This window comes from Collinsella aerofaciens (assembly GCF_039758815.1).
Lineage (GTDB): Bacteria > Actinomycetota > Coriobacteriia > Coriobacteriales > Coriobacteriaceae > Collinsella > Collinsella aerofaciens_BP.
This window is the reverse complement of the sequence record NZ_JBDMSK010000001.1, coordinates 238,068-295,175: the sequence shown is the minus strand read 5'-3', so window position 1 is coordinate 295,175 and position 57,108 is coordinate 238,068. Positions and strand designations below refer to the sequence as shown.

52 protein-coding genes and 1 tRNA gene (1 of these 53 cut by a window edge) are annotated in these 57,108 nt (G+C 63.0%); 41 read left to right on the top strand and 12 right to left on the bottom strand.

What is annotated here, in order from left to right:
* The 13 genes from ruvX to ABHT90_RS01265 form a co-directional block, all read left to right on the top strand.
* Positions 1-95, top strand: the end of a protein-coding gene (gene ruvX / locus ABHT90_RS01325; protein ID WP_022094586.1) for a Holliday junction resolvase RuvX. Its footprint begins 334 nt before the window's first position; only the last 95 of its 429 coding nucleotides appear in the window; its start codon lies off the left edge, out of view; the stop codon is at positions 93-95.
* On the top strand, positions 88-1,443 hold the full coding sequence (gene mltG / locus ABHT90_RS01320; protein WP_346981350.1) for an endolytic transglycosylase MltG: 1,356 nt from the start codon (positions 88-90) through the stop codon (positions 1,441-1,443). The genes ruvX and mltG overlap by 8 nt, the downstream gene beginning before the upstream one ends.
* Before the next feature lies 1 nt (position 1,444).
* Complete coding sequence (locus ABHT90_RS01315; protein WP_099431674.1) at positions 1,445-1,942, top strand: YqeG family HAD IIIA-type phosphatase; 498 nt, start codon at positions 1,445-1,447, stop codon at positions 1,940-1,942.
* An 8-nt stretch (positions 1,943-1,950) separates the two neighbouring features.
* Positions 1,951-2,484: a shikimate kinase gene (locus tag ABHT90_RS01310; protein ID WP_055309497.1), complete on the top strand. Its 534-nt coding sequence runs from the start codon at positions 1,951-1,953 to the stop codon at positions 2,482-2,484.
* Positions 2,481-3,590 (top strand): hypothetical protein, encoded by a 1,110-nt coding sequence (locus tag ABHT90_RS01305; protein WP_346981349.1) that lies wholly within the window; start codon positions 2,481-2,483, stop codon positions 3,588-3,590. Before ABHT90_RS01310 ends, ABHT90_RS01305 begins: the two co-directional genes overlap by 4 nt.
* A 132-nt stretch (positions 3,591-3,722) precedes the next feature.
* Complete coding sequence (locus ABHT90_RS01300; RefSeq protein WP_055309495.1) at positions 3,723-4,853, top strand: M24 family metallopeptidase; 1,131 nt, start codon at positions 3,723-3,725, stop codon at positions 4,851-4,853.
* Positions 4,854-5,013: 160 nt separating this feature from the next.
* The gene (gene efp / locus ABHT90_RS01295) at positions 5,014-5,577 is read left to right on the top strand and encodes an elongation factor P (RefSeq protein ID WP_346981348.1); all 564 of its coding nucleotides are present in this window, start codon (positions 5,014-5,016) and stop codon (positions 5,575-5,577) included.
* A 24-nt stretch (positions 5,578-5,601) separates the two neighbouring features.
* A complete protein-coding gene (locus tag ABHT90_RS01290) occupies positions 5,602-5,964 on the top strand; it encodes an Asp23/Gls24 family envelope stress response protein (protein WP_346981347.1) in 363 nt (120 codons plus the stop codon).
* 3 nt (positions 5,965-5,967) lie between these two features.
* Entirely contained in the window at positions 5,968-6,552 is a 585-nt protein-coding gene (gene nusB, locus ABHT90_RS01285; protein WP_195364278.1) for a transcription antitermination factor NusB, read from the top strand.
* A 2-nt stretch (positions 6,553-6,554) separates the two neighbouring features.
* Positions 6,555-6,794 carry an exodeoxyribonuclease VII small subunit gene (locus ABHT90_RS01280; protein WP_006233978.1) on the top strand — a complete coding sequence of 80 codons (240 nt, stop codon included), beginning with the start codon at positions 6,555-6,557 and terminating at the stop codon, positions 6,792-6,794.
* Positions 6,795-6,829: 35 nt separating this feature from the next.
* The gene (locus tag ABHT90_RS01275; RefSeq protein ID WP_195444370.1) at positions 6,830-7,633 is read left to right on the top strand and encodes a TlyA family RNA methyltransferase; all 804 of its coding nucleotides are present in this window, start codon (positions 6,830-6,832) and stop codon (positions 7,631-7,633) included.
* Positions 7,630-8,490 carry an NAD(+)/NADH kinase gene (locus tag ABHT90_RS01270; RefSeq protein WP_035138200.1) on the top strand — a complete coding sequence of 287 codons (861 nt, stop codon included), beginning with the start codon at positions 7,630-7,632 and terminating at the stop codon, positions 8,488-8,490. Before ABHT90_RS01275 ends, ABHT90_RS01270 begins: the two co-directional genes overlap by 4 nt.
* Positions 8,480-10,108 (top strand): DNA repair protein RecN, encoded by a 1,629-nt coding sequence (locus tag ABHT90_RS01265; protein ID WP_346981346.1) that lies wholly within the window; start codon positions 8,480-8,482, stop codon positions 10,106-10,108. Before ABHT90_RS01270 ends, ABHT90_RS01265 begins: the two co-directional genes overlap by 11 nt.
* A 59-nt stretch (positions 10,109-10,167) precedes the next feature.
* Here ABHT90_RS01265 and ABHT90_RS01260 read toward each other — a convergent pair whose 3' ends face one another.
* Positions 10,168-11,025 carry a MurR/RpiR family transcriptional regulator gene (locus ABHT90_RS01260; protein ID WP_229030323.1) on the bottom strand — a complete coding sequence of 286 codons (858 nt, stop codon included), beginning with the start codon at positions 11,023-11,025 and terminating at the stop codon, positions 10,168-10,170.
* A gap of 272 nt (positions 11,026-11,297) precedes the next feature.
* On the opposite strand from ABHT90_RS01260, the gene ABHT90_RS01255 reads away from it, so the two are divergent.
* The 9 genes from ABHT90_RS01255 (at position 11,298) to ABHT90_RS01215 (ending at position 22,031) form a co-directional block, all read left to right on the top strand.
* Positions 11,298-13,301, top strand: coding sequence for a fructose-specific PTS transporter subunit EIIC (locus ABHT90_RS01255; protein ID WP_346981345.1), 2,004 nt, complete (start codon positions 11,298-11,300; stop codon positions 13,299-13,301).
* 551 nt (positions 13,302-13,852) lie between these two features.
* Entirely contained in the window at positions 13,853-14,116 is a 264-nt protein-coding gene (locus ABHT90_RS01250) for an HPr family phosphocarrier protein (RefSeq protein WP_022094575.1), read from the top strand.
* Positions 14,117-14,249: 133 nt separating this feature from the next.
* Entirely contained in the window at positions 14,250-15,953 is a 1,704-nt protein-coding gene (gene ptsP, locus ABHT90_RS01245; protein ID WP_035138206.1) for a phosphoenolpyruvate--protein phosphotransferase, read from the top strand.
* Between the two features lie 74 nt (positions 15,954-16,027).
* Positions 16,028-16,960, top strand: coding sequence for a 1-phosphofructokinase family hexose kinase (locus tag ABHT90_RS01240; RefSeq protein WP_006233969.1), 933 nt, complete (start codon positions 16,028-16,030; stop codon positions 16,958-16,960).
* Between the two features lie 189 nt (positions 16,961-17,149).
* On the top strand, positions 17,150-18,082 hold the full coding sequence (locus ABHT90_RS01235) for a 1-phosphofructokinase family hexose kinase (RefSeq protein ID WP_006233968.1): 933 nt from the start codon (positions 17,150-17,152) through the stop codon (positions 18,080-18,082).
* Between the two features lie 164 nt (positions 18,083-18,246).
* Positions 18,247-19,641, top strand: coding sequence for a CCA tRNA nucleotidyltransferase (locus tag ABHT90_RS01230; protein WP_346981344.1), 1,395 nt, complete (start codon positions 18,247-18,249; stop codon positions 19,639-19,641).
* A 127-nt stretch (positions 19,642-19,768) separates the two neighbouring features.
* A tRNA-Glu gene (locus ABHT90_RS01225) sits at positions 19,769-19,845 on the top strand.
* A 150-nt stretch (positions 19,846-19,995) separates the two neighbouring features.
* Positions 19,996-21,303, top strand: a complete 1,308-nt coding sequence (locus tag ABHT90_RS01220) for a lysylphosphatidylglycerol synthase transmembrane domain-containing protein (RefSeq protein ID WP_346981343.1) — start codon at positions 19,996-19,998, stop codon at positions 21,301-21,303.
* A 116-nt stretch (positions 21,304-21,419) separates the two neighbouring features.
* A complete protein-coding gene (locus tag ABHT90_RS01215; protein WP_157757975.1) occupies positions 21,420-22,031 on the top strand; it encodes a TetR/AcrR family transcriptional regulator in 612 nt (203 codons plus the stop codon).
* Between the two features lie 112 nt (positions 22,032-22,143).
* Here ABHT90_RS01215 and ABHT90_RS01210 read toward each other — a convergent pair whose 3' ends face one another.
* From ABHT90_RS01210 to ABHT90_RS01190, 5 genes are all read right to left on the bottom strand, one after another.
* Positions 22,144-23,448, bottom strand: a complete 1,305-nt coding sequence (locus ABHT90_RS01210) for an ABC transporter ATP-binding protein (RefSeq protein WP_346981342.1) — start codon at positions 23,446-23,448, stop codon at positions 22,144-22,146.
* A gap of 12 nt (positions 23,449-23,460) precedes the next feature.
* A complete protein-coding gene (locus ABHT90_RS01205) occupies positions 23,461-24,483 on the bottom strand; it encodes a FecCD family ABC transporter permease (protein WP_195568106.1) in 1,023 nt (340 codons plus the stop codon).
* Positions 24,484-24,505: 22 nt separating this feature from the next.
* Entirely contained in the window at positions 24,506-26,077 is a 1,572-nt protein-coding gene (locus ABHT90_RS01200; RefSeq protein WP_346981341.1) for an ABC transporter substrate-binding protein, read from the bottom strand.
* A 4-nt stretch (positions 26,078-26,081) separates the two neighbouring features.
* On the bottom strand, positions 26,082-26,615 hold the full coding sequence (locus tag ABHT90_RS01195; RefSeq protein WP_035138217.1) for a hypothetical protein: 534 nt from the start codon (positions 26,613-26,615) through the stop codon (positions 26,082-26,084).
* 145 nt (positions 26,616-26,760) lie between these two features.
* On the bottom strand, positions 26,761-27,687 hold the full coding sequence (locus tag ABHT90_RS01190) for a sirohydrochlorin cobaltochelatase (protein ID WP_346981340.1): 927 nt from the start codon (positions 27,685-27,687) through the stop codon (positions 26,761-26,763).
* A 458-nt stretch (positions 27,688-28,145) separates the two neighbouring features.
* Between ABHT90_RS01190 and cobM the strand changes: the two genes are divergently transcribed.
* From cobM to cobK, 17 genes are read left to right on the top strand one after another with little or no spacing between them, the layout of a single operon-like run.
* Entirely contained in the window at positions 28,146-28,937 is a 792-nt protein-coding gene (cobM, locus tag ABHT90_RS01185) for a precorrin-4 C(11)-methyltransferase (RefSeq protein WP_161115658.1), read from the top strand.
* Position 28,938: 1 nt separating this feature from the next.
* The gene (cbiD, locus tag ABHT90_RS01180; protein ID WP_346981339.1) at positions 28,939-30,123 is read left to right on the top strand and encodes a cobalt-precorrin-5B (C(1))-methyltransferase CbiD; all 1,185 of its coding nucleotides are present in this window, start codon (positions 28,939-28,941) and stop codon (positions 30,121-30,123) included.
* Entirely contained in the window at positions 30,116-30,349 is a 234-nt protein-coding gene (locus ABHT90_RS01175; protein WP_195361484.1) for an SAM-dependent methyltransferase, read from the top strand. Before cbiD ends, ABHT90_RS01175 begins: the two co-directional genes overlap by 8 nt.
* Before the next feature lie 42 nt (positions 30,350-30,391).
* The gene (locus ABHT90_RS01170) at positions 30,392-31,483 is read left to right on the top strand and encodes a cobalt-precorrin 5A hydrolase (RefSeq protein ID WP_346981338.1); all 1,092 of its coding nucleotides are present in this window, start codon (positions 30,392-30,394) and stop codon (positions 31,481-31,483) included.
* Positions 31,483-32,226 (top strand): precorrin-3B C(17)-methyltransferase, encoded by a 744-nt coding sequence (gene cobJ / locus ABHT90_RS01165; RefSeq protein ID WP_035138228.1) that lies wholly within the window; start codon positions 31,483-31,485, stop codon positions 32,224-32,226. Before ABHT90_RS01170 ends, cobJ begins: the two co-directional genes overlap by 1 nt.
* Positions 32,214-33,461, top strand: coding sequence for a precorrin-6y C5,15-methyltransferase (decarboxylating) subunit CbiE (gene cbiE, locus ABHT90_RS01160; RefSeq protein ID WP_346981337.1), 1,248 nt, complete (start codon positions 32,214-32,216; stop codon positions 33,459-33,461). Before cobJ ends, cbiE begins: the two co-directional genes overlap by 13 nt.
* Positions 33,458-34,840: a cobyrinic acid a,c-diamide synthase CobB gene (locus tag ABHT90_RS01155; protein ID WP_346981336.1), complete on the top strand. Its 1,383-nt coding sequence runs from the start codon at positions 33,458-33,460 to the stop codon at positions 34,838-34,840. Before cbiE ends, ABHT90_RS01155 begins: the two co-directional genes overlap by 4 nt.
* Positions 34,833-35,975 carry a nicotinate-nucleotide--dimethylbenzimidazole phosphoribosyltransferase gene (locus ABHT90_RS01150; protein WP_346981335.1) on the top strand — a complete coding sequence of 381 codons (1,143 nt, stop codon included), beginning with the start codon at positions 34,833-34,835 and terminating at the stop codon, positions 35,973-35,975. The genes ABHT90_RS01155 and ABHT90_RS01150 overlap by 8 nt, the downstream gene beginning before the upstream one ends.
* Positions 35,972-36,520 carry a bifunctional adenosylcobinamide kinase/adenosylcobinamide-phosphate guanylyltransferase gene (locus tag ABHT90_RS01145; RefSeq protein ID WP_225093545.1) on the top strand — a complete coding sequence of 183 codons (549 nt, stop codon included), beginning with the start codon at positions 35,972-35,974 and terminating at the stop codon, positions 36,518-36,520. Before ABHT90_RS01150 ends, ABHT90_RS01145 begins: the two co-directional genes overlap by 4 nt.
* On the top strand, positions 36,517-37,284 hold the full coding sequence (cobS, locus tag ABHT90_RS01140; RefSeq protein ID WP_346981334.1) for an adenosylcobinamide-GDP ribazoletransferase: 768 nt from the start codon (positions 36,517-36,519) through the stop codon (positions 37,282-37,284). Before ABHT90_RS01145 ends, cobS begins: the two co-directional genes overlap by 4 nt.
* Entirely contained in the window at positions 37,281-38,282 is a 1,002-nt protein-coding gene (locus ABHT90_RS01135; protein ID WP_346981333.1) for a histidine phosphatase family protein, read from the top strand. Before cobS ends, ABHT90_RS01135 begins: the two co-directional genes overlap by 4 nt.
* On the top strand, positions 38,282-39,256 hold the full coding sequence (cbiB, locus tag ABHT90_RS01130; protein WP_346981332.1) for an adenosylcobinamide-phosphate synthase CbiB: 975 nt from the start codon (positions 38,282-38,284) through the stop codon (positions 39,254-39,256). Before ABHT90_RS01135 ends, cbiB begins: the two co-directional genes overlap by 1 nt.
* Entirely contained in the window at positions 39,253-40,476 is a 1,224-nt protein-coding gene (locus ABHT90_RS01125; RefSeq protein WP_346981331.1) for a pyridoxal phosphate-dependent aminotransferase, read from the top strand. Before cbiB ends, ABHT90_RS01125 begins: the two co-directional genes overlap by 4 nt.
* On the top strand, positions 40,469-41,968 hold the full coding sequence (locus ABHT90_RS01120) for a cobyric acid synthase (protein WP_346981330.1): 1,500 nt from the start codon (positions 40,469-40,471) through the stop codon (positions 41,966-41,968). The genes ABHT90_RS01125 and ABHT90_RS01120 overlap by 8 nt, the downstream gene beginning before the upstream one ends.
* Positions 41,965-42,480: a cob(I)yrinic acid a,c-diamide adenosyltransferase gene (locus ABHT90_RS01115; protein WP_117839768.1), complete on the top strand. Its 516-nt coding sequence runs from the start codon at positions 41,965-41,967 to the stop codon at positions 42,478-42,480. Before ABHT90_RS01120 ends, ABHT90_RS01115 begins: the two co-directional genes overlap by 4 nt.
* Positions 42,481-43,122 (top strand): precorrin-8X methylmutase, encoded by a 642-nt coding sequence (locus tag ABHT90_RS01110; RefSeq protein ID WP_195233206.1) that lies wholly within the window; start codon positions 42,481-42,483, stop codon positions 43,120-43,122.
* On the top strand, positions 43,119-43,892 hold the full coding sequence (gene cobK / locus ABHT90_RS01105) for a precorrin-6A reductase (protein ID WP_055286487.1): 774 nt from the start codon (positions 43,119-43,121) through the stop codon (positions 43,890-43,892). Before ABHT90_RS01110 ends, cobK begins: the two co-directional genes overlap by 4 nt.
* Positions 43,893-44,103: 211 nt before the next feature.
* Here cobK and ABHT90_RS01100 read toward each other — a convergent pair whose 3' ends face one another.
* From ABHT90_RS01100 to metK, 6 genes are all read right to left on the bottom strand, one after another.
* Positions 44,104-45,318, bottom strand: a complete 1,215-nt coding sequence (locus tag ABHT90_RS01100; protein ID WP_346981329.1) for an ABC transporter permease — start codon at positions 45,316-45,318, stop codon at positions 44,104-44,106.
* Entirely contained in the window at positions 45,315-46,088 is a 774-nt protein-coding gene (locus tag ABHT90_RS01095) for an ABC transporter ATP-binding protein (protein WP_346981328.1), read from the bottom strand. The genes ABHT90_RS01100 and ABHT90_RS01095 overlap by 4 nt, the downstream gene beginning before the upstream one ends.
* Entirely contained in the window at positions 46,088-47,524 is a 1,437-nt protein-coding gene (locus tag ABHT90_RS01090) for an efflux RND transporter periplasmic adaptor subunit (RefSeq protein WP_346981327.1), read from the bottom strand. The genes ABHT90_RS01095 and ABHT90_RS01090 overlap by 1 nt, the downstream gene beginning before the upstream one ends.
* Positions 47,525-47,656: 132 nt before the next feature.
* Positions 47,657-49,402, bottom strand: a complete 1,746-nt coding sequence (locus ABHT90_RS01085; protein WP_346981326.1) for a L,D-transpeptidase — start codon at positions 49,400-49,402, stop codon at positions 47,657-47,659.
* Positions 49,403-49,519: 117 nt separating this feature from the next.
* Positions 49,520-51,127, bottom strand: coding sequence for an L-serine ammonia-lyase, iron-sulfur-dependent, subunit alpha (sdaAA, locus tag ABHT90_RS01080; RefSeq protein ID WP_346981325.1), 1,608 nt, complete (start codon positions 51,125-51,127; stop codon positions 49,520-49,522).
* A 342-nt stretch (positions 51,128-51,469) separates the two neighbouring features.
* A complete protein-coding gene (metK, locus tag ABHT90_RS01075) occupies positions 51,470-52,750 on the bottom strand; it encodes a methionine adenosyltransferase (protein WP_346981324.1) in 1,281 nt (426 codons plus the stop codon).
* 333 nt (positions 52,751-53,083) lie between these two features.
* Between metK and gltX the strand changes: the two genes are divergently transcribed.
* Together gltX and priA are read left to right on the top strand one after the other, a co-directional pair.
* The gene (gltX, locus tag ABHT90_RS01070; protein WP_329738008.1) at positions 53,084-54,559 is read left to right on the top strand and encodes a glutamate--tRNA ligase; all 1,476 of its coding nucleotides are present in this window, start codon (positions 53,084-53,086) and stop codon (positions 54,557-54,559) included.
* Between the two features lie 89 nt (positions 54,560-54,648).
* Positions 54,649-57,102, top strand: coding sequence for a replication restart helicase PriA (gene priA / locus ABHT90_RS01065; RefSeq protein ID WP_346981323.1), 2,454 nt, complete (start codon positions 54,649-54,651; stop codon positions 57,100-57,102).
* The last annotated feature ends 6 nt before the right edge of the window (positions 57,103-57,108 follow it).

Genomic DNA, 57,108 nt, shown 5'->3' with positions numbered 1-57,108 from the left:
AAAAGCAGATGAGGGGCAAGATTGACATGATCGCCGCCAGCCTGTTCTTGCAGACATGGCTCGATCGTAAAAACGAGGAGGTTCAGCATGCCTAGCGCTTCCGATCCGCGCCAGCAGAATCGTACACGGCAGCCCGTGCCGCGCCCTGCTCAGCCTTGCCAGCGCTCGGCGCAGCCGACGCAGCGTTCGGCTCGGCCTACTCAGCGTGCTGCTCAACAGCTCGCCGCTCGTCCCGCGCAGCCCGCTGGCGGCGCTCGTTTTAAGCAGCAGGCTCCTGCCCAGCGCACGCAGGGGCAGGCCCCGCAATCACGCTCCTACGCACATCATGCTCATGGCTCGCACGGCGTTGCTCCGGCCACGCGCTCGAGCTATAACACGCACGCCCGCCGTGGTGCCCAAAAGAAAAGCTCCCCGGTGCCTATGATTATCGGTGGCGTTGTTGCCGTGCTTGCGCTTGTCGCGATCGTTTTCTTTGTCGTGCCGGCCGTCAAGGGCTTCTTTGGCGGTGAGGATGCGAAAGTCGCTGCTGGCCAGCAAGTTACTATCACGATTCCCGATGGTGCTTCGGGTGATACCATCGCTTCGATTCTCTCCGAGAACCATATCGTCGAAGATCCCAAGGATTATTATGCGGCGGTCAAAAAGCTCAACGCCGATATGTCGCTTAAGCCGGGTAAGTATTCGTTTACCACGCTTATGGACGCCACGAAGGTCGTCCAGCAGCTTATGGAAGGTCCCAACGCCGGCTCCGATGCGCTCACGATTCCTGAGGGCCTGACGGTCGATCAGGTCGCCGACCGCGTGGCCAAGGCGTACGACAGCATTTCTAAGGAAGACTTCCTTAACCGGGCTAAGGCGAGCAATTATGTGAATGATTACGCTTTCCTTAAAGACGCCGCGAACGATTCGCTCGAGGGCTTCCTATTCCCCAAGACGTATTCGCTGGGTAAGGACCCAAGCGCCGATGATGTGATTCGCGCTATGCTTGACCAGTTCAACGCCGAGTATAAGTCGCTTGACTTTGCCAGCTGCGAGGCCAAGATCAAGGAGCACTATGGCGTGGAGATGTCCGATTACGACATCGTTAACCTTGCCTCGATTGTCGAGCGCGAGGGCCTCAACGCCGATCAGCGCGCGCATGTGGCATCGGTTTTCTATAACCGTCTGGCGGGCAAGCTCGATGGCCTGCGTTACCTCAACAGCGATGCGACCATGATGTATGTCACCGGCGGCGAGGTTACCGCCGACGACCTGCAGAGCGATAGCCCGTATAACACCTATAAGCATGAGGGCCTGCCGCCCACGCCCATCTGCTCTCCGTCGCTCGAGGCGCTCAAGGCTACCCTTGAGCCGACCGACTCCGATGACCTGTATTTCTACATTACGCAGGACGAGGAGTACTTCTCGCAAACCTACGAAGAGCATCAACAGTCTTGGAATTAACATGAGGATTTTTAGCCCCAAACGATACGTTGCCTCGGTCGATCGCATCGACCTTGATACCCTGTGGGCCGACGGCAAACGCGCCATTCTGCTCGATCGCGATAACACCCTGGTGCCGCGCGACACCGAGCAGGTTCCCGCCGCGGTTTCCGCTTGGCTCGATACCGCCCGCGCCAAAGGCTTTAAGCTGTGCATGGTGTCCAACAACTGGCATCGCGACCAGGTCATGAGCTCTGCACGCGAGCTGGGACTCGAGGCCATTAGCCACGCCATGAAGCCGGCGCCGTTTGCCCTCAAGGCGGGTCTTAAGCGCCTCGGCGCCACGGCCGACGAGGCGGTGCTGATCGGTGATCAGCTCTACACGGACGTGTGGAGCGGCAATTTTGCCGGCGTCGATACTATCCTGGTTAAGCCGCAGGCAACCCAGGACCTGTGGTACACGCAGATCTTCCGTATCTTTGAGCGCCGGGCCCTGCGCGACCTTCCCTGCGAGGAATAGGTTTCGCCATGTCTCAGCACATCAAACACGGCTGCGACCATATCTTCTTTATCGGCTTTTTGGGCGCGGGCAAATCGACGCTTGCGCGCAACGTCGGCACTATGTTCAAGCGGCGTTTTATCGATACCGACCGCCTGGTCGTGCGCCGTTGCGGCAAGTCGGTAACCGAGATTTTTGAGACCGAGGGCGAGGATCGTTTTCGCGAGCTCGAGACCTCGGCGCTCCGTTCGCTCCAAAGCGAGCGCAGCCTGTTGGTTTCGTGCGGGGGCGGTATCGTCGAGACGCCGGTGAATATTGAGCTGATGCACGAAATGGGTACGTGCGTGTACCTCGAGGGCGACTTCGAGGATTCGATTCGCCAGATTCGTCGGTCCGACACGCGCCCCGATTTCCGTTCGCCCGAGCATGCCGCGCGCCTGTTTGAGCATCGTCGTCCGCTGTATCGCCAGGCCGCCGATATTACCCTTGATATTCGCAACAAGTCCTTCGAGGACGTTTCCTACCTTTGTGCCGAGATGCTTTTGGAGCGTGGACTGCTATGATTCGCCGTCAACTGATCAATTTCCAAAACCGCAGTGTCGATGTCCGCGTCGGATTGGGCGCGTTCGATGAGCTGCCGCGCATGTTTGCCTCGGCCGTGGGCAAGCCTAAGCGCGCGATGGTGGTTTGGAACGACGCCACATCCGAGCGTTTTGGTGAGGTCGTCGAGCATGCGCTGGTCGACGCCGGTTTTGCCGTGTCGCTGCTCGTCCTCGAGGTTTCGCCTGCTGGTGCCACGCTGGCCGACGCCGATGCTATCTTTGGCGCCCTGTCTGCCAACCGCATCACCTGCGACGATCTGGTTGTCGCTGTTGGCGATGCCGCAACCTGTTCGGTTGTTGGCTGGTGCGCCAACCAGTGGTGTGGCCGAACCGAGTGCGCGCTGCTGCCGACGACCTTCGACGCCATGCTCACGGTCGCGACGACCATGAAGCCGCTCGTCGCCTCGTTGGCCAATGCGCTTCCCGCTATCGCGTTCCGTCCCGAACCGGGCTTGGTTGTGTGTGATCTCGACCTTGTTCGCGAGGCGGAACCCGAGGACCTCAAGTTCGGCTATGCGGTACTTGTTGGCACCATGCTTTCGAGCAGCAAGTCCCGCTGGAATCAGTTTACTGAGACCGTCCCCGAGATTCTCGCGGGCGAGGAGGTCGCACTCGTCAATGCCGTTCAATGGTCTCAGACTGCCCGCAAGGACGTGCTGACGGCCACGAACCCGAGCGCTCGCCATGCGCTCGATTTTGGCAAGACGGGGAAGCGCACCCTGCGCGCTTGCTTGGGCGATGCCGCTTCGCAGGTCCCTGCCTACCAGCTGTTGTCCGAGGGCATGCGCTTTGAGGCGCGCCTAGCACACGATGCCTGCGACTTCGATATCGACTATGTGTTTGATCTCGATGACTGCCTGGAGGACTTTGGCATCGAGGAGCTTGCCTTCGACTTGGAGCCTGCCGCATATATCGAGGAGTTCCGCAGACAGCAGTTTGTCCGCTCGAACCGCAGCATGCTGCCGCTGCCCGCGGCGCTCGGCGCCATTCGCCTAACGAGCGTCGAGGACGAGGTTCTTGAGCGCCATGCTCACGCCTACTTGGCTTCTCGTAAAGAACTTCTCTAAGATTTATTGACTTCCATCGTCTTTCGTATCATGTTGAGGGGCGGGTTTTCAATCGGTTGCGGATCGCATGCGATTCCGTCGTTCGGTTGAGACCCGTCCCGTCTATATTGAGACAACAAGAAAGGAATCTGCATGTCTGAGTTTGCTGCCGGTCCTGCCGGTCGTATCGAGCGTGTCCGTGCCCTGATGGTCGAGCGTGGCTACGACGCCATCGTGGTGCGCGACGAGGCCAACCTTCGTTGGCTTACGGGCGTGAAGGGCGTCTTCGACTACACCTTCGAGTTCCCGCACGCTGCGTTTATTACGGCCGACCAGTGCCTGTTCCACACCGACTCGCGCTACCTCAACAGCTTTGAGGAGAACACGCCAGCCGGCAGCCCCTGGGTCTACGACATGGATGAGGGCACCATCCCCGGTTGGGTCGCCGGCAAGATCGCGGCCAACAAATGCCGCGTCTGCGCTGTCGAGGACGATATGCAGATTAATTTCTACCAGGGTATTCAGCGCGGCCTGGAGGACCGTTCCGTCGCCTGTATGCTGCCGCTGATGCACGACGATATCCGCAAGATGCGCGCCATCAAGGACGCCGAGGAGATTGAGCTCATGCGCCATGCGCAGTCGATCACCGATGCCGCCTTCCAGCACATGCTCGGCTTTATTAAGCCCGGTATGACCGAGAAGCAGGTACGCAACGAGCTCGAGAACTTTATGTTCGCCAACGGTGCCGACAGCCTGGCCTTCGGTTCCATCGTCGCGAGCGGCCCCAACACCGCCAACCCGCATGCCGTGCCGAGCGACCGCGTGATCGAGAAGGGCGATTTCGTTCTTATGGATTACGGCGCGGGCTATTGCGATTACCGCTCCGACATGACGCGCACTGTCGTGATGGGCGAGCCCACCCAGGAGCAGCTCGACCTGTACGCACTCGTGCGCCGTACGCACGAGGAGTGCGTCGCCGCCATCCATCCGGGCGTTGAGGGCAACGACATCTTCAAGCTCTCCAAGAAGATCATCGGCGATGCCGGCTATGGCGATTACTATAACCATGGCTTGGGTCACGGCGTGGGCATCGACATCCATGAGCTGCCCAACTTTAACCGCAGCAAGAATATCATCGAGGTCGGCTCGGTTATCACCATGGAGCCCGGCGTCTACCTGCCCGGCGTGGGCGGCGTGCGCCTGGAGGACTACGGCGTGGTCACCGAGAACGGCTATGAGCCCTTCACCAAGACCCCGCACGACCTGCACGTTATCGACTGCTAGTTTACTTCAGTAGATAGTTTGGGGCGGGGCGTCCGGATTGATTCGGACGCCCCGCGTTCTCTTTTTATGCGCTCGCCGCAGGCGCCGTCTGCAAGTGTATAATTTCTGTCGTATGTAATTTGGACGCTTGTGCGTTCTGCCCATAACAAGAAAGGTCGCTATGCCTACCATTTCTACCGCCGACTTCAAGAACGGCCTCGGTCTCCGCATCAAGGACAAGGTCTACACCATCGTCGAGTTCCAGCATGTCAAGCCGGGCAAGGGCGGCGCGTTTGTGCGCTACAAGACCCGCGACATCAAGAGCGCCCGCGTCGTCGAGAACACCTGCAACGCCGGCACCAAGTTCGAGAGCGTCATGCTCACCACCCGTGAGTTCCAGTACCTCTACAACGATGGCACCGACTACATCTTCATGGACAACGAGTCCTATGAGCAGGTTCCCGTTCCCGAGGACATGGTGGGCGAGAACTCCAAGTGGCTGCGCGAGAACGACATCTGCCAGCTGCTCTTCGCCGACGATGAGCTCATGGGCGTGACTCCGCCGATGTTCATCGAGACCACCATCGTCCAGACCGACCCGGGCTTTAAGGGCGACACCGTCCAGGGTTCCACCAAGCCGGCCACGATCGACACCGGCGCTGTCATCCAGGTCCCCATGTACCTCAACGAGGGCGAGGTCATCAAGGTTGACACCCGCGACGGCAAGTTCGTCTCCCGCGTCTAGCAACCAAATCTTCTAGGAGGACTCATGCCCCAGGAAATCAAGATTGACGGCATCGGCATTTCGCCCGATGTTCTGACCGCCATCGTCTCGCGCGCCGTGTCCGATGTCGAGGGCATCGCCTCCGTTGGCGTCAAGGACCTTGCCACCAACCTTGTCTCCATGATGCTCTCGTCCAAGGCCCCTGCTTCCGAGCCGGCGGTCGAGGCCGAGGTCGTCGGCGACAAGCTCGCACTCACCGTGCGTGTCGTGGTGTTCTTTGGCTATCCGTTCAAGAAACTCGCCGAGGCCGTTCGCACCGCCGTGGTCGCTGCCATCGATGCTCAGGTGGGCGTCGAGGTCGAGCGCGTTGACGTTTGCATTGACGGCCTCGTTTTCCCCAAGGAGTAACCTTTGAGCCTTAAGGTTTATCGCGGGCGCACGCTTGCCCGCAGTCAGGCGCTGCAGCTGCTGTTCCAGGCCGAGGCCACGGACAGCCCGCTCGAGCGCGTCCTCGAGGGCGATTTCCTGATCTCGAAGGGTCCCCTCGACCCCTATGCGCTGGAGCTTTGCCGCGGTGCCTACGAGCATATCGATCGTATCGACTGCGCTCTGCGCGCCGTCGCCAAGAACTGGGATCTTATGCGCATGCCCGGCGCCGACCGCAACTTGCTGCGTATCGCCGTCTATGAGATGCGCTTCCTCACCGACGAGGAGGTCTCGGACGCCATCGTAATCAACGAGGCCGTCGAGCTTGCCAAGGCCTATGGCACCGACCAGTCCGCTTCGTTCGTCAACGGCGTGCTGGGCAAGATCGCTCGCAGCGAGGAGCTGCCAGGCGAGGACCTGTACCAAGAGCTGCTGGCCGAAGATCGCGCTCGCGAGGAGGCACAGGCTGCCGAGGCTGCCGCCAAGGTTGCGGTTGCCCAGGCTGAGGCTGGCGTGCTGGCCGAGGATGCGGACGCCGCCGAGGCTGTTGTCGACTCCGTCGAGGAGTAGCTATGCCAGAGGGTTCCGTCCGCAACTTCGACGAGATCTCGGACCGCTTGGACCAGATCATCGCTACCGTTCGTTCCAAGGATACCTCTTTGGAGCGTTCGCTCGATTTGTTTGACGAGGCGATTGAGCTGGGCTCCCGCGCGGTCGATATGGTCGACAAGTTTGAGTTGACGCCGCGTGAGGCCGACAAGCTCGAGCAAGAATACGATGAGGATGCGGCAAACGAATCCCAGGATAGCTAGGCTGCATCTCCGGATACGAATGGTTGATGGCATTCATGAAACGCGTGCGTCTTGATGACGAACTGATTTCACAGGGCATCTGCGCTGATCGCGCGGATGCCCTTCGCACTCTTATGGCCGGCTTGGTCTCGAGTGGCGGTGAGCGCTTGACTTCGCCGGGTCTTAAGGTGATGCCGGGGCTGCCGCTGCACGTGAAGGGGCGCATTCCCTATGTTGGCCGCGGCGGTCTTAAGCTCGAAGGCGCGCTTGATGCGTTTGGCATCAATCCGACGGGCCTTGCCTGTTTGGATGTGGGCTGCTCTACCGGGGGTTTTACCGATTGCCTGCTCAAGCGCGGAGCTGCGACCGTTGTCTCTGTGGACGTGGGTCGCGCCCAGTTCGATTGGTCGTTGCGTCAGGACGATCGCGTGACGCTGCATGAGCGCACAAACGTGACGCAGCTGCCTGAGCTTGGCTATGCCGGCGCCATCGACCTGGCTGTGTGTGATGTCTCGTTTACCAGCATCGCGAACATTATCGATGCGGTACTGGCGTGCCTGGCGCCTACGGGTGCATTCTGCACGCTCGTAAAGCCGCAGTTTGAAGCTCCGGCGGCGCTGGTGGGCGAGGGCGGCATTGTGACCGATCCCGCCGTGCGCCGCGATACGCTCGTGGCGGCGGTTGAGCTCTTTGCTGCCAAGGGGCTGTTCCCGGTCGATGTGTGCGTGTCGCCCATTCATGGTGCCAAGGGCAACGTTGAGTTTTTCCTGTACGGCACGAGATTTGAATCTGGCGACCGCTCGCAAGACGTGCTGCAATCCCAGGTATCGGTTTTGAGCGAGAAAGCTGCAACGCTATGAAGGTCTTTCTGGTTCCCAATTACTACAAGCAAGAGGCGGTCGAGAGCGGCCTGATGCTCGAGCTTTGGCTGACGCGCCAGGGCTATGAAGTCGCATGGGCTGCCGACCAGCGATCGAAGATTCAAAGCACGCCTGATATTGACGGCTCCGATCTGGTCATTACGCTCGGCGGCGACGGTACGTTGCTGCGCGCTGCCCGCATCCTCAACCATCGCGAGATTCCTATCCTCGGTCTTTCCTATGGTCACCTGGGCTTTTTAACTGCTGCGAGCCCCGAGGAGCGCGACATTCTGCAGGTCGTGAGTGACGCCCTGTCCGGCGAGCTGCACGTGAGCCGTCGCGCCACCATCGCCGCGGATATCGTGTCCGTGCGCGAAGACGGTACGAAGGATGTCGTGCGCACCTTCGCCCTCAACGACATGGCGCTTACCCGCGGTCCGCTGTCCGATATGGTCGAGTTCGACATCACGGTGTCGGGCCACCATATCGACCGACTGCGTGGCGACGGCGTGGTCGTGTCCACGGCGACTGGTTCTACGGGGTACGCGCTCAGTGCCGGTGGCCCCATCGTGAGCCCCGACTATACGGGTATGGTCTGCGTACCTATTGCGCCGCACACCATTCAGGCCCGTGCCTTCTTGACTTCGCCGAGTGATGTCGTCGAAATCTTTATGTCTGATGACCGTCCGAGCGTTCCGGCGATCGCTATCGATGGACAATTTATTACTTGCGATGGCACCGTTGAGAGCGTGGCGGTGCGTCGCGGGCCCGGTGATGTGCTGCTGCTGGATTACGGCCCCGAGAGCTTCTATAACTCGGTGAGCCGCGTATTCTACGGAGTCCGTCATGATCGATGAGCTGCAGGTTTCTAACATTGCGCTCATTCGCGAGGCGACGCTGCTGCCGAGTGCCGGCCTGACTGTCCTGACCGGCGAGACCGGTGCCGGCAAGACCGCGCTGCTCTCGGCCCTCAAGCTTATTTTGGGTGAGCGCGCGGATTCGTCTATGGTGCGCGAGGGCGAGGCGCTGGCGAGCGTCGAGGCGCGCCTGTTTGACGGCCCGCACGACACGGAGGGCTTCATCGTGCAGCGCAGTCTTTCTGCCGAGGGCCGCAGCCGAGTGAAGATTGACGGACGCATCGCCAGTGTGCGCGAGCTTTCGGAGCGCGTTGGCGTGATGATGGATCTGTGCGGCCAACACGAGCACCAGCGCTTGCTCGATCCGGCGCATCATGTTGCGATGGTCGATGCCTGGGCAGGGCGCCCTGCACTCGAGGCGCTCGAGCACTACCGCGCCTGCTTTAAGGCTTCGCGCGCTGCCGCTAAGGAGGTTCGACGTGTCGAAGAGACCTCGCGTGCGCAGGGGAGCCGCGTCGAGGAAGCGCGCTTTGCGCTCGAGCGTATCGGCGAGGTCGACCCCAAACCGGGCGAGTATGAGGAACTCGAGGAACTGCTGCCGCGCTCCGAACATGCCGAGGTGCTGGTTGCCACAGCTAATGATGCCCATGCATCGCTTGCCTCTGAAGGGGGAGCGCTCGATGCCGTGAACAGCGCCGTGGCAGAACTTTCCCGTATGGCTTCCGTCGATCGCAAACTTGGCGACATTGCCGATTTGCTTTCGGATGCCTGTATCTCCCTTGAGGATTGCGCGAACGAACTTCGTGCCTATCGCGATGGCGTCGCCTTCGATCCGCGCGAGCTCGCTCGCATGCGTGAGCGGTATTCCGACCTCAAGGGCCTGCTGCGTCAGTGGGGTCCTACCATGGACGATGTTTTTGCCATGCGCGATCGCTCGCAAGAGCTGCTGTCCCTGGTCGATGATGGCGATGAACAGATCAGAAAGGCGCGTGAGGCACTCGGGAGCGCCGAGCACGAGTTGTTTGTCGCTGCCAAGGCACTTAAGCGCGCTCGCAATGTGGCGGCCCCGCGCTTCTGCCACGAGGTTTGCCGCCAGATGGCTCGCCTGGAGATGGGCGGCGCCGAGCTCGTCTGGGAGTCGCGTGATCTTCCCCGTGCTGAGTGGACGCCCGTTGGTCCTTCGAGCTACGAGCTGCTATACCGCAGCGGTGCCGGTTTGACGCCGCGCCCCCTGCGTCGAATTGCGTCGGGCGGCGAGCTCAGCCGCGTCATGCTGGCAAGTAAGGTTGTCCTCGGTAACGCGGACGGTGTCGATACGCTGGTGTTTGACGAGGTCGATGCTGGTGTCGGTGGCTCCACGGCGCGTGCGCTCGCGGGCGTGCTGGCAGATCTCGCCGCTACGCATCAGGTGATTGTCGTAACCCACTTGGCGCAGGTCGCCGTCATGGCTGACAAGCATTATGTCGTCAGCAAGGAACCGGGCGATGTTCCCCAGACGCATTTGGGCGAGGTAACCGGCGAAGCGCGTACTGCCGAGATCGCCCGCATGTTGAGCGGCGATCAGTCCGAGGCAAGCTTGGCCCACGCAAAGCAGATGCTCGAAGAAGCTCGAGGTTAGGTCGTATCAGCGGTGTTGGTGGGACAAAATAGACTGAAATTTTTGTCCCACTACGCGTTTTACTCCACAACCTTATCCGGCTGGATGAGCTCCTCGTAGTAGCTGATATGCTCACGCGCGTCTTTAATCTCGGGCAGCAGGAAGTTGTAGATGACTTCGATGATCATCGTGGCGCTGATCTTGGAGAACGCGAAGTCACCCGTTGTCAGCAACGCTTCGTGATTGACGGTATTAAAGGTGTAGTCGGCGAGGCGCGCAAGTGGGGATTTGCTGTCACTGCTGATGACGACTACGGTTGCGCCGCAGTTGCGAGCCGCTTTTGCCATGCGATTCAGTCGGCGCGATTTGCCAGAGTTTGAGATGAGCACGATGACGTCACCCGGGCGTAACGTGAGCGCAAAGCCGATTGATGTCTCGCTAATGGTGCTCGCCATGCAGCGCAGGCCCAGCTGCGAAAACTTAAACGTCGCATCGAGCGCGACCGCGTTCGTATTGCCCACAGCTGCAAACTCAATAACCCCTGCATGCTTAAAGGCATGCACAACAGCCGCCAGCGTATCGTGGTCGATTCCGTCGATGGTCGCATTAAGCTCGCTTACCTTGGCAGCCAGGATGTTCTTGAGGCTCTGCTCCATATTGTCGAGCGAGACCTCGTCGGTCAGGCCCTCGTTGCGCTGGCTTTCCAAATCCCTCGCCAACGAAAACTGAAAGCTGCGGAAGCTACCAAAGCCCAGCTTGCGGCAGAAGCGCGAAACGGTCGCTTCGGACGTGGCAGCGGCGCGGGAGAGCTGAGCCGCCGTGAGGCGTGGCGCCTCGGACTGGTGCTCCAATATATAGTCGACAATGCGCTGCTCGGACTCGCTGTATCCCTGATGGGTACTAATGAGGGAAAGTGCGCTCTTGCTACTATCGGTCATGGATGGCTCCTGGTTGGCATGAAAATCTAACTCGATTTGCAATGCCATAGTATACGGGCATTTTCAATTACAAGATACACCTTGCTGTTTCAAGTGTTGATGGTAAACTTTCACCTACCGTTTACGGCTATGAAAGAACCTTTCACCGGAGAATTGCACCTTGTCTCTTCTCACGCGGACGGTAGGTTGGTATCTTTCAGTTGTGGAAAAACGCGCATTGAAGCGCGTGTAGGGGAGCGCCCGCGGGCGCTGTACTCAAGAAGGAGGGACACATGGCTAAGTTTGACATCATCGCCGCGACCGGTTGCCCGACCGGCATTGCGCACACCTTCATGGCTAAGGAGGCGCTGGAGAAGGCAGCTGCCGAGCGCGGTCTGACCATTAAGGTCGAGACTCATGGCCAGGTCGGTGTCGAGAACGAGCTCACCAAGAGTGAGATCGCTGGTGCCAAGGCCGTCGTCGTCGCAGCCGACAAGGATGTCCAGGCTGAGCGTTTCGCCGGCAAGCCCATGGTTTCCGTTGGTGTTTCCAAGGCCCTGTCCGTTGAGGCCGCCGGTAAGCTGATTGACCGCGCGCTCGCCGCCAAGGGCGACGACACGGTTGCCGCTGCCGCCGATGTCGAGGACGAGGTCGAGGAGAAGGAGTCCATCGGTCACGTCATCTACAAGCACCTCATGAACGGCGTCAGCCACATGCTGGTCTTCGTCGTTGCCGGTGGTGTTCTGACCGCCATTTCGTTCCTGTGGGGCATCACGTCCTTTGATTCGACGGCTGCCGACTACAACAGCTTTGCCGCGATGCTCAAGATTATCGGCGGTATCGCCATGAACCTCATGGTTCCGGTGCTCTCCGCTTACATCGCCGAGTCCATCGGCAAGCGCCCGGCGCTCGTCCCCGGTTTCGTCGCCGGTATGATTGCCATCCAGGGCTTGCCTGTTAACGCCGATACCGGCATGATCGACGCCGGTGGCGCAGGTGTGGGCTTTGGCTTCCTAGGCGGCATCGTCGGCGGCTTCCTCGCTGGCTATGTCATCCTGCTGCTCGAGAAGGTTTTCTCTAAAATTCCTGCGAGCCTTAATGGCCTGAAGGCAATCTTCCTGTATCCGCTGTGCTCTACCGCCATCGTCGGTCTGGTCATGCTTGGTATTTCCGGCCCCATGGCTGCCATTAACCAGGGCATGATGGATTTCCTGCAGAGCCTCGGTAACTCCGGTCCGGTGATCCTTGGCCTGGCCATCGGCTGCATGTGCGCCTTTGATATGGGCGGCCCGGTCAACAAGGCTGCTTACGCTACTGGCACCTTCCTGCTCGGTACCGCTCTCGAAGCTGGCGTCGGCACCGAGACCTACAACTTCGGCACCAACTTCATGGCTGCCGTCTCCGCCGCTTGCATCGTTCCGCCGCTGATCACCACCTTCGCCGTCGTTGTCGGCAAGAAGTACTTCAGCCAGGAGGATCATGACGCCGGTATCGTCAACCTCATCCTTGGTTGCACCCACATCACCGAGGGCGCCATTCCGTTCATGACCAAGAACATCTGGCCCGTTATGCCCATCATGATGCTCGGTTCTTCCATCGCTTCCATCTTGACCATCTTCTTCAACGTTCACGATCCGGCGCCTCACGGCGGCTTCCTGGTCCTGCCCGTTGTCGAGAACGGTCCGCTGTGGGTCCTCGCGATCCTCATCGGCGCCGTGGTCGGTGGCATCCTGTTCGTGGCTTTCAAGAAGTACGACTTCGAGAAGAACCAGAAGCCCGCTCCTGCAACCAAGCCGGTTGAGGCCCCCAAGGCCGCTGCCATCGAGGCCCCCAAGGCCGAGGCTGCTGACTTCGTGAAGGTCGAGAACGTCTTTGCCGCCGAGGACTTCGCTTCTCGTGACGAGGCTCTGAGCTTCGTTTCCAACCAGGCTGTCAAGGCCGGTATCGCCAGCGACGCCGACGCCGTGATGAACGCCTTCCTGGCCCGCGAGGCCGAGGGCACCACGGGCATGATGGAGGGCTTCGCCATCCCGCATGCCAAGTCCGACGCCATTACCGAGGCTGCCGTCATCGTCGTCAAGGACGAGTCCGGCGTGACCGGTTGGGACACCATGGACGGCGCTCCCGTCAACGTTGCCATCGCCCTGCTCATCCCGGGCGCTCAGGCTGGAACCACGCACCTCAAGATCCTGTCCAAGGTCGCCGAGGCGCTTATGGACGAGGACTTCCGTGCCACCGTCAAGGGTTCCACCGACGCCGCCGAGATCGCCAAGACGATCAACGCCCGCCTGGTCTAATCCACCAGCTCGCGAATAACATCGCCCCCTGTATATAAGGCGGAGTCCCTCTCCAGGGCCTCCGCCTTTTTTCTTGCCCCTCCCATAAGTTGCGGTGAAATAGGGACTGTTTAACCGTTTCAACCCCAAATCCAGTCCCTATTTCACCGCAACTTACAGAGATGGGCATAGACGGTCCTGCTTGCCGAGTCTTTAGTGCGGACAGACTATCAGCCAGAATTCCGTTTGGTCGATATTACTCTGGACCGACTGAGTTTCCCCAGCTTGCTCGCCCACGGAGGCCCGGGCGCGGCAGTGAGATTTATCGCGAGTTCCGCACGAGCCGAAGAGCACTTAATGTGCTCTTCGTGCGAGCAGGACTGTAGAGCAGGAAATCTCACTGGCCGCGCCCGGCCCCCTGTGGGCGAGCAAGCGGACGACAAACACATCTGTCCAATAATTCGTCTGAAACATAATGAAAAACCGTTTGATGTGAGTTAATATAAACAACGTCGTGAATCTGGCTCCTGCCACATGCGTGACAGGGGTTAAACACAAAAAAGGAGTCAACTATGGTTTCTGAGAAGGCTACCCTCGTTAATCCTCAGGGTCTGCACATGCGTCCGGCTGGTCTGTTCGCCTCCACCATGGGCAAGTACGCCTGTGACGTGACGGTCGTCACCCCCGAGAAGGAGGTCAACGGCAAGTCCCCGATGGCCCTCATGGCTGCTGGTATCCCCTGTGGCACCGAGGTTGAGGTTAAGTGCGACGGCGCTGACGAGGCCGAGGCTCTGGCTGCTGCCATCGAGCTCATCAAGAGCGGTCTTGGCGAGTAGAACTCAAACGGGTCGCATGTTGAACAACTAAGTTCATATTTGGGGGCGCAGTGACCTGTTGTAAGGTAGCTGCGCTCTTTTGTCATGGATATGGCAAAACGCTTTATCACATGACACGGAGAGAGGAATGGGAATGTATCAGGGAGTCAACGCTTCCGAGGGCATCGGTATCGGCACCGTCATGGTCGCCGTCGATCCCGACTTGACGTTTGAGCCGCACGAGGTTGCCGATTCGGCAGCAGAGAAGGAGCGCTATCAGTCCGCTCTTTCGGTCTTCTGCGAGAAGACCCAGGCTCAGGCCGACCACATGAAGGAGACGGTGGGCGAGGCCGAGGCCGAGATCATGAGCGGACACATTGTTCTGGCTCAGGATCCGGGCATGACCGACGCCATCAACGCCGCCATTGACGGCGGTACCTGCGCCGAGCAGGCGCTCATGGACACCTCGACCATGTTCGAGAACATGTTCCTGTCCATGGACGACGAGATGTTCCGTCTTCGCGCGGCTGACATCGCCGACATCCGCACCGGTATTCTGGCCGAGCTGCTGGGCAAGGAGGTCGTCGACCTCTCCGTCCTGCCCGAGAACACTGTCGTTGTCGTGCACGACCTCACGCCGTCCATGACCGCCACGATCGATAAGGCCCACGTTGCCGGTATCGTCACCGAGACCGGTGGCCGCACGTCGCACTCCGCGATCATTGCGCGCGCCCTCGAGATCCCGGCTGTCCTTTCGGTCTCCAACAGCTGCACCGCACTGCGCAACGGCATGACCGTTGTCGTCGACGGCGGCAAGGGTATCGTCGAGGCCGATCCCGACGAGGAGACGCTCGCCGCCTACACCGCCAAGGCCGAGGCCTTCGCTGCCGAGAAGGCAGCCCTCGAGGCCTTCCGTGGCAAGCCGTCCGTGACTGCCGATGGCATCAAGAAGATCATCGCCTGCAACATCGGCAACCCCGATGACGTGCCCAACGCGCTCGATCACGACGCCGAGGCTATCGGTCTGTTCCGCTCCGAGTTCCTGTTCATGGACTCCGCTGAGCTTCCTTCCGAGGAGGAGCAGTTCAACGCCTACCGTAAGGTCGCCAGCGCGCTCAAGGGTGCTCCGGTCATCATCCGCACGCTCGATGTTGGCGGCGACAAGGAGATTCCGTATCTGCATATGGTCAAGGAAGACAACCCCTTCATGGGCTTCCGCGCCGTGCGTTACTGCTTGGCCAATCCCGACCAGTATAAGGTCCAGCTCCGCGCTCTGCTGCGCGCTAGCGCCTTCGGTGACGTCAAGATCATGATCCCGCTCGTCACCTGCGTCGAGGAGGTCTTGGCTGTCAAGGAGCTCGTCGAGCAGTGCAAGGCCGAGCTGACCGAAGAGGGGCGCAAGTTCAACGAGAACATCGAGGTCGGCATCATGGTCGAGACGCCCGCCGCTTCGCTGCTCGCAGACCGTCTTGCCGAGGTCGCCGACTTCTTCTCCATCGGCACCAACGACCTGATCGGCTACACCATGTGCGCCGACCGTGGCAACGACACCATCTCCAACCTGTACCAGGTTTACTATCCCGCCGTGCTCCGCTCGCTCAAGAACATCATCGAGAGCGGCGTGAAGGCCGGCATCATGGTCGGTATGTGCGGCGAGGCCGCTGCCGATCCGCTGCTCGAGCCGCTGCTGATCAGCTGGGGCCTGGAGGAGTTCTCGATGAGTGCTCCGTCGATCCTGCGCGCCCGTAAGACCATCAGTCAGTGGACCAAGGCCGAGTGCGACGAGCTCGCCGAGAAGGCGCTCGCCTGCAACACCGCCGCCGAGGTCAAGGCACTGCTCGAGTCCGCAGCTCGCTAATTTGGTATCAGAGGTAACCGCGTGGTTGGAATGGGCCGGCCACGCGGCCCTCACATATACAGGGGGTACTGTAAATGTTCTACACGCTAACCGCTAACCCGGCTGTCGACATGACGGTTTCGAGCTCTCCGCTCGAGCCCGACGAGAACGTCCGCACCGGTTCGGCCAGCTACACGGCTAACGGCAAGGGCCTCGACGTGTCCTTCGCCTTTAAGAAGATGGGCGTCGACACCGTCGCGCTCGGCTTCTTCGCTGGCTTCACGGGCAAGTTCATCGTCGAGGAGGTCATGAACCTGGGTTGCCTCTGCCGCCCGGTCTGGACCGACGGTATCACGCGCATTAACACCTACGTCAACGATGGCCAGCACGAGTACGGCATCCTGAACCCCGGCGCCCCGATCACGCCGCAGCACCAGGAGGAGCTCTACAACATCCTGGACACCGCGGGCGATCTCGAGTGCCTGATCGTCTCCGGCTCCGTGCCTCCCAAAGCTACGCCCGACTTCCTGGCTCAGGTCATGGAGCACGCTCAGGCTCGTGGCGCTGACGTCGTCCTGGACCTGTCCTCCGACAAGCTCAAGGAGCTCGCTCACAAGAAGCCGCTGCTCATCAAGCCGAACCATCACGAGATGAAGGCCATCTTCGGCGTGCCGGTCGACACCGACGACGAGGTTCGTGTCGCCATGAAGATGGCTCACGACGCTGGCGTTCAGAACGTGCTGCTCACCCGTGGTAGCCGCGGCGACGCTTACTTCTCCAACGGCGAGGACATCTGGTACGCCAAGCGTGAGTTCAACATCAAGCTGGTCTCTTCCGTCTGCGCCGGCGACTGCACCCTCGCTGCGTTCCTGCACAAGTGGTACAGGGATCGCGACAACGTCGAGGAGGCCATGAAGCTCGCTATGGCCACCGGCGCCAACGTTGCCGAGTCCGTCGGCATTGGTGACTTCGGTCACGTCGACGAGTACAGCAAGCGCGTTGCTGTCCGCAAGCTCGATCGTCAGTAATCGAAACGCGACATATTCGTGCGCATGCGGCGCCCCGGTTTCGGCCGGGGCGCCTTTTTTGTTCCGCCATGGGGGAGAGGTGTCCTGCCGTACTTCATCGCTTCCATACCGTTCACCGAGTTGTCCTAGCCTTTTACCGATGCGTGGAATATACTTTCATTAACACGTTGCTTCGTGAAAGGAACATTCATGATTTACACGCTCACTGCTAATCCCGCCATTGATTACAACATCGCCTGCGACGGCCTTACTGCCAATACCGTCACGCGTACCCGCAATGCCGTCTACACGCCCAACGGCAAAGGCCTCAACGTCTCGTTTACGCTTGACCACTATGGTGTCGACACCACGATCCTGGGTTTCTTCGCCGGCTTCTCGGGTGAGTTTATCGTTAAGGGCGCCGAGGCCCTGGGCGTGCCCGTCAAGCCCGTGTGGACCGACGGTATTACGCGCGTCAATGTGTTCCTCAACGCCGGTCCCGACACCGAGTACAACATGGTCAATGCCGGTGCCGCCATCAATGAGGCCAACGAGCAGGAGATGTTTGAACTTATCGATTCGCTCGATGACATGACCTGCCTGGTCATCAGCGGCTCGCTGCCTCCCAACACTTCCGAGGGCTTCTTGGCCGAGGTCCTGCGCCGTGTCAAGGCCAAGGGGGCCGAGTTCGTCCTCGACATCTCGAGCCATCAGCTGGCAGACCTCATTGCTCTGGAGCCACTGCTGATCAAGCCCAATGACGACGAGCTGCTTGACATCTTTGGCATCAAGGTGAGCGGTGGCGACGACGAGTCCGTCAAGGGCGCTATGGCCGAGCTGCACGCCAAGGGCGCCAAGAACGTGCTGCTGACCCTTGGTGGCGCCGGTGCGTACTTCTCCAACGGCGAGCATATCTGGTTTGCCAACCGCACCTTCGACGTCAAGCTGCTGTCGACGGTGTGCGCCGGCGATTCCTCGCTCGCTGCCTTCCTGTCCGTGTGGCACGACGCCCCCGAGCGCGTCGAGGACGCCCTGCGCCTTTCGATGGCCACTGGCGCCAACGTGGTCGAGTGCCCCGGTCTGGGTGATTTTGCCAAGGTGGACGAATATAAGAAGCACATCGAGGTTCGCCAGGTCTGCTAGTTCCGGCACCTTGTCTGAATAGTTTGATTATTTCGCATCCGTCTTAGACTAGGACGGATGCGTTTTTGTTTATCGGACTTGCGTGTGCAGTGGAGGCTGTTTCTTGCTAGACTTCTTGCAGACGCAATCGATAGCCAATTTGATAGTCGCAGGAGGCCATAGGCATGTGCAATGTTTCGCTCAACGGTACTCAACCGTCCGATGCGTCCCTGCGCGTCCTGCGCGCGCTTGAAGCGGCTGGTCTTGAGGCTTGGTACGTGGGCGGTTGGGTGCGCGACGCCCTTATGGGGTACCCCAGCCACGATGTTGATATGTGCTGTAGCGGCCTGTGGCAGGAGTCCAAAGCGGCGCTCGAGGCCGCCGGCATCGCGGTTGTGGAATCGGGCATTAAATTTGGCGGAATCACGGCTATTTCCGATGGCGAGCGTATCGAGGTCACCACGTACCGTCTGGATGGCTTTTACACCGATGGTCGTCATCCCCAGAGTGTGGAGCGTGCCGCCTCGCTCGAGGACGATCTGGCGCGCCGCGACTTTACCGTCAATGCCATGGCCTGGCATCCCGAGCGCGGGCTTGTCGACCGCTACGACGGCCAGGGTGACTTGGAGCGCAAGCTGATTCGCGCTGTCGGCGATCCCAAGCGTCGCTTTAACGAGGACGCCCTGCGCATGCTGCGTGCGGTGCGCTTTGCCTGCCGTCTGGACTTTATGATTGAGCCCGAGACCAAGCGTGCGCTTGCCGAGTGCGCGCCGCTGCTCGATGCCGTGGCGCGTGAGCGTGTGGGTATTGAGCTCGAGGGCATTCTTTCGACCGGTCATGGGGGAGACGCGATGCTCCGCTATCCCGAGCTCATCTGCGCCGCCGTGCCCGAGTTGGCAGCGGGTCGCGGGTTTGATCAGCGCAGTGTCTATCATGCGTTTAACGTCTACGTGCATATCGCCCGTGTGCTGACGGTGGCGGGGGAGCTCGCGCTGTGTGACGGCGTCGCGCCCTCGTCGAGCCTTATGTGGGCGGCGTTTTTGCACGATGTGTCCAAGCCCGAGTGCTTCACGGTCGACCATGCCGGTAGCGGACACTTCTACGGTCATCCCGAGCTCGGCGCCAAGAAGGCGCGCGTCATTATGGATCGCCTGGCGCTCTCGCACGACTTGGTGCGCGACGTGTGTCTGCTCATCAAATACCATGACAAGCCGCTGCGCCCCGAGCGCTCCTGTCTGCTCAATATGATGCGCGCGCTTTCGGGTGAGGGCGTCGACACGGCCCGCCTGATTGACGAGCTCATGGACCTTAAGCGTGCCGACACACTTGGCAAGGCCCCGTCGTGCTTCTATTACGTTGAGACGATTGAGGAGATGCGCGCGATGGCGCACGATCTGCTGAGGGCGGGGGAGCCATATACGCTCAAGATGCTCGCCATCAACGGCGGCGACCTGATCCGTGCTGGAGTCAAGCCCGGGCCGGAACTGGGGCAGCTTCTCAACTCCGCCCTCGACGCCGTGATCGAAGACAACATTCCCAACGATCGCGAAGCTCTTTTGGTCCATCTTAACTTGAATTAGCTACCTAGTTTACCTGCGTGTTCCATAACCTGCCGACAATTTTTTGGCAATTTGGAATTTCTTCTTGCGCTGACGTTTTTTGTCCCGTAATATATTTCCTCGCAGCACGGCAGTGCAGATGTCATGTGGCCCGTTCGTCTAGCGGTTTAGGACGCCGCCCTCTCAAGGCGGAGATCACCAGTTCGAATCTGGTACGGGCTACCACGCATCTGATACCCGGACTTCCTATGGAAGGCCGGGTTTTTTATTTTCAAACAACCGTCTGCAATTCCCGTTTGAACCAGAGCTTTGCGTTCTGTCTATGGTCCTTGCGGGTACAATATCCAAAATATTTTGACTGTTAGAAGGAGTCTCATGACGGAGTCCTCTCAGCATACGTCTAAGCCCCAGGTCGAGGTTGAGGCCTCGGGCGGAGATGACAATAAGAGCGCACGCCGCGGCGCCATCTTTATCGGCGTCGTACTGGTGGGTTATATCGTCTATCTGGTGGTAACCGGGCAGATGGGGCAGTTCTGGGCCGCTATGTCGAGCGTCCAGGCGTCATGGCTCGTTGTCGCGTGTCTTTGCATGTTCATGTATCTGTTCTTTGGCATTGTGGCCTATGCGATCGCTGTCTGGCTCGACCCCGATTCACCCGTTGGCATTCGCGACCTGATCTCGGTCGAGGCGAGTGGCATCTTCTTTGGCAACCTCACACCTATGATGATGGGCTCGACTCCCGCCCAGATCTACCGCCTGACCAAGGCGGGCCAAAACGTGGGCGAGGCCGGAGCCACGCAGTTCACGCGCTTTATCGTGTATCAGTTTGGCCTCGTTGCCTGGGGCGCTATCCTACTGCTTGCTCGCATGCCGTTTTTTGCCGAGCGCTATGGCGACATGACGCTGCTGTGCGTCTTTAGCTTTGGTGGGCACTGCTGCATCTTGCTGGGCATCTTCGCCGTCGCTCTCATGCCTAAGACCGTCACGCGCGTCGCCCATTGCATCATCAATTGGCTCGAGCGCATTGGTGTCTCGGCCACTAAGATCGAGGGTTGGCGCACGTTTGTCGATGGCGAGATCTACTCCTTCTCCGAGAAGTTCAAGCTTTCGGCCGGACATTTTTCTTCCATGCTGCTCACCGTGTTTATCACCATGCTGCAGCTCGCGTTTTTCTATCTGGTGCCGTATTTCCTGATGCTTGCCTTTGGCCACCATGAGGTCGACTTTTTCTCGGTCATGGCCGCGAGCGCCTTTGTCCAGCTGTTGAGCTCTGCGGTCCCCCTGCCCGGTGGAACTGGTGGCGCTGAGGGCGGCTTTGCATTGTTCTTGGGTCATTTCTTTGGGTCGGCTTCGACCGCCGGCTATCTGCTGTGGCGTCTCATTACGTTTATTGCGCCGACCATTTTGGCTGCGCCCCTGTTGGGACTTAAGAGCGCCCACAACGAGAGCATCCATGCGCGCTGGGATCGCGTGATGCGCAAGCTCGGCCGCACGCCTCAGACGCCCTCTGCGCCCACTAAGCCGCACCCCACGAATGCTGTTACCGTTGATCCCAAGAAGCACGCTCAGAAGGCTTCTGGGACCGCTAAGCCGGCTCATAAAGCCTATGTGCGCCAGACAGGCGATGGTATTCGCGTATCTCCGTCGGCACTCAATAAGAAGAAGCACCCTAAGTCGCAGTAGGGCAGTCGTGCGTTCTTCATGATGCGGGGCATATTTGTGCTGTATGGGGGATAATCCTCTTACGTAGATTATCTCTCATCTGTTGATGAATGCTCGCATATCGAAGGGACACGCCCATGGCAACCAGCAAACCGCGTCTTGATCGTCGCATCGTTCGCAGCCGTAATGCCATCCTTTCGGCTTTCGAGCGCCTGCTCATGGAAAAGCCGCTGGCAGACATTACGGTGAGTGCCATCGCGCGCGAGGCCAATGTCGACCGCAAGACCTTTTACGTACACTTTGGTACGGTTGACGGCCTGCTCGATGCCATTGCCGTCGATGTGGTGGAGATGATTGTCGACTCGGTCGAGAAAACGCTTGCTTCAATGGACGGCGACACCAACGAGCGCGCTCTTGGCGCGGCGGCGACCTTCTTTAAAACCGTTAACGAGGCACTGTGCAACAACTTGGTGCTCAATCGTCAGCTGATCGAGAACATTCCGCTCGATGATTTTATGGCTCGTCTTCGTGCGCCGCTCGAACACGAGATTGCCGAGCGCGATCTGTTGCCCCAAGGTCTCAAGGACGAGATGTTCGATTACTATCTGGCGTTTTTGCTGTCGGGCATTATCGGTATCTATCGCACGTGGGCACTGTCTGACGGCTCGGTTCCTATCGAGCGTGTCTCTGAGGTCGCCAACGATCTGACTCTCAATGGTCTGTCGAGTCTGGAATCTCGCTTGGATTAGGCCTAGTTGGGCTCGTCGGCGTGGAAATTCCTGTTCACGAGGTTCTCCGGCGCCTTGTAGACCTCGCCGGCGCAGGAGCTGTAGCCTGAGGATCCTTAAAAGAAAGTTCAGTTTATCCTTCCCACTCCAAATGGGAATCCTCCGATGCGCCTTCGCACGCTTGCATGACCTCGATACCATGCGATCGTGCGAACTCGACGAGCTCTGCGTTGCGGGCGTTTATGGTGCCGAAGGCAGCGGGGCACACGATAAGGCGCGCGCAGTGGACGAGGAGCTCTTTGGCGCGGGCTATGGTTTTATCCCCGATCGGCTCGAAGGCGCGCTCGGCCACGCATTCCGTCGCCAGGTCGCGCGCGAGCTCGCAGTCGATGTCCCCTTCGTGCAGAATGCCCGCGTAGAACGCCTTGCCCTGCCGGATGAGCTGGCGAAACACAGCTGACCCCGTACTTGCGCCGGCGATGACGAACGTGTGCGCATCGCCGTGTGGGCGCCCAATTTCCACGCTGCCGAAGTGCTCGTTGAAGGTGCCATGTTGAAGGCCGTAGAGCTCGCCAATCGTCTCGCGCGTGAATATGTCCTCGGGTGCGCCGGCGCGGAAGACCCGACCGTCCTTCACGCAAATCACCTTGTCGGCGCTTTTCTGCGCGAGCTCGAGTTCGTGGATGGACATGATGACAGCCACATTCCGCGATTTCGCAAGGTGGCGAAGTATTCGCAGCAGGTCGATCTGGTAGCGGATATCGAGATACGATGTGGGCTCGTCGAGCACGAGCACACGCGGATCCTGCGCGATGGCGCGTGCGAGCATGACGCGCTGGCGTTGCCCGTCGCTTATCTGCATGAAGTCGCGCTCGGCGAGCTCTTCCACATGTGCGGTTTTCATGGCCTCGTCGACCCGACTATGGTCGTCAGGCGAAAGTGTTCCCATTCGCCCGGTGTAGGGATGCCTTCCCGCCTCTACGATATCGCGGCAGGTGAGGAGCTCGGTCCGGGGTCGATCTGTCAGCATAACGGCAAGGTTCCTTGCGAATTCCGCCGTCTTCCATCGGGAAATCTCCCGCCCGTCGAGCTCGACCGCGCCGGCAAGCGGTGCCAGATGGCGCGTGATGGTTTTCAAGATGGTCGACTTGCCCGAGCCGTTCGGCCCGATGAGCGCCACGACGTCGCCCGCGCGAACCTCCAGATCGACGCCTTCGACTACGACCTTCTTGTCGTAGCCCGCCGACAGGTCGCTTATGCGGAAAAGCGGCGCTCCGTCAGCCTGCGTTTCGACCGGGGTTTCGAGGTTCGACTCCGCTCGGAGGAGGCGTTCCGCGTGCAGTTCCGCACGAGCCGAAAGTGCCTTCTGGCGCTTTCGTGCGAGCTTAGGACTGTCTAAGCACGGAATGTCCCTTCCGAGCGTTTTGGGCTGCGGCACGAATTTCCCCATCTACCTCACCCGCTTCTTCAACATGAGTGCGATAACCACCGGCGCGCCGAAGATGGCGGTGACGGCGCTGATGGAAAGCTCGACGGGGGAGAACAGCGTGCGCGCGATCAAATCGCAGCCCGCGCAGAAGATGGCGCCTCCCAAGAAGCACGCAGGAATCACGCGGATGGGCTTCGACGACTTCAGCGCCGACTTAACGAGATGCGGAACCGCGATGCCTACGAACGACACCGGACCAGCGAACGCGGTCACGCAGGCGGAGAGCATGCTCGCTAGAAGGACGAGCACCACGCGGAAGCGTGCGACGTTCACGCCGACGCTTTTCGCGTAGGCTTCTCCCAGCTGGAAGGCGGAAAGGGGCTTCGATATCGCGAATACGCATGCGCTCACGGTGATCACCACGACCGCGATGACCGCGATGTCGTCCCAGCTCGAACCCGAGAAGCTACCCAAAGACCAGTTGTGCAGGTTCACGATGGACTGGTCGTCGGCGAAGGCGATGAGAAAGTTCGTCGCCGCCGAGCAGATGTATCCCACCATGACGCCCGCCACGATGAGCATGGCCATGGAACTTATGCGCCGTGCGATGAGGAGCACGAAGCCGATGGTGATAAGCGATCCCAGAAACGCTGCGGCCACCATGGCCGGCGAGGACATGGCCTGGTTCGCGCCCAGAAGCACGATCATCGTAAGCGCGACGACGAACTTTGCGCCCGAGGAGACGCCCAAGATGAACGGGTCGGCGATGGGGTTGTTGAAAAACGTCTGCAGCAGGAACCCGGAGAGCGAAAGTGCCCCGCCGAGAAGCACGGCTGAAAGCACGCGCGGCAGGCGAATCTCCCAGATGACTTGGCTTTCCATGGAATTGGCCGCGCCGCCCGAAAGGATGCCGGGGATGTGGTCTGCGGGCACGAGCACGCTCCCGATGCACAGGTTGGCCCCTACGAGCACGATGAGGACAACAGCGAGCAGCGCCGTCACGACGCGACACCGTGCGACGCGCCCCGATTCGTCGTATGCCATGGAAAGTCGGCTTCTCATGGTGCTAGCCGAGCTTCCTCAGATAATGGAAGTCGCTCGCGTCATCGCCGGTGAACGCCCCGTGCAGCTCGTCGATAATGTCGGCGGTAGAAGTCATCTGCTGGTACATGTCGGCGCTTGTGACCCAGACGTTGCCGTTCTTCACGGCTTTGAACTGCGACAATAGCGCGTTTTTGCTTACGAAGTCGTTTAAGGTGGCAACCGATTCGTCGATGGTGCCGTTGTAGACGATGATGTCGGCATCCTTCGCCGTCGCGTAGAAGCGCTCCATTTCGAGCGTTACTGACGAACCTGACGTCGACGCCGTCTGCGCGTCATCGAGCGAGTAGTTGCCGCCTGCAAGCTCGATCATCTGCGCCACGTAGTCGCCCGCCCGCCGCGTGACGGCGGCCCCATTCGAGTTAATGTAGAAATACGCCACGGTTTTACCTGACGACGCGAGCCTCGACGTTTGCTCGACGCGGGCCTTTTGCTCGTTGAACAGGTGCGCGGCCTCGTCTTCCTTGTCGAACAGGACGCCGAAAAGCTTAATCCACTCGAGGCGCCCGAGTGCTTCGGGCTCGCTCGACGACTGTTCGGTGAGCACGACGAGCCCGAGTTTCTGCAGCTTTTCCTTCACATCGGGTGTGTGGTTGATCATGGTGTTCTCGATGGCGAGCGTGCAGCCCGAGGCCGATATTCGCTCGTAGTCGGGCGCGCTGTACTTGCCGCCGTAGGCGATCGCCCCACTTTCGAGTGCGCTTTTGAAGCCCGCGACCGAGCAATCGTCGGCCTTCGTGCCCGACATGAAGATATTGTCGTTCGCATCGAGCGCGTCGACCAGGCACATCGTTGCCGACGACACGAGGTACACCTTGTCGGCGGGGCGCCTTATGACCGCGATGTCAGAGCTCAACCCATCAGGTACCTTCGCATCTTGCGGTACCACGAGGAAGCGCTCACCGTTCGAAACGCAGATAAGCCGCAAGCCGCCTTCGAACTCGTCGACAGTGAAGTGCTTGGCGTATTCAAGCTGAAGCGTCCCCGTCGGCTTCCAGCCGCAGCCCAAATCGGCGTTGTGGAAGTCGGCCGCGGCGCTTGAAGCCGTTCTCGCAGGGGAGCCGCCGCTTGCTTCGTCGCCCGATTTCTCCTTCATGGTGGATGAGTCGAAGTGGAGCGTGTAGTCGATGGTGTGCGGCGTCGACATGGCGACGGTCTCGGCCGACACGGCGATGTCCTCGTCGAGCGTGACGGGTATCTCGAACGTGGAGTTGCCGCCGTCGTTTATGGGCGCGTAGTCCACGCCGTCGATGGTCATCTTGTCGTAGTTCGAACTCGACCAGGTGACCGTCGCGGTGTAGGTGTCGCCATCCTTCACAATTGTGGTGGGTGAGGCGATGCTTGCGCGCCCTGACCCGCCGGAAAGCGAGACGCTCACAGTGTATTCCTGAGAGCCCGTCGTGGCACCGGTCGCGTTCGGGCTCGCACTGCACCCCGCGAAGGGAAGCGCGAGCAGGGCGACGAGAACGCAGGCGATCGCGCGCGCCGCGATGCTGTGGCGCTTCCTGTTTTCCCCCTTGGGAAGAATCGACCGCATGGCGTTACTTCAGTGCGTCGGCGCGCAGATCGACGCCGGCGGATTCGAACACGAGCGTGCGGTCGTACCACTGCTCTTTTCTAATACTCCACGCGGCGCAGGCGGTGTCCTCGTCGAGCGCTTCAACGGGCACGTCGTAGGTGTACTTGCCTTCCGCGTTTTCCACATAGGGGATGAAGTCGGCCTCGCTCGCGGCGGCAGCCTCGTCACCCGTGCCCATGAAGAGCTTGCCGTAGCCCGTGCCGGAAAGTGTCATCACGCAGTGCATGGAGCCGTTTTCCACGATGAGCTGGGCGTCCACAATCCTGAACATGTTCGAGCTGGAATCTACGGTGATCGGATAGGTGCCGTCGGCCACCTTGTCGGCGGTGATGGGGGCAGCGCTTGCGCCCTCGGGCGCATCGGCCGCCTGTTCGGTCTTTTCCTGGGAATCGGCATCGCTTGCCTTTGCGCTGTCGATTGAATTTCCGCCGCAGCCGGCGAGCGAGAACGCGAAAAGCGCCGCTGACAGGGCGAAGGCGAGGGTTTTCTTCAACATGGAGGGGGTTCCTTTCAATCGCTTCGACCGCCCGCGCCGTGCGGTGGGCGGGCGGGATGCGAATGCAACGGGCATGCGCCGTCGGTCGGGGAAGGCGCATGCCCGTTGCACGGGGACGCGACCGGCGCCCCCGTGCGCGGCGAGTTTACAGCTTGGCGATGGCGTCGTCCACGTGTGAGACGTAGATGTCGTCGACCGCGACGTTCTGTCCCAGACCCTGGAGCAGGCACGTCACTTCGAAGCCGGCGGCCACGAACTTCGCAGCCCAGCTGTCGGGGTCGGTCTCGTCTGCCATGTCGTTGTTCGCGTGGTCGCCCGCGACCACCATGAACGGCGCGAGCACGGCCTTCTTGTAGCCTGCGGCGCTCGCGGCGGCGATAACATCCTCGCAGGTCGGTTCAGCCTCGACGGTGCCGACGAAGAACTGCGTCAAGCCCTCGTTCTTGAACACTTCCTGCATCTTGGCATAGTCGGCGTTGGAATCGGCTTCGGTGCCGTGGCCCATGAGGCACAGCGCCGTCTTGCCGTCGTCGAAGGACGCCATGTTCTCCTTAATGGCTGCGGCCACCTTCTTGTAGTCGTCGTCGGAGGTGAGCAGCGGGTCGCCGAGCGAGATTTTGTCGAACTTGTCGGCGTACTTGTCGAGCTCGTCTTTCACGTCGGTGTATTCCAGGCCACCCATGAGATGCGTCGGCTGCACGACGATTTCCTTCACGCCGTCCTCCACGCAGCGGTCGAGCGCCTCGGTCATGTTGTCGATCGTGATGCCGTCGCGCTTCTTCAGCTTATCGATGATGATCTGCGCGGTGAAGGCGCGGCGGATGTCGTAGTCCTGCCAGTACTTCTCGCGGATAGCGTCTTCGATGGCGCCGATGGTGATGTGGCGCGAGTCGTTGTAGCTCGTGCCGAAGCTCGTGACGAGGATGACCGGCTTCACGGCCTTCTCCTTTTCGCTCGATTTCTCGGAACTCGCGGAGGTGCTGGAGCAGCCCGCGAGCGCGAATCCGGCGAGCGCGACGGCTCCGGTTGCTGCGGCGCCCATGAAGCCGCGGCGTGACATCTGGTCGGACATGGTTTTTCCTTTCCTCGGTTTGCCGGTCCCCCGGCGACAGTTGCTTGTCGGCACAAGCGAAAGAAAAGCGCACCCCTCGGGGTTCACAAGGAGCTAACGCCACGGCGATGCCGTGAGGAAAAGGCGAAGCAGTCTGGCTTGGGGCGCGAGGCAGTTCGCCCGCGCGTCCTATACAGTAATGTCCCTTGCCCAGGATTCCCACCTGGTTCCCTCCGCAAGCCAGCGCGGGCTGTGCGGGCGCCGCGCCGGTCATTTCCTTTTATCCGATTGTCATATGCTCGTTGCCGAAACTTTTACTATGATAGTGGGCACTTGTGAACGTGTCAAAGCCAGGGCGGGCGGCATTGCGCCTCCTGCCTGCGTATTTGCGCCGATTGCCGCTGCGGGCGCCGTGTTTTGCCCGCTGTGCGAAGGGCGGCGTAAACGGTTGCGATGAGAAACGGGAAGGGAAGGCTCGGATGATTCATATCGTTGGCGCAGGCTCGGGCGCCGCCGACCTTATCACGCTGCGCGGGGCGCGCCTTCTGCGCGCGGCCGACGTGGTCGTTTGGGCGGGGAGCCTTGTGAACCCCGAGCTGCTCGCCGATTGCAAGGAATCCTGCGTCGTCTACGACAGCGCGCACATGACCTTGGAGGAAGTGCTCGACGTGATGTGTGCGGCGGATGCGCGGGGCGAGGAAGTGGTGCGCCTGCACACGGGTGACCCGTGCCTATACGGCGCCATCCAGGAGCAGATGGACGCACTCGACGCGCGCGGCGTGGACTACGAGGTGGTGCCCGGCGTGTCGAGCTTTTGTGGTGCCGCGGCGGCGCTTCGCCAGGAATACACGCTGCCGGGAATCAGCCAGTCGGTCGTGATCACGCGGCTTTCCGGGCGCACCCCCATGCCCGCGGGCGAGGGCATGCGCACCATGGCGGAAAGCGGCTCGACTATGGTCATCTTCCTGAGCTCGGGTATGCTCGCCGAGCTTTCCGCCGAGCTTTTGGCCGCGGGCCGCAGCTCCGACGAGCCGGCGGCGCTCGTGTACAAGGCGACCTGGCCTGAGGAGCGCGTGGTGCGATGCACAGTGGGCACGCTCGCCGACGCGGGCGCGCGAGAGGGCATCGACCGCACGGCGCTCGTGGTGGTGGGCCGCGTGCTCGGAGCTCGCGGCGGGCTTGCGCACGACGGCGCGCAAGCGGAGTCGTACGAGCGCAGCAAGCTTTACGACCCTTCGTTTGCCACGGGGTATCGGAAGGCGAGCAGCTAGCGTGGCCTTCGAGCACTACATATATACCGGGACGACCCGCCTGCGCTGCGGCTATACCACGGGGAGCTGCGCCGCGCTCGCGGCGAAGGCGGCCTGCGAGATGCTCTTGTCACGAAAGCCCGTCGGCCGCGTGTCGATCGTCACCCCCGGCGGGCTGCCCGTCGAGGCGAACGTGGTCGACGCATGCATCGGCGAGGGGTGCGCCCAGTGTGCCGTGCGAAAGGACGCAGGCGACGATGCCGATGTGACCGACGGCGTGCTCGTGTACGCGCGCGTGGAACATGCGGGGTCGGGCACGGGCGCTGCGGGCAGCAAGGACGTACCCGCGCGCGAATCGGAAGTTTCCGTCGACGGCGGCGTGGGCGTGGGGCGCGTGACGTTGCCCGGGCTCGAGCAGCCGGTGGGGGCGGCCGCCATCAACGCGACGCCGCGCGCGATGATCACTTCGGCGGTGCGCGAGGTGTGCGCCGTGCACGGCTTTTCTGGAGATATTGCTGTGACAATTTCGGTACCCGAGGGTGTTGCCCTTGCCGAAAAGACCTTCAACCCGCACCTGGGGATAAAGGACGGCATCTCCATCCTGGGCACGACGGGCATTGTCGAGCCGCGCAGCCTCGCTGCCTTGCGCGACAGTATCGAGCTCGAGATCCGGCAGCATGCGGCTATGGGGCGGTGCGGAGTCGTGCTCACGCCCGGCAACTACGGCGCGCAGTTCATCTCAGGGCATTTCCACCTAAACGGTGCGCCGGTGGTCTTCATCTCCAACTTCGTGGGCGATGCGATTGATTGCTGCATTCGCGAGGGATTTACCAATGTCCTTCTTGTGGGACACATCGGCAAGTTGGTGAAGATCGCGGGCGGTATCATGGACACCCATTCGCGTACCGCCGACTGCCGCGCGGAGATTCTGGCCGCCCACGCGGCCATGGCCGGCGCGGGCGCGAAGACCGTGCGCGAGATCATGACGTCCGTCACGACCACGGCGGCACTCGAGGTAATCGAGGCCGCCGGCGTGGGGGACGCTGCGTGCGCCTCGCTCGCTGCGGCAATCGAGGACAGGTTGCGCCGCCGCGCGGCGGGCGCATGCGATATCGCCGCGGTCGTGTTCGACGCCGAGCGCCGCGAGCTTTTCCGCACGTCGGGCGCCGATGCAGTTATCGGGGTATTGGGGGCGACGTATGAGTAAAGGCGTGCTGTACGAGGTGGGCCGCGCAATCGGCTGGCCGGGGACGAAGGTGGTCATGAAGGCGCGCCGCTCGCTTGCGGACACGAAGCGCATTCTTCGCGAGGAGGGCGCCTTTGACGGTGCCGAGCTCGTAGAGGACTGTGGGCTTCCGGGCGAGCGCGTGTACCGCTCGCTCGACGATGTGCCCGATCGGGGCAGCTACTTCTCGACGATGGTGGTGCGCTAGATGAGGATTTCCTGCATAGCGTTCACTGAGAGGGGGTATGCGTTGGCGGAGCGCACCGCACACGCGCTTTCCGATTGCGCGCAGACAGGTGAAGATGACCCTGGCTGGGACGTTTCCGTTTCGCGCGGGTTCGGCGAGGGGAAGGCCGACCTGCGCGCATGGACGGCGCTCGCGTGGGAAGCGTCGGACGCGCTTCTGTTCGTGGGCGCGGCGGGCATCGCCGTGCGGGCGATCGCGCCGCATGTCGCTTCGAAGGCAACCGATTCCGCGGTTGTGGTGATTGACGAGGCGGGGCGCTTTGCCGTCCCGCTTTTGTCGGGGCATTTGGGCGGTGCGAACGAGCTTGCGCAAACTGTGGCCCGCGCGGTAGGGGCCATCCCCGTCATCACCACGGCGACCGACGTCCGCGGCGTGTGGGCGGTGGATACGTGGGCGCGCTGTGCGGGGCTCGCCGTTTCGAATCCCGAGGCCATCAAGCGAGTGTCGGCGCGGCTGCTTTCGGGCGGGCGCGTGGCACTCTATTCCGACATGCCGATTTCGGGACAGCCGCCTGAGGGGGTAGACATTGCGTCCGACCGCGCTCGGGCCGATATCGTCGTGTCGCCGTTCGCTGGCGCGAATGCAGGCGCGTTCGTTCGCGCGGCGGAGACAACGGACGAGGTCGTGCCCGCCGGTGAGACGGGGATGCCGGCGGGCATGCGGGTGCAGGCGCCTGCGCCCGAGCCGCTTCGCCTTGTCGTGCCCTGTATCGTTGCGGGCGTAGGGTGCCGTCGCGGTGCGTGCGCCGAAGCGATCGGGGAGGCGTTTCTTCTCGCGTGCGGGCAGGCGGGCATCTCGCCTTTGGCCGTGCGCGAGGCGGCGACGATCGACGTGAAGGCGCACGAGGAGGGTCTGCTCGCCTTCTGCCGCGCGCGCAATATCCCGCTTGCGACGTATTCCGCAGAGGAGTTGTCGCAGGTCGAAGGCAGCGTTTCGCCATCTGATTTCGTACGCGCGACGGTGGGGGTCGACAATGTGTGCGAGCGCGCGGCGCTCGCGGGCGGGGGCAAACTTATCTTCCCGAAGCTCGCTCACGGCGGCGTGACCGTCGCGTTTTCCAAAGTATCTATCGAACTTTCGTTTAAGGAGCGGTGATGGGAAAGCTCTTCGTGGTGGGGATCGGCCCGGGCGGCCCCGACGGCATGACGATTGCGGCTCGGCGCGCGCTCGAGGCGGCCGACATCGTTGTTGGGTACACGAAATACGTGGAGCTCGCGCTCGCCGCCGTGCCCGACGCGGCGCATCTCGCGACGCCGATGATGCACGAGGTCGAACGATGTCGCCTGGCGCTTTCGCGCGCGCAGAGCGGAGAAGCCGTGGCGCTCGTGTGCAGCGGTGACGCGGGCGTGTACGGCATGGCGAGCCCCGTGCTGGAGCTTGCGGAGGACTACCCCGATGTAGACGTGGAAGTTATCGCCGGGGCCACCGCGGCTCAGAGCGGGTCGGCGGTGCTCGGCGCCCCGCTTGCCCACGACTTCGCGGTCGTGTCGCTCTCCGACCTGCTCACGCCATGGGAGGTCATCGAGCGCAGGCTCGCCGCCGTGGCGAGCGCCGACTTCTGCATCTGTTTGTACAACCCGCGCAGCAGAAAGCGCGCCGACAGGCTCTCACGCGCGGCGAAGATTATGCTCGAATGGAAGGCCCCCGACACGCTCTGCGGCTGGGTACGCAACATCGGGCGCGAGGGGCAGCAGTCGGGCATGTGTAGGCTCTCTGAGCTGGGGGAGATCGACGCCGACATGTTCACCACCGTGTTCGTCGGCAACGCGAACACGAAGCTCGTAGGCGGCCGTATGGTCACGCCGCGCGGGTATCGGGAGATTCCATGCGAAAGGTAACGATCATCGGGGCGGGGCCCGGAAACCCCGACTTGCTCTCGCGCGCGGCGCTCGACGCTATCGACTTCGCCGACGTGGTCATCGGCGCTCATCGCGCGCTTGCCGGCATCGACGTGCCGCCCGACGTGGTGAGATGCGAGCTCGTGAAGACGGCGGACATCGTCGCCGCGCTCACCGATGCGGCGTCGTGGCGGCGCGCCGTGGTCGTGATGACGGGCGATGTGGGGCTGTTCAGCGGCGCGCGCCGCCTGGTGGAGGCGCTCTCCGGCGACGCGCAGGTGGACGTGCGCGTCGTTCCCGGCATAAGCTCAGCGTCTTATCTCGCCGCGCGCCTCGCGCGTCCATGGCAGGATTGGCGCTTCGCGAGCGCTCACGGCGTGGCGTGCGACATCGTGGCCGAGGCCGAGCGCGCAGGTGAGCTCTTTCTCGTCACGTCGGGCGGGGAAGACCCCTCGCGGCTTTCGGGCGAGCTTGTGCAGGCGGGCTTCGGGGACGCGCGCGTGACGGTGGCCGAGCGCCTGTCGTACCCCGACGAGCGCATCACCTGCGCGACCGCAAGTGAAATCGCAGGTCAGACGTTCGACGACTTGAACGTGATGCTTATCGAGTTCGCATCCCGCGCCGCGAGTTCCCGCTGGCCGTACGCTTCCTCGGGCATTCCCGACGAGCTCTTCATCCGCGGCGACGTTCCCATGACCAAGCAGGAGGTGCGCGCCGTCGCGCTCGCGAAGCTGCGCCTTACCGCGACCGACACCGTGTGGGACGTCGGCGCCGGCACGGGGAGCGTGTCGATCGAGGCGGCGCTCGTCGCGCGAGCGGGGTCGGTATGGGCGGTCGAGCGCAACGCGGCCGGCGTGCGGCTCATCCGAGAGAACGCGGATGCATTCGGGTGCGGCAACGTGCATGCGGTCCCCGGTGTCGCCCCCGAAGCGCTCGCGATACTGCCCGTCCCCGACGCCGTGTTCGTCGGCGGGAGCGCGGGCGAGCTTCCCTCCATCGTGGAGGTGGCGCTCGAGAAGAACTCGCAGGTTCGCCTGTGCGTGCCATGCGTCACCGTTGAGACGCTCACCGAGGCGTGCGCGCTCCTCTCGGGTTCGCGCTTTAAGGGGTTCGAGGCTTGCCAGGTGTCGGCCGCCCGCGCCGAGGCTGTAGGCTCGCACCATCTTATGAAGGCGCAAAACCCCGTGTTCCTCGTCAGCGCGCGTGGTGCAGGTGGGGAAGGCGGCGCCCGGTGAGCACGACCATCCCGCGCTTCATGGTCGCTGCGCCCTCGAGCGGGAGCGGCAAGACGGTCGTTACGTGCGCGCTCCTGCGCGCGCTCGCGCGCCGCGGCCTTGCATGCGCGGCCTTCAAATGCGGCCCCGACTACATTGATCCGCTCTTTCATCGTCGCGTCGTGGGCGCGCGCTCGGGCAACTTAGACGGCTTCTTCACCGACGCCCCGACGCTGCGCGCCCTGCTCGCACGCGGCGCCGCGGGCGCGGATGTCGCGGTGCTCGAGGGGGTCATGGGCTTCTACGACGGCATGGCGCCCGGCGTGGCCGATGCGAGCAGCTACCAGGTTGCGTGCGACACGGAAACGCCGGTCGTTTTAGTGGTGAACGGGCGCGGGGCGTCTTTATCGCTCGCCGCCGTAATCCGCGGCATCGCCGAGTTCCTGCCTTGTGCGAACGCGCGCGGCGTCGTGCTGAACAAGACGAGCGCCGCTGCCTGCGCCTACGCGAAGCCTGCGATCGAGAAGCACACGGGTGTCGCGGTTTTGGGGAATATCCCCGCCGACGATGCGTTCTCGCTCGAAAGCCGGCATTTGGGGCTTGTGACCGCCGACGAGGTCGAGCAGCTCTCCGCGCGCATCGACAAGATGGCCGAGCTGGTGGAAAAGAGCGTCGACGTCGACCGCTTGCTCGAAATAGCGGCGACGGCACCCGATATCCGCGAGGAACCTTACCGGTTGGAGCCGATCGCGGGAGCGCGGCCCATCGTCGCCGTCGCACGTGACGAGGCGTTCTCGTTCTACTACGAGGAGAACCTGCGCGCGCTCGAGGACCTGGGTTGCGAGCTGGCCTTTTTCAGCCCCCTGTGTGATAGCGAGTTGCCCCGGGGGACAAGCGCCCTCTATCTGGGAGGCGGCTACCCGGAGCTCCATGCGCGGCAGCTCTCCGAGAACGCGCCGATGCGCGAGGCGGTGCGGCGTGCGGTGGAATCCGGCATGCCGACGGTTGCCGAATGCGGTGGGTTTCTGTACCTGCAGCGCGAAATCTCCGATAGCGAGGGGCGGCGCTGGCCTGTTGCGGGCGCCCTTGATGGCGCAAGCGAGAACGGGGGAAGGCTGTCCCATTTCGGGTACGTGGAGCTCACTTCCCAACGCTACGGGCTCTACGGGCCGCGCGGCACACGCATCCGCGCGCACGAGTTCCACTACTGGCAGTCCACCTGCCCGGGCGGCGACTTCTGGGCGCAGAAGCCCCGGCGCGACAAGGGCTGGCCGTGCATGACGACCACCCCGGCCCTGGTTGCGGGCTTCCCGCATGTGTACTATCCTGCGAACCCCGACGTTGCGCGCGCGTTCGCGTCTGCCACAGCGTCGTTCGCAGAGAGGAGACGGCATGGCTGAAGCAACCGAAACCGCGCTTGCCTGCATCCGCGAGGAAGTCGAGCGCGCGTTCTCGTCGGCGCCGGGCGCCGTGCTCGAAGCCGCGCTCTCCCGGATCGCGCCCGCAGATGAGTGTGCCCGCGCCGCCGCGTACGCCGCGTGGGATTCCATCGCGCATCCTTTGGGGGGATTGGGCGACTTTGAAGACGCCGTCGCGCGTATCGCCGCAGCTCAGGGGAGCGCCGAGGTGGCCGAGTTTCCCCGTGCGCTCGCGGTATTCTTCTCCGACAACGGGGTCGTTGCCGAGGGCGTGTCGCAAAGCGGGCAAGACGTGACGCGAGCCGTCGCGCGCAACATGTGCGAGGGGGCCACGAGCGCCTGCCGCATGGCGGCGTTCGCGGGTGCCGAGGTCGTGCCCGTCGACGTGGGTATGGCCCGGGGCATAGAAGACGCTCGCATGGTGCGCGCGAACGTGCGGCGGGGGAGCGGCAACATCGCGCACGGCTCCGCCATGTCTCGCGATGGGGCCGTGCGCGCGATCGAGGTCGGAATCGGCGTCGCGTGCGGGCTTGCCCGCGCCGGCGTGCGCCTTCTCGCCGCGGGCGAGATGGGCATCGGCAACACGACCACCTCGGCGGCGGTGGCCGCAGTGCTCATCCGAGCGGACGCGCGGAGCCTCGTCGGGCGCGGCGCGGGGCTCTCGGACACCTCGCTCGGGCGCAAGCGCGACGTGGTCGAGCGCGCTATCGACGCGAACTCGCCCGATCCCGCCGACCCGATCGACGTGCTCTCGAAGGTGGGCGGCTTCGACATCGCGGCGATGTGTGGCTTCTACCTGGGGGCCGCGGCCTCGAAGGCGCCGGCGCTCCTCGACGGGGTCATATCCTGCACGGCGGCCCTGTGCGCGGTGCGCCTGTGCCCCAACGCCTTGGGCTACCTCGTGGGCACCCACGCATCTAGCGAACCCGCAAGCCAGGAGCTCCTTCGCGAGCTCGGCATAAAGGCACCCCTCGACGCAGGCATGCACTTGGGCGAGGGCGCGGGCGCCATGGCGTATCTGCCCCTTCTGGATTCGGCGCTGCGCGTGTACCGGGATGGGAAGACGTTCACGGCGACTGGCATGGCTGCTTACGAGCATTTCGAGGCCGGGAAATGACGGTGACGTTCGTTATCGGCGCCGCCGCGAGCGGCAAGAGCGCCTATGCCGAGTCCCTGTGCCTCGGGCACGACGGCCCCCGCGTGTACCTGGCAACGATGGAGCCCTTCGGGGAAGAGGGCACCCGCCGTATCGCGCGCCATCGGGCGATGCGCGAGGGCAAGGGGTTTTCCACCCTCGAGCGCACGCGTGACGTGGGCGCCGCAGTGCCCGGGCTTCCGCGCGGCTGCACGCTTCTTTTGGAGGACGTGGGCAACCTGGTTGCGAACGAGCTCTTCGCGGAAGGCGGCTTGTCCCCACGTGACCCCGACGCTGTGGCGCGCGAGGTGCTCGGAGGCATCGAACGACTCACTCAGGCCGCTGCGTATACGGTGGTGGTCTCCGTCGACGTGTTCGCCGATGGGATGCGCTACGATGAGGGGACCGAGGGATGGAGGCGCGCGCTCGCGCGCGTGAACGCGGGCGTGGCGGCGCTGGCCGACCGCGCAGTCGAAGTGGTATGCGGGATTCCCGTGTGGATGAAAGGCGAAGGACCTACAAGGTGAAGATAGCAGAGGCAATCGGCGCGGCGTTCGGAACGTTCTCGCGCATCCCCGTCCCGAAATCGGCCTGGACCGATTTCGGATCAACCCATGCGCTTGCCGCGTTTCCCCTGGTGGGCGTTGCGGAAGGCTTCCTCATGACGGCGTGGGGGCACATGGCGAACCTGCTCGGCGCGCCCGCGACCATCGTCGCGGCCGTGCTCGTGGCGTTGCCTGTGGCGGTGACGGGAGGCATCCACCTAGACGGGCTCTGCGACACCTCCGATGCGCTTGCAAGTTGGGCCCCGCGCGAGCGAAAGCTCGAGATCATGCACGACCCGCGGGCGGGCGCCTTCGGGGTCATTGGTGTTGTCGTGTACCTTATTCTGCAGTTTTCCCTGTTCACCGCGCTGCCGCTTACGGCGGGGTCGTTCCTCGCACTTCTGTGCTCGCTCGTGTTCTCCCGCGCGCTTTCGGGGCTCGCCGTAGAATGCTGGCCTGCCGCGCGGGCGGACGGCATGGCCGCGGGGCTCTCGCCTGCGAAGAGGCGCGCGGTGATCGTCGTGCCGCTTTGCGCTTTCGCTGCGGCTTCGGCTGCAGGGATGGTCGCGTGCGTTCGGGCCGTCGGCGCCCTTATGGCGGTGGCGGGGCTTTTGGCGCTCGCGTGGTACCGCCATGTTGCCCTGTCCCGCTTCGGCGGGGTGACGGGTGATTTGGCCGGATGGTTTCTGCAATGGGCCGAGCTCGCGATGCTTGCCATGCTGGTGGCGGGGGGCATGCTCCTATGATTCTCGTGGTAGGTGGCGCGCATTCGGGGAAGAGGACCTTCGTGCGCGAAAGGCTCGGGTTCGCGGCGGACGATTTCGTCGACGCGGCGCAGCTTGCGGAGGGCGGCGTGCCCGCGGCTTTTGCCGGCCGTGTCGCGTACCGTGCTGAGGAACTCGTACGCGCGCTCGACGCTGACCGGGCGCTCGAGCGGCTGACCGGCTTCGACGCAGTGATTCTGCCCTTGGTCGGCTCGGTGGTCGTCCCCATGCGTGCGGAAGACGCCCAATGGCGCGAGCGCGCGGGGCGCCTGGGATGCGCGCTCGCTGCGCGCGCCGACGTCGTCGTGCGCATGACGTGCGGGATTCCCCAGGTCATCAAAGGAAACCTTGCCGATGCGCCTCGAGGGACGCAGGGCGCGGGCGCGCCTTTGGAAGTCGTCTTCGTGCGCCATGGTGCCACGGCGGGCACGGAAGACCATCGCTACAGCGGGGCGGGCACCGACGAGCCCCTGTCGAGTGCGGGCGAGCGCGCTTTGCGCGACCTCGCGTGCGATGGTGACGTGTTCCGTGTTATCACGAGCGGCATGGCCCGCACCGACCAGACGGCGCGCATCCTCTTCCCGAACGCGGAGCTTATGGCGTGCCCCGGTCTGCGCGAGATGGATTTCGGTGACTTCGAGGGGCGAAGCGCCGCCGAGCTTAAAGAGGATGTGCGCTACCACGCCTGGGTAGACTCCTGGTGCGAGACGCGCTGCCCGCATGGCGAGGGCAAGAGCGATTTCACCCGCCGCGTCGTCGCGGCGTTTCGGGAGGCGTGCGAATCGGAGCGCGCCCAGGGGAGTGGGCGCGCCGTCTTCGTCGTTCACGCGGGTACCGTGAAAGCGCTACTCTCCGACCTAGCTGTCCCGAAAATGGGATATTTCGACGTGCATACCGAGCCGGGCGGCGCATGGGCCGCCACCTGGGATGGGCGCTGCCTTCGCGACGTTCGCCCCGCTTCGGGGGGCGATGCCCGGTGATGACGATTCTTGCCGTCGCCGCCGGGTTCGCGGCCGACCTTGCCTTCGGCGACCCGCGCTGGCTTCCCCATCCCGTCGTCGCCATGGGGCGCGCGATCACGTGGGCCGAAGGCCGCCTTCGAGGCGCATTCCCGCAAACGTCCGCGGGCACGCGCGCCGCAGGACTTGTGCTCGCCGTGGCGCTTCCGCTTGCGTGTGGGCTTTTGACCTGGGGTATCCTACATCTTTGCGGCATGGTTCACTCCGGCTTGCGCTTCGTGGCCGAGGCATGGGCGAGCTATCAGGTTCTCGCGACATGCGAGCTGCGCCGCCAGAGCCTGGCCGTGGCCCACGCGTTCTCGAAGGGCGGCCTTGTCGCGGCGCGCGAAGCCGTCGGGCTCATCGTGGGACGCGACACGTCTGTTCTCGACGAGCAGGGCGTTGCGCGCGCCGCCGTGGAAACGGTGGCGGAGAACGCGAGCGACGGCGTCATCGCGCCACTTTTCTACCTTATGATCGGGGGTGCGCCCTTGGGCATGGCGTACAAGGCGGTGAACACGCTCGACAGCATGGTGGGCTACAAAAACGAGCGCTACATCGACTTCGGTCGCGCCTCGGCGCGCCTCGACGATGTGGTGAACTGGATTCCCTCGCGCTTATCGGCCCTGTTCATGATCGCCGTGTGCCCGATCGTCGGGCTCGACGCGCGCGGGGCGGCGCGCATCTGGCGCCGCGACAGGCGTCGCCATGCGAGCCCCAACTCGGCGCAGACCGAGTCAGCGTGTGCGGGCGCGCTCGGGCTGCGCCTAGCAGGACCCGCGGTGTATTTCGGCAAGCTCGTTGAGAAACCGACGATAGGCGACGCGTCCCGTGAAATCGAGTGGGGCGACATCGCCCGGGCGACAAGGCTCATGCTCGCCGCGTCCGTATGCGCGCTCGTCGTCTTCGGCGCCGCGCGCGCGGCGGTCGTGCTCGCCTTGGGGGCGATGGCATGAGGGAAGACCACGCCGCGCTCCGGGCTGCCGGGGGAATCCTGCGCGCCCGTACGCATGGGGGCAGCGCGCAATCGCTCGGCATCGGTTGCGAAGGGGGCGCCTCCGATCTCATCGACTTCTCGGTGAACGTGAATCCGGCAGGCCCCTCGCCGCGCGCCGTCGCCGCAGCTTGCAAGTCGCTTTCTCGAATCGACGCCTACCCCGATAGGGAAAGCCTCGCCCTCGTTCGCGCCCTAGCGCGCGCCCAGGGCATTCCCGAAGATACTATCGTCTGCGGCACGGGCGCGTCCGACATCATCTGGCGGCTCGCTGCGGCGGTGCGCCCGAAACGCATCGTCGTGTGCGCGCCGACGTTCTCTGAATATGCGGAGGCGGCATCTTACTACGGCGCATGCGTGCAGGAGTTCCCGCTCTCCGAAGCGGACGACTTCGACGTGCCTGCCTCCTTCGCCCGCGCGATCGAGGGGCCGGGAGACGTGGCGTACCTCTGCAATCCGAACAACCCGACGGGGCGCCTCGTCGACCCCCGCGTGATCGATGCCGCGGCTTGCCGCTGCGAGCAGGTGGGCGCGCTGCTCGTCGTGGACGAGTGCTTCCTCGGATTTGCGCCCGACGCCCGCGAAAGGAGCGTGGCCGCACGCGCCGCGTGTTCGCGCCATGTGGCCGTGCTCTCCGCGTTCACCAAGCTCTACGGAATGGCGGGGTTGCGGTTAGGATATCTGATCAGCGGAAACGCCCAACTCCTCGAGGGCATTCGCCGGGCGGGGCAGGCGTGGCCCGTCTCCTCGGTCGCCGAGGCCGCGGGTATCGCCGCCCTGGAAGACGTCGAATACGTCTCGCGCACGCGCGATGTATTGGCGGGCGAGCGAGCGTGGCTTTCCCACGAGCTCTCCTCGCTCGGGCTTTCCGTCGTGCCGTCGGATGCGAACTTCCTTTTAGTCCGCACACCGGCGAAAGACATCCCCGAGCGCCTGTATAAACAGGGGGTTTTGGTCCGCACGTGCGACTCGTTTTCGGTGCTGTCCCGTTTCTGGTGCCGCGTCGCGGTGCGCACGCGCAAGGAGAATGCCCGGCTTGCGATGGCGTTCAGCCGCGCGCTTCGGGCGGAAGGCGCATCGGGCGAAGGTGAACCCGACGAACGGGGCTGCGCTTCTTGCAGCGGCGCTATGGCGGGCGCGTATGGCCGAGGCTCGACGAAGGAGGTCGATACCCGTGGGTAGGGCGAAGCCCATCATGATCCAGGGCACCATGTCGAACGCGGGGAAGAGCCTGCTTGCGGCGGGGCTGTGCCGTGTGCTTTCGCAGGACGGCCTGCGCGTGGCTCCCTTCAAGAGCCAGAACATGGCGCTCAACAGCGGTGTCACGGCCGACGGGCTCGAGATGGGGCGCGCCCAGATCATGCAGGCCGAGGCGTGCAGCATCGCGCCCGACGTGCGCATGAACCCCATTCTGCTCAAGCCCGAAAGCGGCCACCGAAGCCAGCTCATCGTGGCCGGCAAGGAGCAGGGAGCCTTCGCTGCGAGGGACTACTTCGCGCGAAAGAAGGCGCTCATGCCGCAGATTTTGGAGGCGTTCGATTCGCTCGCGGAGGAAAACGACGTCATCGTTATCGAGGGCGCCGGCAGCCCCGCCGAAATCAACCTTGCCGAAAACGACATCGTCAACATGTGGCTCGCGCGCGCCGTGTCCTCCCCCGTGCTGCTCGCGGGCGACATCGACCCAGGCGGGGTGTTTGCCCAGCTTTACGGCACGGTCGCGCTCCTTGCGCCCGAGGACCGCGCGCTTTTGCGGGGGCTTGTAGTAAATAAGTTCCGCGGCGATGTAGAAATCCTGCGCCCGGGTTTGGCCCCGCTTGAGAAGATGTGCGGGGCCCCCGTCGTGGGGGTCGTGCCGTATCTTACGCTCGACCTGGACGACGAGGACTCGCTCGCGCCGCGCCTATCTGCCCGCGAGGCGCGCGGCGTCATCGATGTCGCCGTCGTGCGCCTTCCGCATCTGTCGAACTTCACCGACTTCGACCCGCTTTCGCGCGTGCCCGGCGTAGGCGTGCGCTACGTTTCCTCGACGACCGATCTGGGCCGACCCGACCTGGTGGTGCTCCCCGGCTCGAAGACCACGCTCGACGACGCGCGCTGGCTTGCGGCTAGCGGCATCGGAGCCTGTGTACGCGCGCTTTCGGGTGCGGGCACGCCGGTGCTCGGCATATGCGGAGGCTACCAGCTTTTGGGTGACGAGCTTTCCGACCCGCACGGCAGGGAAGGCGCTGGCACCGCGCGCGGGCTCGGGCTCATCCCTGCAAGTACGGTGTTCAGGGAGGAAAAGCGCCTCGCCCAGTCGGAGCTGCGCATCACAGGCGCCCAAGGCGCGTTCTCGGTGTGGAACGGCATGACGGCTCGCGGGTACGAGATCCACGACGGCGAAACGATCGTCTCCTGCGCCCCTGCGGGCACGATTGGCGGCAAACCAGAAGGCGCGGCCTGCGGAAACGTGTTTGGAACCTATCTCCACGGCCTGTTCGACGAACCGGGGGTGGCGCTCGCCCTCGCACGCTCGCTCGCGCGCATGCGTGGCCTGCCCGAGAGCGTCGTGGGTGCTGCGGGCGCGGCGTCCGCGGCCGATCACCGTGCGCGCGAGTTCGACCGCCTGGCCGACTCCGTGCGCGGGGCGCTCGACATGGAGTATGTCTACCGCATTATCGAGGAGGGCGTATGATCCACGTGTATCATGGCGACGGCAAAGGCAAGACCACGGCGGCGATGGGCCTCGCCCTTCGCATGCTCGCCGCAGGCCGCCGCGTCGTCGTCGTGCAGTTCCTGAAAGACGGCGAAAGCGGGGAGGTGCGCCTGCTCGCCGAGCATTTCGGCGTGCCCGTGTTCGCGGGGAAGGCGTCGGACAAGTTTACCTGGTCCATGACGTCGGAAGAACTTGCCGCGACGCGCGAGCTGCACGATGGGAACCTCGCTTCCGCGCTCGCCGAGCTCGAGGGCGCGCAGGAGGGGCTGCTCGTGCTCGACGAGGCGCTCGACGCGCTTTCGAAGGGGCTTGTCGACGAGGCGCTCGTGGACCGCGCGCTCGATATGTCCGCGCGCGGCGTCGAAGTAGCGCTCACCGGGCGCGCGCCTTCCCGCAAGATCGTGGAGAAGGCCGACTACATAACCGAGATGCGGTGCGAGAAACACCCCTACGAGCAGGGGATATGTGCAAGGGAAGGAGTGGAGTACTAGATGGATTCCAAGGAGATGGCGCCCGGCGACATCGAGCGGCGCAGCTTTGAAATCATCACCGAAGAGCTCGGCGGCCGCACGTTCCCGCCGCTCGAAGAGCCCGTCGTGAAGCGCGTCATCCACACCACTGCCGACTTCTCGTACGCCGATTCCCTTGTGTTCACCCATGACGCCGCGCACTGTGCGCTCGACGCACTGCGCGCAGGGGCCACGGTGCTCACCGACACGAACATGGCGCTCGCAGGCATAAGCAAGCCCGCGCTCGCGAAGATCGGCTGCCAGGCCGTGTGCTATATGGCCGACCCGGATGTCGCCGCAACGGCGCGCGCCGCGGGCACGACTCGCGCCGTTGCGAGCATGGACAAAGCTTGCGGCATCGAGGGTCCGCTCATCGTGGCCGTCGGCAACGCTCCCACAGCACTTCTGCGCCTCGCCGAGCTCATGGACGCGGGGAAGATCGCGCCCGCGCTCGTCGTTGGGGTGCCGGTTGGGTTTGTGAACGTGGTCGAGGCGAAAGAGGAGCTACTCGCGCGACGCGTGCCGGCCATCGTCGCGAGGGGTCGCAAGGGCGGCTCGACCGTGGCGGCCGCCATTATGAACGCGCTGCTCTACCAGATCACGCGCCCAGGCGGCCCGAAGTGACGGCGCCCGCATCCGCGCCGGCGCTGCGCATCTTCGCCGGCACCACCGAGGGCCGCCTCCTGTGCGAATGGGCGAGCGGGGCGGGAATCCCCGCCCGTGCCTACGCGGCAACCGAGTACGGAGGCGAGCTTTTGGGCGAGCTTCCGGGCATCGAGGTGCATGCGGGTAGGCTCGACGAGGCCGACATGGAGCGTGAGCTTTCCGGCGCGCGCATCGTCGTCGACGCCACGCACCCCTTCGCTACGCTCGCAAGCGGCAACATCCGGGCCGCTTCGCTCGCCGTGGGTGCACGATGCCTGCGCCTTACGCGCCCGGTCGAGGCGCTGCCCAAAGGCGTCGTGTCGGTCGCGTCGATCGCCTGCGCGGCGCGCTTTCTCTCCGAGAACCCGGGTCGCGCGCTTCTCACGACGGGGAGCAAGGAGCTTGCTCCCTACACGCGCGTCGCCGATTTCGCGGAGCGCTTCTTCGTGCGTGTGCTCCCTCTGCCCGGTGCTATAACGAAGTGCATCGACGCGGGGTTTTCGCCGTCGCACGTCATCGGCATGCAGGGGCCCTTCACCCGCGAGCTCAACGAGGCGATGCTTCGGCAGGTGGGCGCCCAGTGGCTTGTGACCAAGGACTCGGGAACCGTAGGCGGCACGGCCGAGAAGATCGCCTCCGCGCGCGACGTGGGAGCGCGCTGTATCGTGGTCGCCCGTCCCGCCGAGGGAGGCGGGGCCCTTTCGCTTAGGGAAGTGGAAGACGCGCTCTTACGGGAGTTCGCGCGCTAGGCGCTCGCCGCGCATGCGTGCCCTCCCGCCTGCGAGGAGGAGCGCCCCGAGCAAGCTCGACCCGTACAAGCCTGTCATCCGCCAATCGCTCGAGGACGACGCACGGAACTGGCGCAAGCAGCCCTTCAATAAGTTGCGGTGAAATAGCGTCTGTTTTTGCTGCTAAATAGCATATTCAGTCCCTAATTCACCGCAACTTGTTGGTGGTGGCTTACTGGTAGCGTAGGCATTCCACCGGGTCGAGCTTTGCTGCACGGCGAGCGGGGTAGAAGCCAAAGATTACGCCGATGCCGACCGATACGGCAAACGCGATCAACACTGTTGTAATGGAGAAGCTTGGCGTGATCGTCCCGGTAGCTCCAAACTCGCTCATGATGCCCGAGCTTGCGGCAAAGAACGTGAGTCCCCATGCCAGCAGATAGCCAATCAGGACACCCAACAGTCCGCCGGTGACGCACAGCGCCGAGGACTCGGCCAAAAACTGCGCGGTGATATCGCGACGACTTGCGCCCAGGGCACGGCGAATGCCGATCTCACGGATGCGCTCAGTCACGTTGGTGAGCATCATATTCATAATGCCGATACCGCCGACAAGCAGCGAGATGCTGGCGACAGCGCCCATGATGAGCGAGAACGCGCCCATAAAGGAGTTGAGTGTATCGATGGCGCTTTTCATGGATGTTGCCGATACACTGTCGTACTCATCCTCCTCCTCGATGCCCTTCATCGCGCGCACCTTGGACTCGATGGTCTTACAAAGCTCATCCATGTCCGTGCCCTCGGCGGCAAGTGCCATCACGCTGGGGAATGAGGGATTCTCGTCGCCAAACAGGCCTGAGATGGTTTCGCGTGGCATATACAGCGTGAGCGAGCCCATGGAGTCGCTGCCGCCATCAATCACGCCGACAATCTGCATCTCGCCGTTGGACACCTTGATGGTTTTCCCCAGCGCATCCTGTTCGTTGCCGTAAAGCTGATCGGCGCCGCCGCGGCTGATGAGCGCCACGCGCGAGCCTGATTGGGACTCGGCCTGGGAATAGGTGCGCCCCGCAACGAGCTTGCTGGCCCCCACGGCGTCGAGCATGTCGCTATCGACACCCTGTGCCATGACGGTATAGCTTTTATCGCCGGTCTTATACTCGGTATACGCGCTGTCGACAATGCCAATCTGCTCTATCTGCGGCACCAGTTTTTGAAGCTTCTCGATGTCCGACTCGGTGAGTTCTTGCGACGAATAGATTTGCACCATGCGTGCCGCATTGAGGCCCAGACTGTTGACCAGGCTGTTTTGGATGCCGCCGATGAGCGACGTCATGGCGATAACCGAGGCGATGCCGATGACAATGCCCAGGATGGTGAGCAGGCTGCGCCCCTTGTTGGCTTCGAGCGAGTGAAGGGCTTCCTGGATGAGATCGCGGGCGCTCATGCCACCACTCCTTTCGGCGGGTTGGCGGAGGCGGAAATCATGGGCAGGTTATCTACAGCGCTGCGTAGGGTCCGCGGTGCATGTGGAATATACGCGCCGTCGTGAATGCGACCGTCGCGGATGGTCACGGCACGGTCGGCCTCGGCGGCGATGCCGGGGTCATGTGTGATAAGCACGATGGTTTTGCCGCGCTCCTGAAGTCTATGGAAGGTCTCCATCACAAGCGCTCCGGTGGCGGAGTCAAGGTTTCCCGTCGGCTCGTCGGCCAGAATGATGGGCGGGTCATTGACGAGGGCGCGTGCGATGGCGACACGCTGCATCTGGCCGCCCGAGAGCTCGGATATGCGGTGGTCCCAGTGGTCAACGGGCAGCGTGACAGCCTGCAGCGCGTGCACGGCGCGCATTTCGCGCTGGCTACGGGGCACATTGGTGTAGGCCAGCGGCAGCATGACGTTTTCGATAACCGACAGGCGCGGCAGCAGGTTGAAGCTCTGAAAGACAAAGCCAATGCTCAGGGCGCGAACTTCGGTGAGCTCGTCATCGTCAAGCTCGGCCACGTTGAGCCCTTGCAGGTAATAGTCGCCCGCCGTCGGTTTGTCCAGACAGCCCAGGATGTTCATGAGCGTTGACTTGCCCGAGCCCGAAGGGCCGGTAATGGCGACGAACTCGCCGGGATCTACCGCCAGGCTCACGTTGTGCAGGATGTGGGCGCACCCCGCCTCGCTCTCAAAGATGCGGTGCACGTTGCGGATGTCGATAACGGGACGCATTACATGTCCTCATCGGCAGGCATACTGCCCGAATCCGCGCTGTAGCCGCCGTCAGCCGTTGCGTCCGCTCCGGTGTCCATGACGAGCGTGTCGCCATCGCGCAGCTTGGTAACCGGCACGTTGGGGTTGATCTCGTTGCCCTGGTCGTCGCGCTTGACCTGTGTCTTGCCGACTACGGCTTCGTTGTCGTTTTGCGTCACGACGGCCACCTTCACGCGATGGGTTTGCTTGCCCTCGTCATCGGTTGCCACGTTGACGTAATAGTGTTCGCCGTCTTCGGTCATGAGCGCCATCGTCGGCACCATCACCACGTCGTCGAGCTGCTCGGTCACCACCGATACCTCGGCCGTCATGCCCGGCTTCAGGCGCGCGTCGGGCGCCTCGATGAGGATGTCGACGTTAAAGGTTACGCTGCCGCCGCCACCGTTGGCGGCATCGGAGTTTGCCACCGACGCGATAGCCGTGACGGTGCCCTGGCTCACGATATCGGGAAACGCGGGATACGTGACGTTGGCGCTCTGTCCAACGGCGATCTTGGCGATGTCCTTTTCGCCCACCTGCACGGTCACCTTCATCTTAGATAGGTCGGCGATCTGCATGCACTGCTTGCCGCCGCTCGTATCGCTTTCGCCCATGATCATGCCGCCTGTTACCGTGGCGCCCACCTTGGCGTTGAGCTCCACGATGCTACCCGAGCTCGGGGCCGTGACCGTGCGACTGGCGGCCTTGGCGTTCGCCTGGTCTAGGTTTGCCTGGGCCGATGCGAGGCTGCGCTGCGCGGCCGATACGGCGTTCGTGTCCGCCGATGCGGCGGAGACGCCAGCCGCTGCGGAAGCTCCATCGGCGTCCGTCGTCGGGGTGGCCTGCGCGGCGGTTGCGGCTTTCTGCGCGTTGGCGAGGTCTTCCTGAGCGGCTGCAACTGCACGCTGCGCCTCGGCAACGTTGCGATCGAGCTCGTCGTTTTTAATGGTCATAAGCACGTCGCCCTCGTTGACGGATTGGCCCGCCTGCACGTTGACAGAATCGACCGTGCCGTCGACAGAAGGGGAGACCACTGAGGACGAAATAGGTTTGAGCTGGCCTTTCGCCTCGACCGTTGTGGTAAACGTGCCCTCGGTCACCATGTCGGTCACCGGCCCGTTGTTGCCTGCGGGCCGTGCGTTGATGGCTAAGGTCACGACAACGGCGATGAGCACAATGGCGGCCACGACGCCGGCCGCAATGCCGCGTCGGATGAGCTTTTTGCGTCGACGTTCGGCACGTTTTGCCTTGAGCTTGGCATATGCCTCTTCATCGGAAATCTCGGTCGCATCGTTCGCGCGTCCGCTCTGCTTATCGGCATGTACGTTTGTAATCAGAGGAATCGTTTCGGTGACATCTTCGAGCGTGTGCTCGGTATCATCCGGGCCCGGGGTGGTCGTGGGGACATTCGGCATAGCGTCTCCTTTATAGAAAGTACCTCGATAAGTATATGCGCCCACCGGTTGGGGTGGGCGCATAGAACGGTTTCTTTCGGAACTGTTAGATTGGTCGCAGCGGTTCCACGTTGTAGGAATGCGCGCGTTGCACTACGAGTGGACAACCACGCATAGGCCGACTTTGATGCAGTCGTGAAGTGCCTTGGCGTCTGCCAGGCGCAGGTTGATGCAGCCGTGGCTGCCGCACCATTTGTACGACTCGGCGTTATCGAAGCTCTTGTCGTTTTGCCAGGTGGCATCATGGAAGCCGATCATGTTGCCCTCAAACGGCATCCAGTAGCTCACCGGACTCTCGTATTTGGGCTTGCCGGTCTCGGGGTCCTTGGCTCCGATCAGGGTGCTGCCGCCGTCGTTGCTGTTGATCTGCCAGACGCCCTCGGGCGTGGCGTCCTCGCCCGGCTTGCCCGAGATAAAGTTGGCCTCCCAAACGATATTTCCGCTCTCGTCATAGTAGCGCGCGTGCTGTTCGGACAAGTCGACGTCGATATACGCCTTCCAGTCGGGCTCTCCCTTTGCGGTAAAGGTGTCGGCCTTCTGGGGGTACTTGATCTCGATTTCGCCGGTCTGCTTGTTGTTAATGGCGTCCTCGACCTGCTTGGCGAGCGAGCTGCTGTCGATGGACCAACCAAAGTCGCCGCCTTCGACGGCGCACTGCTTGCCATCGGCGCGCGTCCACCAGCGAGTGGAGCCCACGGTATTAAAGCCGTTGGCGAGTTCGGCTGCCCAGTTGCTGATCTGCGACGTATCGAGCGTTGGGTTGGCGGGATCGGCAAAGCTGATCCACTGCAATACGGAGCTGCCATCAACCTTGCCGGCATCCTCGCCGTTGAGCTTGAGGGTCACGTTGACGCCCAGGAAGTTGTTGGCGGCATCACATGCGGCCTGAATCTGATCATCGGTCAGCGTTCCATTGAGCGGCTCATAGGCATCGTTGCCGAGCTTGGAAAGATCTACGGACTCGGCCAGCGAGGCAAGCTCGAGCTCGGCATACTTAATGACATGCTCGCGGTTGAGTTTTTCGTTGGAGCGCGCCTTCTCGACGGTAAACTTGCCGGCCTGCTCGTCATAGGAGCTATTTGCCTCGAACGTGCCCGAACGGCCCTCGTTAAACTCGTCGATAGCGGCGCCCAGATCCTTCTCAAACTTCTTTTGGTCAAAGGTGTCGGAGAGCATGGACAGGTCGACGTCTTGATCAAGATCGACTTCGTTGGAGGTAGCGGTTGTTTTGGTCTTGCCGCTTAAGGATTCCACAAGGCGGACCGGCCAAATAAAGGCTTCGTTGTGGTTGATGATCTCTTTTGCGGCAGCTTCGCCATCGACGATGGGTTCATCGGACTCGGGCTGGTAGGTCCAGCTAAAGTCATCGCCCGACACGGTGAGCTTGTAGTGCTTCCATGCCGAGTTGACCTTGGTGGCTGCCGAAGATGCGTTAGAGAGCGATATGTCGACGCCGGCGATGGTAGTGTTGGGGTATGCGACCTGCGAGAACGCCACGACGCCTACGATGTAGACGATCGCGACGAGGCCGAGCACGACAAAGAGGGCCGTCTTTCCGCCCGACTTGCTGCTTTTGTTGGTTCGCTTGTCCGCGGGCCCGCGATTGTTTGCCGTGCGAGCGTGCGAAGGGCCCTGCTTGGGGGCGGCACCATGTGCGGGACGCTGCTGATATTGTTGATGCTGCTGGTATTGACGCTGATTCGGGCGCTGTGAGGCATTGGCCGGGCCGTGTTGTTGGCTGTGAGCCGGCGCGATGGGGCGCGGCGATTGGACGCCGCCCGTATGCCTACTGGGCTGTTGCGGATCGGGAATCATGTTACTGCGGTCGATTTGCGACATCGTATATATTTCCTTCGAGTTTCGCCTTGCGGCTCATCGTGTTTTAACTGGGCTTGCATTATAGCGATTAGCCTGTTGTTTGTGGTTTGGAAACAGTATCAGTTTGGAGAAGTCTGCCTATCCGCATATGCCGCATTTGGCGCAGGCAGAAAGCGCGGCCGGGGCTTGAGCGATGCCACCCTTGGCCGTCTCGCGCAGGGTTGCCGGCAGGGCATGGCCCACCGACAGCATCACATGCGCCATCTGGTCAAACGGCACCAGGCTTTTGATGCCGGCGAGCGCGAGCTGGGCCGAGCTGAAGGCCGCGGCCACGCCGATGGCATTGCGGTTTTGGCACGGCACCTCGACCAGTCCGCCCACGGGGTCGCAAACGAGGCCTAGCAGATTGCTCAGCGCGATGGAGCTGGCGTCGAGTGCCTGTTCGGGGGTGCCGCCGAGCATCTGCACCAGCGCGGCGGCGGCCATGGCGGCGGCGCTTCCTACCTCGGCCTGGCAGCCGCCCTCGGCGCCGGCGACGCAGGCGCTCGTGGTGAGGTTGAGGCCGATGGCGGCGGCGCAGTAGAGGGCGTCCATGACCTGCTCGTCATTGAGCTGCAGGTGGTCGGCCAGGGCCAGCACGCAGCCGGGCACGACGCCCGCGGAGCCTGCCGTGGGGGCCGCGACGATCACGCCCATAGTGGCGGAGCGCTCAAGTACGGCCATGGCACGTGCCACGGCTTCGGTCTGTACGGCGCCCATTAAACTGGAGCTAAGGTCGTTGCGGCCGGTGGCATCGACGAGCTTAGCCTCGCCGCCGATAAGCCCGCCGAGCGAGCGCTGCGGATTGGCGATGGGGGCCGTGGACTCCTCGCGCATGACGTCGAGCACGCGGCGCATGGCGGCGACGGCGTGCGCCTCGCCGGTAAGGCGCCCCTCGCGCACGGCCATGACGGCGCCGATGCTGAGTCCCAGCTCCTCGCACGCGTCGAGCAGTTGCTCGCCGTCGTCGAAGACCTCCTTGGCCGAGACGCCGGGGGAGAGCGATGACGCCGAGCCGGGGAGCTCAATAAAGGTGGCGTAGCCGACGTTGTCGAGTTTGCGCACCATGGGGATGACGGTGTCATCGGGTGCGCCGTCGGTCTCAAAGACGGAGTAGGCCTGGCCGCCCACCTCGGTGCGGTAGGTACGGCAGAAGGCGATGTTCACGTGCGCGTAGGCGAGTAGATTCGTGAGTGCGGCGAGTACGCCGGGGACGTCCTGATGCGCCACGAAGAGCGTGGAGTACATGCCCGAGATGTCGACGCCGACGCCGTTGATGCGGCTGATGCGCATCTTGCCGCCGCCCAGGCTCTCGCCGCGGACCTGCGCCGTAGCGCCCGTGTCGTCGACCATGTCGATATCGACGGTGTTGGGGTGGAGGGAGGCGTCGTCGCCCTTGATGTCAAAGTGATAATCGAGGCCCTGCTCGCGTGCGAGGTCGAAGGCCTGTTTGATGTTCTCGTCATCGGTGTCGAGGCCCAGGATGCCCGCGACGAGCGCGCGGTCGGTGCCATGGCCGCGGTAGGTGTGGGCGAAGGAGTTCCACAGGCCAAAGGTGACCTTGGTGATGCGGCCCTCGAGCAGGCTGGCGGCCACCTGTGCGCAACGCAGGGCGCCGGCGGTGTGCGATGAGCTGGGGCCGACCATGACGGGCCCCAAGATCTCGAATGCCGAGGTCGTAGCTAGTGTTTGCGGCTTGCCTGCCATATGCGCTCCTGTTCTATCCCGTCGTCCCGAGGGGGGCATACTCTGTCCCGCCGTTCCGAGTGCTTTAGTATTTGGTCGCCTGCTCGGACAGTCCTGCTCGCACGGAGGCCACATTAAGTGGCCTCCGGCTCGTGCGGAACTCGCGACCGACCAAATACTAAAGCCCTCGGAACTTAGGATACATGGTTGGAGTCGCTCTGCTGCAAAATTCATTGGCTGGTGACCTATTCCGTGCCCCGTGTTGGCTCATCTTCGCCACCGGATTAATAAAAAAGAAGTACCGGTTGGGGCCGGTACTTCTTTTGGAAGTGCGTATGTTGTTGCGAGCTTAGCGGTTTGCAATTAAAGGCCGCAGGCTGCTTTGAGTTCTTCGACTCGGTCGGTCTTCTCCCAGGTGAAGTCGGCGTCTTCGCGGCCGAAGTGGCCGTATGCTGCCGTCTTCTCGTAGATCGGTCGACGCAGGTCCAGGTCGCGGATGATCGCGCCCGGGCGCAGGTCGAATGTCTTCTCGACGGCCTCGACGATCTTGTCCTCGGCAACATGCGCCGTACCGAAGGTATCGACCATGATCGACAGCGGCTTGGACACGCCGATGGCGTAGGCCAGCTCGACCTCGCAGCGGTCGGCCAGGCCGGCGGCCACCACGTTCTTGGCGACCCAGCGCGCGGCGTATGCGGCGGAGCGGTCGACCTTGGTGCAGTCCTTGCCGCTAAAGGCGCCGCCGCCGTGACGGCCGTAACCGCCGTAGGTGTCGACGATGATCTTACGGCCGGTGAGGCCCGTGTCGCCCATGGGGCCGCCCACGACAAAGCGACCGGTGGGGTTCACATAGATGTCGGCGTTGTCCCACGGCATGCTCTCGGCAGCCATGACGGGGGTGATGACATGCTCGATGAGGTCGTCCTTGATCTTGCCCATGTCCTCGATCTCGGCGGCGTGCTGCGTGGAGATGACGATGGTCGTGACCTCGACGGGCTTGCCGTCCTCGTAGCGCACCGTGACCTGGGTCTTGCCATCGGGGCGCAGGTAGGACAGGGTGCCGTCGTGGCGTACGGCGGCCAGGCGCTCGGCCAGGCGGCTCGCCAGGTAGTGCGGCATGGGCATGAGGGTCTTGGTCTCGTTGGAGGCATAGCCAAACATCATGCCCTGGTCGCCGGCGCCGATCAGGTCGATCGGGTCGGTGGTGACGCCGGTCTGGGTCTCGAAGGACTCGTCGACGCCCTGGGCGATATCGGTCGACTGCTCGTGGATGAGGCTCATAACGCCGCAGGTATCGCAGTCAAAACCGAACTTTGCACGGTTGTAGCCAATGCGGCGGATAACGCCACGGGCAATTTCCTGCACATCGACGTAGGCCTGGGTGCGGATCTCGCCGGCAACGATGACGGTGCCGGTGGTCACGAGGGTCTCGCAGGCGCAGCGGACGTTCTCGACGTTGGCGGGCACGCCGTTGGGCGCAATGTAGCCTTGCTCCTGCAGCTCTATTTCTTTAGCGAGGATTGCGTCGAGGACGGCGTCACTGATCTGGTCAGCGATCTTATCGGGATGACCTTCGGTCACCGACTCCGACGTAAAGACAAAGGACCCGTGTTGGGGTGGGATGGAACGAAGTTCTTCTGACATGATTGTCCTTTCAAAAACGTGTGCCGGCGACCGTTACCATTCCGCCGAGCTCTATATGCAAGCGCACATCATATCGCGTAAATCCAACATTCACACCCTTTCCGCACCTACTCATTGGGGACAGACTTAAATGACCAGCCTTAGGCGGCACTTGGGACACTCTTCAGACAACTTCGAAGAGTGTCCCCAACGACTAGTCGTTTAAGAACGTCCCCAACGACTAGTCATTTAAGTCTGTCCCCAATGAGTGGGTCGGTGCCCTTTGTGCGGAGGTTGCTTTGTTGCTTTATACTGATGCGGTTAGACAACCATCCTGCAATCGAGGAGATTTCCATGGCATCAGACGTTCGCGTCCGCTTTGCACCCTCACCGACGGGCAAGCTGCACATTGGCGGCGCCCGCACCGCTATCTATAACTGGGCTTTCGCCCGCGCAAACGGCGGTACGTTCATCCTGCGCATCGACGACACCGACCCCACCCGCTCCACCGACGAGAACACGCAGATCATTCTGCGCGCCATGCGTTGGCTTGGCCTGGACTGGGACGAGGGTCCCGAGGTGGGCGGCGACTATGGCCCCTACGCCCAGACCGAGCGCCTGGACCTGTACAAGCAGGCCGCCCAGAAGCTTTGGGACGAGGGCAAGGCCTATCCCTGCTTCTGCACCAAGGAACAGCTCGACGCCGACCGTAAGGCCGCGCAGGAGCGCAAGGACCCCTTCCAAGGCTATCAACGTCGCTGCCGCGATCTTGATCCCGAGGAGGCCCGTCGTCGCATCGAGGCCGGCGAGTCCTACGTCCTGCGCATTAAGGTGCCCGAGGACCGCGGCGACGTCGTCATCCATGACGCCGTCCACGGTGAGGTGACCTTCGACGCCAAGGAGCTCGACGACTTCGTCATCTTCCGCTCCGACGGCACGCCCACGTATAACTTCGCGACCGTCGTCGACGACGCCATGATGAAGATCACCCACGTCATCCGCGGTGACGACCACCTATCCAACACCCCGCGCCAGGTCATGGTCTACGAGGCCCTCGGCGCGCCCGTGCCCACGTTCGCCCATATCTCCATGATCCTGGGCGCCGACGGCAAGAAGCTCTCCAAGCGCCACGGCGCCACCTCGGTGGAGGAGTACCGCGACGCCGGTTACCTGTCCGACGCCTTCGTCAACTATCTGGCGCTGCTCGGCTGGTCGCTCGACGGCGAGACCACAATCATCCCGCGCGATGTCCTGGCCAGCAAGTTCTCGCTCGACCGCATCTCTAAGAACCCGGCGACCTTCGACCCCAAGAAGCTCGACTGGGTCAATGCCGAGTACATCAACGGCATGTCCGACGCCCAGTTTGCCGATGAGATCATGGTCCCCGAGCTGCACGAGGCGGGTCTCATCGAGGGTAATGTCGAGTACGGCGAGGATTGGATCGATGCGCTTGCCGCCATCGTCAAGCCGCGCACCAAGATGCCGGCCGACGCCGTGACCGTCGCCGCTCCCATCTTTGCCACGGCCGAGACGCTCGAGTATGACGAGAAGTCTGTCAACAAGGGCCTGGCCAAGGAAGGCATGGGCGCCATTCTGGACGCCGCCAAGGCCGCGCTCGAGGGCGTGGACGAGTGGACAGCCGCGAACATCGACGCCGCGCTTGAGCCGCTGCCCGAGCAGATGGACCTCAAGAAGCGCGTGGTGTTCCAGGCCGTGCGCGTCGCCGTCTGCGGCAACATGGTGAGCCCCCCGCTGGGCGAGACCATGGCGCTCGTCGGCCGCGACGACTGCCTGGCGCGCATCGACCGCGCCCGCACGATGGCGCTGTAGCAGCTGCGTAAACGCATGTATCCGAGCCCCGTTCACCCCGAGCGGGGCTCTTGTTTCTGTAGACGTATGGGATAGGAGGTGCTGGGGCCATGGCCGAGCAACTTTCGCTGTTTGGTTCGCCAGAACCTAAGGAAGCTCCGAAGTCTGCGGCCCCTGCCGCCGCCCCGGCGCAGCCCGAGCCCGCGCCCGAACCCATCGCCGCCTATGCGAGCGTGGTCCTCGACATCCCGACCCGCGCGCTGTCCGAGCCTTTTGCCTACGGCATTCCGCAGTCCCTTGCCAACGATGCACAGATCGGCTCCACCGTCCTAGTGCATTTTGGCAACCGTGCGGCCGCGGGCTACATCGTCGATATCGCACCCGAGCTTGCCAACCTGCAAGGCAACAACGCCCTCGATCTCACGCGCATCAAGCCTATCGAGGCTATCCTCAGCAAGCCGCTCTTTACCGCCGAGGCGGCACGCATTGCACGCTGGATGAGTCGCGAGTACGTCGCAACGCTTTCCGAGTGCCTGCGCTTGTTTTTACCCCCGGGTGGAAGCCCGCGCGTGGTCAAGGGCGATGACGGCACATGGTCGGTTGAGCGCCCCGCCGTCAAACCGATCCAAAACCGCTGGGTCATGCTCACGCCCGAGGGTTTCGACTACACGCCGCCCAAGACCGCGGTCCGTCAGCGTCAGCTCATCGAGGCGCTCCAATGCGGCCCGGTCACGACGCGCGACCTCAACCTGCTTTACAACAGCATGTCGGCGACCATTAAGTCGCTCGAAAAACGTGGTGTCGTGGTGGTGGAGGAGCGCCGCGCTTGGCGTGGGTGCAGCGAGCAGACCACGCTGTCCTCGGCGAGCGGTAAAGCGCCCGTCGCACTTACTAACGGCCAGCAGCAGGCGCTCGCGCAGATTGAGCGCGCACGCTTGGACGCTCACGGTGATGTGGTACTGGTCGATGGCGTTACCGGTTCCGGCAAAACCGAGGTCTACCTCTCGGCGATTGAGCGCGTGCTGGCGGCCGGACGTTCGGCCTGCGTGCTCGTGCCCGAGATCTCGCTGACGGCCCAGACCGTCGGCCGCTTCCGCTCGCGCTTTGGCGAGACGGTCGCTGTGTTCCATTCGCGCCTTTCTGCTGGCGAACGTCTGGACCAATGGGATATGGTCGCCAGTGGTGCTGCGCGCGTGGTCGTGGGCGCCCGATCGGCGCTCTTTTGTCCGCTCAGCGACTTGGGCCTTATCATCATCGACGAGGAGCACGAGACCAGCTACAAGCAGGGCTCCAGTCCGCGCTACCATGCGCGCGAGGTAGCTGCCGAGATGGCGCGCCGCTATCGGTGTCCGCTCGTACTGGGCTCCGCCACGCCCTCGGCCGAGGCCCTCGACCGCTGCCGCCGCGGCACGTACAGCGGCGCCACCTGGACGCGCGTTGAAATGCCCGAGCGTCCGGGGCACGCGGTCCTGCCCACGGTTCGCATTGCCGACCTACGCCGCGAGTTCGCACACGGCAGCCGCTCCATGTTCTCAAAACCGCTGATGGAAGGCTTGGAGCGCGTAGTCGAGCGCCGCGAAAAGGCCGTGTTGCTGCACAACCGTCGCGGCTTTGCGCCGTTCCTTATGTGCCGCGAATGCGGCTGCGTGCCCACCTGCAACCACTGCTCCACCGCGCTTACGTACCACGAGCGTACGCACACGCTGCAGTGCCACACCTGCGGTTCGTCCTGGCGCGTGCAGCCCTATCCGGCGTCCACGAGTCGCTGTCCTAAGTGCGGCAGTCGCTACCTGGCAAAAATGGGCCTGGGCACGCAGCAGATCGAGGACGCACTGCACCAGATGCTGCCCGAGGACGTTGCCATCATTCGCATGGACGCCGATTCCACGCGCGGCAAGGATGCGCACAAAAAGCTGCTCGAGCAGTTCGATGCCGCCGATTGCGCGGTGCTGCTTGGCACCCAGATGATCGCCAAGGGCCTCGATTTTCCCGAGGTCACGCTCGTGGGCGTGGTCAATGCCGACTTTGCCCTCAAGCTGCCCGATTTTAGAGCAGGGGAGCGCGCCTACGATCTGCTGGAGCAGGTTGCGGGCCGCGCCGGCCGCGGTGATCGCCCCGGCGAGGTTATCATCCAGACCTACCTTCCCGATGACCCGGTCATTCGCGCCGTCGCCGAGCACAACCGCTCGATCTTTACCGACTACGACCTGGACCAGCGCCGCGACGCCCTGTATCCGCCGTTCGTGCGCCTGGCCAACATCTTGGTATGGTCGACTAACGCGGACGTTGCGCGGGACTACATCGGTCGCATCGCGAAGCTCCTCAAGCGTCGCTGGCATGCCGCCGCGCCCGACTTTTTGCGCGCGGGGAGCGCCGTGCCCCAGGTGCTTGGTCCGGCTTCGTGTGTAATCGAGAGAGCCAAGGACCGTTACCGCTTCCATCTGCTTGTTAAGTCGCCGGTAGGGTACCATGTCTCTGATGATATCGACGCCTGCCTCAAAGAGGTGGGCTCCGTGCGCGGCGTGAGCGTGAGCGTTGACGTCGACGCCTATGATTTGATGTAACAACCC

Bases quoted from the DNA above. Each gene is read 5' to 3' on its own strand.
- mltG (WP_346981350.1), top strand. From the start codon at position 88: ATGCCTAGCGCTTCCGATCCGCGCCAGCAGAATCGTACACGGCAGCCC.
- ABHT90_RS01315 (WP_099431674.1), top strand. From the start codon at position 1,445: ATGAGGATTTTTAGCCCCAAACGATACGTTGCCTCGGTCGATCGCATC.
- ABHT90_RS01310 (WP_055309497.1), top strand. From the start codon at position 1,951: ATGTCTCAGCACATCAAACACGGCTGCGACCATATCTTCTTTATCGGC.
- ABHT90_RS01305 (WP_346981349.1), top strand. From the start codon at position 2,481: ATGATTCGCCGTCAACTGATCAATTTCCAAAACCGCAGTGTCGATGTC.
- ABHT90_RS01300 (WP_055309495.1), top strand. From the start codon at position 3,723: ATGTCTGAGTTTGCTGCCGGTCCTGCCGGTCGTATCGAGCGTGTCCGT.
- efp (WP_346981348.1), top strand. From the start codon at position 5,014: ATGCCTACCATTTCTACCGCCGACTTCAAGAACGGCCTCGGTCTCCGC.
- ABHT90_RS01290 (WP_346981347.1), top strand. From the start codon at position 5,602: ATGCCCCAGGAAATCAAGATTGACGGCATCGGCATTTCGCCCGATGTT.
- ABHT90_RS01280 (WP_006233978.1), top strand. From the start codon at position 6,555: ATGCCAGAGGGTTCCGTCCGCAACTTCGACGAGATCTCGGACCGCTTG.
- ABHT90_RS01275 (WP_195444370.1), top strand. From the start codon at position 6,830: ATGAAACGCGTGCGTCTTGATGACGAACTGATTTCACAGGGCATCTGC.
- ABHT90_RS01270 (WP_035138200.1), top strand. From the start codon at position 7,630: ATGAAGGTCTTTCTGGTTCCCAATTACTACAAGCAAGAGGCGGTCGAG.
- ABHT90_RS01265 (WP_346981346.1), top strand. From the start codon at position 8,480: ATGATCGATGAGCTGCAGGTTTCTAACATTGCGCTCATTCGCGAGGCG.
- ABHT90_RS01260 (WP_229030323.1), bottom strand. From the start codon at position 11,025: ATGACCGATAGTAGCAAGAGCGCACTTTCCCTCATTAGTACCCATCAG.
- ABHT90_RS01255 (WP_346981345.1), top strand. From the start codon at position 11,298: ATGGCTAAGTTTGACATCATCGCCGCGACCGGTTGCCCGACCGGCATT.
- ABHT90_RS01250 (WP_022094575.1), top strand. From the start codon at position 13,853: ATGGTTTCTGAGAAGGCTACCCTCGTTAATCCTCAGGGTCTGCACATG.
- ptsP (WP_035138206.1), top strand. From the start codon at position 14,250: ATGTATCAGGGAGTCAACGCTTCCGAGGGCATCGGTATCGGCACCGTC.
- ABHT90_RS01240 (WP_006233969.1), top strand. From the start codon at position 16,028: ATGTTCTACACGCTAACCGCTAACCCGGCTGTCGACATGACGGTTTCG.
- ABHT90_RS01235 (WP_006233968.1), top strand. From the start codon at position 17,150: ATGATTTACACGCTCACTGCTAATCCCGCCATTGATTACAACATCGCC.
- ABHT90_RS01230 (WP_346981344.1), top strand. From the start codon at position 18,247: ATGTGCAATGTTTCGCTCAACGGTACTCAACCGTCCGATGCGTCCCTG.
- ABHT90_RS01220 (WP_346981343.1), top strand. From the start codon at position 19,996: ATGACGGAGTCCTCTCAGCATACGTCTAAGCCCCAGGTCGAGGTTGAG.
- ABHT90_RS01215 (WP_157757975.1), top strand. From the start codon at position 21,420: ATGGCAACCAGCAAACCGCGTCTTGATCGTCGCATCGTTCGCAGCCGT.
- ABHT90_RS01205 (WP_195568106.1), bottom strand. From the start codon at position 24,483: ATGGCATACGACGAATCGGGGCGCGTCGCACGGTGTCGCGTCGTGACG.
- ABHT90_RS01200 (WP_346981341.1), bottom strand. From the start codon at position 26,077: ATGCGGTCGATTCTTCCCAAGGGGGAAAACAGGAAGCGCCACAGCATC.
- ABHT90_RS01195 (WP_035138217.1), bottom strand. From the start codon at position 26,615: ATGTTGAAGAAAACCCTCGCCTTCGCCCTGTCAGCGGCGCTTTTCGCG.
- ABHT90_RS01190 (WP_346981340.1), bottom strand. From the start codon at position 27,687: ATGTCCGACCAGATGTCACGCCGCGGCTTCATGGGCGCCGCAGCAACC.
- cobM (WP_161115658.1), top strand. From the start codon at position 28,146: ATGATTCATATCGTTGGCGCAGGCTCGGGCGCCGCCGACCTTATCACG.
- ABHT90_RS01175 (WP_195361484.1), top strand. From the start codon at position 30,116: ATGAGTAAAGGCGTGCTGTACGAGGTGGGCCGCGCAATCGGCTGGCCG.
- cobJ (WP_035138228.1), top strand. From the start codon at position 31,483: ATGGGAAAGCTCTTCGTGGTGGGGATCGGCCCGGGCGGCCCCGACGGC.
- cbiE (WP_346981337.1), top strand. From the start codon at position 32,214: ATGCGAAAGGTAACGATCATCGGGGCGGGGCCCGGAAACCCCGACTTG.
- ABHT90_RS01150 (WP_346981335.1), top strand. From the start codon at position 34,833: ATGGCTGAAGCAACCGAAACCGCGCTTGCCTGCATCCGCGAGGAAGTC.
- ABHT90_RS01145 (WP_225093545.1), top strand. From the start codon at position 35,972: ATGACGGTGACGTTCGTTATCGGCGCCGCCGCGAGCGGCAAGAGCGCC.
- ABHT90_RS01135 (WP_346981333.1), top strand. From the start codon at position 37,281: ATGATTCTCGTGGTAGGTGGCGCGCATTCGGGGAAGAGGACCTTCGTG.
- cbiB (WP_346981332.1), top strand. From the start codon at position 38,282: ATGACGATTCTTGCCGTCGCCGCCGGGTTCGCGGCCGACCTTGCCTTC.
- ABHT90_RS01125 (WP_346981331.1), top strand. From the start codon at position 39,253: ATGAGGGAAGACCACGCCGCGCTCCGGGCTGCCGGGGGAATCCTGCGC.
- ABHT90_RS01115 (WP_117839768.1), top strand. From the start codon at position 41,965: ATGATCCACGTGTATCATGGCGACGGCAAAGGCAAGACCACGGCGGCG.
- ABHT90_RS01110 (WP_195233206.1), top strand. From the start codon at position 42,481: ATGGATTCCAAGGAGATGGCGCCCGGCGACATCGAGCGGCGCAGCTTT.
- ABHT90_RS01100 (WP_346981329.1), bottom strand. From the start codon at position 45,318: ATGAGCGCCCGCGATCTCATCCAGGAAGCCCTTCACTCGCTCGAAGCC.
- ABHT90_RS01095 (WP_346981328.1), bottom strand. From the start codon at position 46,088: ATGCGTCCCGTTATCGACATCCGCAACGTGCACCGCATCTTTGAGAGC.
- ABHT90_RS01090 (WP_346981327.1), bottom strand. From the start codon at position 47,524: ATGCCGAATGTCCCCACGACCACCCCGGGCCCGGATGATACCGAGCAC.
- ABHT90_RS01085 (WP_346981326.1), bottom strand. From the start codon at position 49,402: ATGTCGCAAATCGACCGCAGTAACATGATTCCCGATCCGCAACAGCCC.
- sdaAA (WP_346981325.1), bottom strand. From the start codon at position 51,127: ATGGCAGGCAAGCCGCAAACACTAGCTACGACCTCGGCATTCGAGATC.
- metK (WP_346981324.1), bottom strand. From the start codon at position 52,750: ATGTCAGAAGAACTTCGTTCCATCCCACCCCAACACGGGTCCTTTGTC.
- gltX (WP_329738008.1), top strand. From the start codon at position 53,084: ATGGCATCAGACGTTCGCGTCCGCTTTGCACCCTCACCGACGGGCAAG.
- priA (WP_346981323.1), top strand. From the start codon at position 54,649: ATGGCCGAGCAACTTTCGCTGTTTGGTTCGCCAGAACCTAAGGAAGCT.